The organism is Streptosporangium sp. NPDC005286 (genome assembly GCF_040607515.1).
In the GTDB taxonomy this organism is placed as follows: Bacteria; Actinomycetota; Actinomycetes; order Streptosporangiales; family Streptosporangiaceae; genus Streptosporangium.
Map to the genome: position 1 here is coordinate 1 of NZ_JBEXGU010000049.1, position 55,727 is coordinate 55,727.

52 protein-coding genes, 1 tRNA gene and 1 pseudogene are annotated in these 55,727 nt (G+C 70.6%); 39 read left to right on the forward strand and 15 right to left on the reverse strand.

Annotated features, from left to right (window positions below; all coding sequences use genetic code 11):
* Positions 1 to 38: 38 nt before the first annotated feature.
* The gene (locus ABZU75_RS19635; RefSeq protein ID WP_355555852.1) at positions 39 to 704 is read right to left on the reverse strand and encodes a GntR family transcriptional regulator; all 666 of its coding nucleotides are present in this window, start codon (positions 702 to 704) and stop codon (positions 39 to 41) included.
* Between the two features lie 386 nt (positions 705 to 1,090).
* Between ABZU75_RS19635 and ABZU75_RS19640 the strand changes: the two genes are divergently transcribed.
* The 15 genes from ABZU75_RS19640 (at position 1,091) to ABZU75_RS19710 (ending at position 14,081) form a co-directional block, all read left to right on the forward strand.
* The gene (locus tag ABZU75_RS19640; RefSeq protein WP_355555854.1) at positions 1,091 to 1,261 is read left to right on the forward strand and encodes a hypothetical protein; all 171 of its coding nucleotides are present in this window, start codon (positions 1,091 to 1,093) and stop codon (positions 1,259 to 1,261) included.
* Positions 1,262 to 1,479: 218 nt separating this feature from the next.
* A complete protein-coding gene (locus tag ABZU75_RS19645) occupies positions 1,480 to 1,821 on the forward strand; it encodes a WhiB family transcriptional regulator (protein ID WP_355555856.1) in 342 nt (113 codons plus the stop codon).
* Positions 1,822 to 2,014: 193 nt separating this feature from the next.
* Complete coding sequence (locus ABZU75_RS19650) at positions 2,015 to 2,464, forward strand: transcriptional regulator (RefSeq protein ID WP_355555858.1); 450 nt, start codon at positions 2,015 to 2,017, stop codon at positions 2,462 to 2,464.
* 17 nt (positions 2,465 to 2,481) lie between these two features.
* The gene (locus ABZU75_RS19655) at positions 2,482 to 3,183 is read left to right on the forward strand and encodes an NUDIX domain-containing protein (RefSeq protein ID WP_355555860.1); all 702 of its coding nucleotides are present in this window, start codon (positions 2,482 to 2,484) and stop codon (positions 3,181 to 3,183) included.
* Entirely contained in the window at positions 3,180 to 4,157 is a 978-nt protein-coding gene (locus ABZU75_RS19660) for a hypothetical protein (RefSeq protein WP_355555862.1), read from the forward strand. The genes ABZU75_RS19655 and ABZU75_RS19660 overlap by 4 nt, the downstream gene beginning before the upstream one ends.
* Positions 4,158 to 4,175: 18 nt before the next feature.
* Positions 4,176 to 4,346 (forward strand): hypothetical protein, encoded by a 171-nt coding sequence (locus tag ABZU75_RS19665; protein WP_355555864.1) that lies wholly within the window; start codon positions 4,176 to 4,178, stop codon positions 4,344 to 4,346.
* Between the two features lie 127 nt (positions 4,347 to 4,473).
* Positions 4,474 to 6,747 (forward strand): cell division protein FtsK, encoded by a 2,274-nt coding sequence (locus ABZU75_RS19670; protein ID WP_355555866.1) that lies wholly within the window; start codon positions 4,474 to 4,476, stop codon positions 6,745 to 6,747.
* A 139-nt stretch (positions 6,748 to 6,886) separates the two neighbouring features.
* Positions 6,887 to 7,105 (forward strand): hypothetical protein, encoded by a 219-nt coding sequence (locus tag ABZU75_RS19675; protein ID WP_355555868.1) that lies wholly within the window; start codon positions 6,887 to 6,889, stop codon positions 7,103 to 7,105.
* A 23-nt stretch (positions 7,106 to 7,128) separates the two neighbouring features.
* Positions 7,129 to 7,977 (forward strand): hypothetical protein, encoded by an 849-nt coding sequence (locus ABZU75_RS19680; protein WP_355555870.1) that lies wholly within the window; start codon positions 7,129 to 7,131, stop codon positions 7,975 to 7,977.
* Entirely contained in the window at positions 7,974 to 8,276 is a 303-nt protein-coding gene (locus ABZU75_RS19685) for a hypothetical protein (RefSeq protein ID WP_355555872.1), read from the forward strand. The genes ABZU75_RS19680 and ABZU75_RS19685 overlap by 4 nt, the downstream gene beginning before the upstream one ends.
* Before the next feature lie 10 nt (positions 8,277 to 8,286).
* Complete coding sequence (locus tag ABZU75_RS19690) at positions 8,287 to 9,594, forward strand: bifunctional DNA primase/polymerase (protein WP_355555874.1); 1,308 nt, start codon at positions 8,287 to 8,289, stop codon at positions 9,592 to 9,594.
* On the forward strand, positions 9,591 to 11,159 hold the full coding sequence (locus ABZU75_RS19695; RefSeq protein ID WP_355555876.1) for a hypothetical protein: 1,569 nt from the start codon (positions 9,591 to 9,593) through the stop codon (positions 11,157 to 11,159). Before ABZU75_RS19690 ends, ABZU75_RS19695 begins: the two co-directional genes overlap by 4 nt.
* Positions 11,160 to 11,481: 322 nt before the next feature.
* Positions 11,482 to 11,667, forward strand: a complete 186-nt coding sequence (locus ABZU75_RS19700) for a helix-turn-helix domain-containing protein (protein WP_355555878.1) — start codon at positions 11,482 to 11,484, stop codon at positions 11,665 to 11,667.
* Positions 11,667 to 13,079, forward strand: coding sequence for an integrase (locus tag ABZU75_RS19705; protein ID WP_355555880.1), 1,413 nt, complete (start codon positions 11,667 to 11,669; stop codon positions 13,077 to 13,079). The genes ABZU75_RS19700 and ABZU75_RS19705 overlap by 1 nt, the downstream gene beginning before the upstream one ends.
* A gap of 102 nt (positions 13,080 to 13,181) precedes the next feature.
* Entirely contained in the window at positions 13,182 to 14,081 is a 900-nt protein-coding gene (locus ABZU75_RS19710) for an ADP-ribosylglycohydrolase family protein (RefSeq protein ID WP_355555882.1), read from the forward strand.
* 148 nt (positions 14,082 to 14,229) lie between these two features.
* On the opposite strand, the gene ABZU75_RS19715 is transcribed toward ABZU75_RS19710, so the two are convergent.
* Positions 14,230 to 14,303, reverse strand: a tRNA-Arg gene (locus ABZU75_RS19715).
* Between the two features lie 326 nt (positions 14,304 to 14,629).
* Between ABZU75_RS19715 and ABZU75_RS19720 the strand changes: the two genes are divergently transcribed.
* The 4 genes from ABZU75_RS19720 to ABZU75_RS19735 all read left to right on the forward strand — a co-directional run bounded on the left by ABZU75_RS19720 (position 14,630) and on the right by ABZU75_RS19735 (position 18,259).
* Entirely contained in the window at positions 14,630 to 15,430 is an 801-nt protein-coding gene (locus ABZU75_RS19720) for a phosphotransferase (protein WP_355555884.1), read from the forward strand.
* Positions 15,431 to 15,479: 49 nt separating this feature from the next.
* A complete protein-coding gene (locus ABZU75_RS19725) occupies positions 15,480 to 16,403 on the forward strand; it encodes a cobalamin biosynthesis protein (RefSeq protein WP_355555955.1) in 924 nt (307 codons plus the stop codon).
* The gene (locus ABZU75_RS19730; RefSeq protein ID WP_355555886.1) at positions 16,400 to 17,923 is read left to right on the forward strand and encodes a cobyric acid synthase; all 1,524 of its coding nucleotides are present in this window, start codon (positions 16,400 to 16,402) and stop codon (positions 17,921 to 17,923) included. The genes ABZU75_RS19725 and ABZU75_RS19730 overlap by 4 nt, the downstream gene beginning before the upstream one ends.
* 129 nt (positions 17,924 to 18,052) lie before the next feature.
* A complete protein-coding gene (locus tag ABZU75_RS19735; RefSeq protein ID WP_350957082.1) occupies positions 18,053 to 18,259 on the forward strand; it encodes an SHOCT domain-containing protein in 207 nt (68 codons plus the stop codon).
* 18 nt (positions 18,260 to 18,277) lie between these two features.
* On the opposite strand, the gene ABZU75_RS19740 is transcribed toward ABZU75_RS19735, so the two are convergent.
* Positions 18,278 to 19,312, reverse strand: coding sequence for a 1-acyl-sn-glycerol-3-phosphate acyltransferase (locus ABZU75_RS19740; protein WP_355555889.1), 1,035 nt, complete (start codon positions 19,310 to 19,312; stop codon positions 18,278 to 18,280).
* A gap of 135 nt (positions 19,313 to 19,447) precedes the next feature.
* Entirely contained in the window at positions 19,448 to 20,281 is an 834-nt protein-coding gene (locus tag ABZU75_RS19745) for a patatin-like phospholipase family protein (RefSeq protein ID WP_355555891.1), read from the reverse strand.
* A 218-nt stretch (positions 20,282 to 20,499) separates the two neighbouring features.
* Between ABZU75_RS19745 and ABZU75_RS19750 the strand changes: the two genes are divergently transcribed.
* Genes ABZU75_RS19750 through ABZU75_RS19760 form a run of 3 tightly spaced genes read left to right on the forward strand, consistent with a single transcriptional unit; the run spans position 20,500 to position 23,229 of the window.
* Positions 20,500 to 21,420 carry an ABC transporter ATP-binding protein gene (locus tag ABZU75_RS19750; protein WP_355555893.1) on the forward strand — a complete coding sequence of 307 codons (921 nt, stop codon included), beginning with the start codon at positions 20,500 to 20,502 and terminating at the stop codon, positions 21,418 to 21,420.
* Positions 21,389 to 22,192, forward strand: coding sequence for an ABC transporter permease subunit (locus ABZU75_RS19755; RefSeq protein ID WP_355555895.1), 804 nt, complete (start codon positions 21,389 to 21,391; stop codon positions 22,190 to 22,192). The genes ABZU75_RS19750 and ABZU75_RS19755 overlap by 32 nt, the downstream gene beginning before the upstream one ends.
* On the forward strand, positions 22,192 to 23,229 hold the full coding sequence (locus ABZU75_RS19760) for a helix-turn-helix domain-containing protein (protein ID WP_355555897.1): 1,038 nt from the start codon (positions 22,192 to 22,194) through the stop codon (positions 23,227 to 23,229). Before ABZU75_RS19755 ends, ABZU75_RS19760 begins: the two co-directional genes overlap by 1 nt.
* A gap of 117 nt (positions 23,230 to 23,346) precedes the next feature.
* On the opposite strand, the gene ABZU75_RS19765 is transcribed toward ABZU75_RS19760, so the two are convergent.
* The 7 genes from ABZU75_RS19765 to ABZU75_RS19795 are packed head-to-tail and all read right to left on the reverse strand — an operon-like array spanning position 23,347 to position 30,766.
* On the reverse strand, positions 23,347 to 24,309 hold the full coding sequence (locus ABZU75_RS19765; protein WP_355555899.1) for a quinone oxidoreductase: 963 nt from the start codon (positions 24,307 to 24,309) through the stop codon (positions 23,347 to 23,349).
* A 59-nt stretch (positions 24,310 to 24,368) separates the two neighbouring features.
* A complete protein-coding gene (locus tag ABZU75_RS19770; RefSeq protein WP_355555901.1) occupies positions 24,369 to 26,153 on the reverse strand; it encodes a serine/threonine-protein kinase in 1,785 nt (594 codons plus the stop codon).
* Between the two features lie 37 nt (positions 26,154 to 26,190).
* Positions 26,191 to 26,886, reverse strand: coding sequence for an HAD family phosphatase (locus ABZU75_RS19775; RefSeq protein WP_355555903.1), 696 nt, complete (start codon positions 26,884 to 26,886; stop codon positions 26,191 to 26,193).
* Complete coding sequence (locus ABZU75_RS19780; protein ID WP_355555905.1) at positions 26,876 to 28,009, reverse strand: ABC transporter ATP-binding protein; 1,134 nt, start codon at positions 28,007 to 28,009, stop codon at positions 26,876 to 26,878. Before ABZU75_RS19780 ends, ABZU75_RS19775 begins: the two co-directional genes overlap by 11 nt.
* Positions 28,006 to 28,863, reverse strand: coding sequence for an ABC transporter permease subunit (locus ABZU75_RS19785; RefSeq protein ID WP_355555907.1), 858 nt, complete (start codon positions 28,861 to 28,863; stop codon positions 28,006 to 28,008). Before ABZU75_RS19785 ends, ABZU75_RS19780 begins: the two co-directional genes overlap by 4 nt.
* On the reverse strand, positions 28,851 to 29,729 hold the full coding sequence (locus tag ABZU75_RS19790; RefSeq protein ID WP_355555909.1) for an ABC transporter permease subunit: 879 nt from the start codon (positions 29,727 to 29,729) through the stop codon (positions 28,851 to 28,853). The genes ABZU75_RS19785 and ABZU75_RS19790 overlap by 13 nt, the downstream gene beginning before the upstream one ends.
* Positions 29,726 to 30,766, reverse strand: a complete 1,041-nt coding sequence (locus ABZU75_RS19795) for an extracellular solute-binding protein (RefSeq protein ID WP_355555911.1) — start codon at positions 30,764 to 30,766, stop codon at positions 29,726 to 29,728. Before ABZU75_RS19795 ends, ABZU75_RS19790 begins: the two co-directional genes overlap by 4 nt.
* A gap of 558 nt (positions 30,767 to 31,324) precedes the next feature.
* Between ABZU75_RS19795 and ABZU75_RS19800 the strand changes: the two genes are divergently transcribed.
* Both ABZU75_RS19800 and ABZU75_RS19805 read left to right on the forward strand, forming a co-directional pair.
* Positions 31,325 to 32,080 (forward strand): GntR family transcriptional regulator, encoded by a 756-nt coding sequence (locus ABZU75_RS19800; RefSeq protein ID WP_355555913.1) that lies wholly within the window; start codon positions 31,325 to 31,327, stop codon positions 32,078 to 32,080.
* Positions 32,081 to 32,086: 6 nt separating this feature from the next.
* Positions 32,087 to 32,419: a DUF6504 family protein gene (locus ABZU75_RS19805; RefSeq protein ID WP_355555958.1), complete on the forward strand. Its 333-nt coding sequence runs from the start codon at positions 32,087 to 32,089 to the stop codon at positions 32,417 to 32,419.
* Positions 32,420 to 32,551: 132 nt separating this feature from the next.
* Here ABZU75_RS19805 and ABZU75_RS19810 read toward each other — a convergent pair.
* A pseudogene (locus ABZU75_RS19810) lies at positions 32,552 to 33,127 on the reverse strand (DUF4328 domain-containing protein); the annotation flags it as partial.
* A 110-nt stretch (positions 33,128 to 33,237) separates the two neighbouring features.
* Positions 33,238 to 33,888 carry a response regulator transcription factor gene (locus ABZU75_RS19815; RefSeq protein ID WP_350921515.1) on the reverse strand — a complete coding sequence of 217 codons (651 nt, stop codon included), beginning with the start codon at positions 33,886 to 33,888 and terminating at the stop codon, positions 33,238 to 33,240.
* Between the two features lie 204 nt (positions 33,889 to 34,092).
* Here ABZU75_RS19815 and ABZU75_RS19820 point away from each other — a divergent pair, with 204 nt between their 5' ends.
* The gene (locus ABZU75_RS19820; protein ID WP_355555916.1) at positions 34,093 to 34,659 is read left to right on the forward strand and encodes an RNA polymerase sigma factor; all 567 of its coding nucleotides are present in this window, start codon (positions 34,093 to 34,095) and stop codon (positions 34,657 to 34,659) included.
* Positions 34,646 to 35,734: a hypothetical protein gene (locus tag ABZU75_RS19825; RefSeq protein ID WP_355555918.1), complete on the forward strand. Its 1,089-nt coding sequence runs from the start codon at positions 34,646 to 34,648 to the stop codon at positions 35,732 to 35,734. Before ABZU75_RS19820 ends, ABZU75_RS19825 begins: the two co-directional genes overlap by 14 nt.
* Positions 35,735 to 35,808: 74 nt before the next feature.
* Here the strand turns inward: ABZU75_RS19825 and ABZU75_RS19830 are convergent, their stop codons facing one another.
* Entirely contained in the window at positions 35,809 to 36,828 is a 1,020-nt protein-coding gene (locus tag ABZU75_RS19830; RefSeq protein ID WP_355555920.1) for an LLM class F420-dependent oxidoreductase, read from the reverse strand.
* Positions 36,829 to 36,938: 110 nt separating this feature from the next.
* Here ABZU75_RS19830 and ABZU75_RS19835 point away from each other — a divergent pair, with 110 nt between their 5' ends.
* Complete coding sequence (locus ABZU75_RS19835; RefSeq protein ID WP_355555922.1) at positions 36,939 to 38,429, forward strand: sulfatase; 1,491 nt, start codon at positions 36,939 to 36,941, stop codon at positions 38,427 to 38,429.
* Here ABZU75_RS19835 and ABZU75_RS19840 read toward each other — a convergent pair.
* Positions 38,361 to 39,113, reverse strand: a complete 753-nt coding sequence (locus ABZU75_RS19840; protein ID WP_350957109.1) for an FCD domain-containing protein — start codon at positions 39,111 to 39,113, stop codon at positions 38,361 to 38,363. The genes ABZU75_RS19835 and ABZU75_RS19840 overlap by 69 nt on opposite strands.
* Before the next feature lie 72 nt (positions 39,114 to 39,185).
* On the opposite strand from ABZU75_RS19840, the gene ABZU75_RS19845 reads away from it, so the two are divergent.
* From ABZU75_RS19845 to ABZU75_RS19900, 12 genes are all read left to right on the forward strand, one after another.
* Complete coding sequence (locus ABZU75_RS19845; RefSeq protein WP_355555925.1) at positions 39,186 to 39,974, forward strand: (Fe-S)-binding protein; 789 nt, start codon at positions 39,186 to 39,188, stop codon at positions 39,972 to 39,974.
* On the forward strand, positions 39,971 to 41,383 hold the full coding sequence (locus tag ABZU75_RS19850) for a lactate utilization protein B (protein WP_355555927.1): 1,413 nt from the start codon (positions 39,971 to 39,973) through the stop codon (positions 41,381 to 41,383). Before ABZU75_RS19845 ends, ABZU75_RS19850 begins: the two co-directional genes overlap by 4 nt.
* The gene (locus ABZU75_RS19855; RefSeq protein WP_355555930.1) at positions 41,380 to 42,000 is read left to right on the forward strand and encodes an LUD domain-containing protein; all 621 of its coding nucleotides are present in this window, start codon (positions 41,380 to 41,382) and stop codon (positions 41,998 to 42,000) included. The genes ABZU75_RS19850 and ABZU75_RS19855 overlap by 4 nt, the downstream gene beginning before the upstream one ends.
* A gap of 279 nt (positions 42,001 to 42,279) precedes the next feature.
* A complete protein-coding gene (locus tag ABZU75_RS19860) occupies positions 42,280 to 43,107 on the forward strand; it encodes a sirohydrochlorin chelatase (RefSeq protein WP_350921536.1) in 828 nt (275 codons plus the stop codon).
* A gap of 54 nt (positions 43,108 to 43,161) precedes the next feature.
* Entirely contained in the window at positions 43,162 to 44,244 is a 1,083-nt protein-coding gene (gene cobT / locus ABZU75_RS19865) for a nicotinate-nucleotide--dimethylbenzimidazole phosphoribosyltransferase (protein WP_355555934.1), read from the forward strand.
* Positions 44,245 to 44,399: 155 nt separating this feature from the next.
* Positions 44,400 to 45,632: a uroporphyrinogen-III C-methyltransferase gene (cobA, locus tag ABZU75_RS19870; protein WP_350921630.1), complete on the forward strand. Its 1,233-nt coding sequence runs from the start codon at positions 44,400 to 44,402 to the stop codon at positions 45,630 to 45,632.
* A 1,076-nt stretch (positions 45,633 to 46,708) separates the two neighbouring features.
* Positions 46,709 to 48,814 carry a dynamin family protein gene (locus tag ABZU75_RS19875; RefSeq protein ID WP_355555937.1) on the forward strand — a complete coding sequence of 702 codons (2,106 nt, stop codon included), beginning with the start codon at positions 46,709 to 46,711 and terminating at the stop codon, positions 48,812 to 48,814.
* Positions 48,811 to 50,451, forward strand: coding sequence for a GTP-binding protein (locus ABZU75_RS19880; RefSeq protein WP_355555940.1), 1,641 nt, complete (start codon positions 48,811 to 48,813; stop codon positions 50,449 to 50,451). The genes ABZU75_RS19875 and ABZU75_RS19880 overlap by 4 nt, the downstream gene beginning before the upstream one ends.
* Positions 50,452 to 50,589: 138 nt before the next feature.
* Positions 50,590 to 51,396 (forward strand): single-stranded DNA-binding protein, encoded by an 807-nt coding sequence (ssb, locus tag ABZU75_RS19885; RefSeq protein ID WP_355555943.1) that lies wholly within the window; start codon positions 50,590 to 50,592, stop codon positions 51,394 to 51,396.
* A gap of 621 nt (positions 51,397 to 52,017) precedes the next feature.
* On the forward strand, positions 52,018 to 53,316 hold the full coding sequence (locus ABZU75_RS19890) for a GGDEF domain-containing protein (protein WP_355555946.1): 1,299 nt from the start codon (positions 52,018 to 52,020) through the stop codon (positions 53,314 to 53,316).
* A 25-nt stretch (positions 53,317 to 53,341) separates the two neighbouring features.
* Positions 53,342 to 55,006 (forward strand): energy-dependent translational throttle protein EttA, encoded by a 1,665-nt coding sequence (ettA, locus tag ABZU75_RS19895; RefSeq protein ID WP_355555949.1) that lies wholly within the window; start codon positions 53,342 to 53,344, stop codon positions 55,004 to 55,006.
* A gap of 127 nt (positions 55,007 to 55,133) precedes the next feature.
* Positions 55,134 to 55,574 carry a thioesterase family protein gene (locus tag ABZU75_RS19900; protein WP_355555952.1) on the forward strand — a complete coding sequence of 147 codons (441 nt, stop codon included), beginning with the start codon at positions 55,134 to 55,136 and terminating at the stop codon, positions 55,572 to 55,574.
* Positions 55,575 to 55,727: the final 153 nt, after the last annotated feature.

Here is a 55,727-nt window from a genome sequence, read left to right on the forward strand (position 1 = left end):
CCGACCTAGGTCGGCACCCCCCTTCTGCTGCCCCTTTGCTACTTGAGAGCCATGCGGAACACGAACGCGTCGTAGCGATCCCGCGGGTACGACACATCGGAAATCATGATGACTCGGTCATCGGCGGACAGAAACTGCTGGTGGACCGTCTTGACGAGATCGCCGGGGGTTGTGCGCAGCCACTCGGCATGAGGCGCTGTCGGTAGCTGGTCAGAGATGGTCTCTTCCAGGAAGGCCGCCCCCGATACATCGGCAACATCCACCGGATGGTAGGTGTCCGAGATCGAGATTGGCCGCCCATCCTCGGTGGCACGGGTGATGACGTAGGTGATCAGCTCACCCACTGAGAGACCGAGAGCCTCCGCAAGTTCGCTGGTGGCGGGGATCTGCTCAGTCTCCCGTTCTACCTGGATGTCTCGATCGGATTCGTTCTGGAACGTGCGCTCCGCGGTTTCCAGCTGGCGCTCGGGGGAGACGCGAACGAGGTTGGGTCGGTCGGCGACGAAGATGCCTCGCCGCCGCACGGATCGAACGAGCCCCTGGCTCAGGAGCAGTTCGAGGGCCTTCCGAACCACGATGTCCGACACGCCGTTCTTCTGGGCGATCTCGGCATAGCTCGGTAGTTGCACGCCGGGAGGAAGCTCCCCCCCGCGAATACGTCGGGCGTACTCGCCTGCGATGCGGACGTAGGCCGGTTCTGGCACTTGATGATCATCCCTTCAACTGCTCTTCGGTGATGCCTCCAACGTATACGCATCATCGTATACCCAGATCTTGTGCGTATACGAAGTTACGTATACGCTCCTGCTTGTGACTCCTCCACATGGACGGGTCACCGGAAGCACTCGGAAGGCGGTCCGACGGGATCGCGCGCCGACGCCGACGAAGCCGCTTCGACCGACGGGCCGAACGCACTCGACGCCTGACAACTTCATGGGTTACCGCCTCCCGCGAAAAAGGCGGCCCGCACAGGTCACGACCCTGCGCACTGATCTTTCGTCCACCGAATCCACCTGGATCGGGGACGGCCTTGCCCGCCAAGACACGAGCCGTTCCCTCGATGACCAACCGACGAGCAAGGAGAACGACGATGCTCCCCACCCCCAAGACCAGTCGTTTCGTCCCGTTCCTGCTCACAGCTCTGGCGCTGTTCTTCATCGTTCGGGAGCCCACCCACGCCGCTCAGTTCGTGACGAGCGCCTTCGCCGGCCTGATGGCGGTCACCGACTCGCTGGTGACCTTCGCCAGCGCCCTCGGCTGATCCGCCCAAACGAGAGGGAGCGGCCCCCATCCACCAAGACATGGGCCGCTCCCGAACTCCCCGAAAAGGAGCACCACCATCATGACCCACGGGTCCATCAACAAGAAGAGAGCCGCGACCGGTTCTCCCTGGTTGCCGCCAGGCACCGCGAGCACCTGGGTGTGCCAGTGCGGCGGCATCAACCCGCGCACCTCGACGACGTGTCAGAGGTGCCAGCGATGACCGCCCTCTCCACGCTGCGCCGCGTCCACCTTGCCCAGAAGGCGCACCGGCGGGCATTGCGTCAGGCGATGTTCGCCGCCGGACCGGCCTGCGACGACACCACCGCCGACCTGTTCGCCACCCCCGACGCTTTCGAGCCCGAGCCGGACACGGCCCGGCAGGAGCGGGAGGCCGCGGCCAAGCAGATCTGCGAGCCCTGCCCGGCTCGTGCGGAGTGCCTGGCCTACGCCCTGTTCACCCGCCCCACCGAGGGCGTGTGGGCGGGACTGACCGCCAGCGAGATCCGCGCCCTGTCCCTGTATCGCTCCCCGGTCGGCAGCGGACAGGAGGTGGCCTGAGATGGCCCGCTTCTTCTGTCTGGACTGCCGCTCTCGCTCGGCCAGTGCCATTGGTTGCCGCCGTTGCGGCACCACCACCGGCCGTCAGGTCCAGCGCTGCCCCGTTCATGGCGCCCGCTGCCGGGCCGCCTGTCGGCTGTGCCGCACCCTCACCCGCTCCCAGTCCATCTGATCAAGGAGAAAGGAAATCGGCATGACCGCCGCCGCTACGTTCGCCGCTGTCTTCGCGGCCCTGTTCGCCGCCCACTCCGTGGGGGATCACTGGGTGCAGACCCATGGCCAGGCGTGTGCCAAGGGAGCTCCCACCGTCGCCGGACGGCTGGCCTGTATCCGGCACGTGGCCACCCTCACCCTAACCAAGACCGCCGCCCTGGCCGCGCTCGCCCTGGTGACCGGCCTGACGCTGCACCCGCTCGCGTTCCTCGCCGGGCTGGGGGTGGACGCCCTCTCGCACTACTGGGCCGATCGGCGCGTGACGCTGGCCCGGCTGGCCGAAGCCCTCGGCAAGGGCGACTTCTACCGCCTCGGCGCCCCGCGCCCCGGCACCACCGACGCCCCGCATCTGGGCACCGGTGCCTACGCCCTCGATCAGTCCTGGCACATCGGATGGCTGTTCGTCGCTGCCCTGATCATCGCCGCCTGACCTGCAACGGAGACGACATGAACGAGAACACCTACACCCGCACCTACACCCACCCCGACGTACTGACCATCGGTGTTCGTGACGGTTGGGCCGACCCACGGACCGACCCCACCCGCATCGACTGGGCCACCCGCCAGGCCGCCGCCGTGATCCCGTTCCGCGTGGTGAACGGCCGCCCGCTCAGCCCCGGCGCACCGACCGGCATCCGCTACGGCCGAGGCGAGCTGGGCCACTGGGGAGAGCAGGTCTGTGCCGACGCCATCGTGACCGCCACCGACGAGCACGGGCACCGGTGGCTGGTCATGGTCGAGCGAGGCGACGGCCACGGCTGGGCGCTGCCGGGCGGCACGGTGGACCCCGGAGAGGACCCGGCCGACGCCGCGGCCCGGGAACTGGGCGAGGAGACGGGCCTGTTCCTGGGAGGCGGCGGGAACTTCCAGCCCCTTGCTGCCCGGTACGTCCCCGACCCCCGCGCTTCGGATGAGGCGTGGATGGTGACCGTGCCCGCCTCCTGTGATCTGGGGGCCGTTGCCCGCGGCAACCTACCCGCCGTGACCGGGGCCGACGACGCCGCCCGCGCCGCGTGGGTACGCGCCGACAGCTACACCGCCCTGACCGCCTACCTGGCCACGACGTACAGCGGAAGGGTGTTCGCCGCCCACGTGGACCTGCTGCGCGACATCGTCAAGCCGGTCCTCACGAAGGGACACCACCAGTGAGCATCACCACCCCCACCCCTGAGCCAACTCCCGACGACGTCGCGCGTGGCCTGGCCGAGTTCGAACGCCACCTGGCCGAGCAGGTCCCCGCCCTCCCCGCAGCGCTGCCGGCGCTGCCGGTGGACAGCGACGGGCAGACCAAACGCGTGCAGCGACTGCGCACCGAGGTGGCCGAGGCGCACCTGCTGGCCGATCTCCAGGGCGACGATGCGCCGCTGCTGGTGGACACGGCCAAGGTGCGCAAGCGCCGCAAGGCCGCCCGTGAGGCGTCCCGGCTGCACGAGCTGGGCCAGAACCCGGCCATGCGCGCCTGGCAGGCCGCGCGGATGCGGCGGCTGCTGGTGGCTGTCGCCATGGTCTCGCTGACCCTGGCGCTGGCCTGGTCCACGGCCGGCGTCCAGGCGTTCGCCGCCGAAGACGCCCCGCCGTGGTCACCCGCGTGGATGTTCGCCTGGCTGGTCGAGCCCTTCATGAGCATGGCGCTGCTGTTCGTGGTCGGCGCCCGCGCCTATCTCGCCACCCGCGGCCAGCCGATCGTCTCGCGCCCCCTGGTACGGATCGAGGGGTTGTTCCTGGCGCTGACGTTCGGCATGAACGTCTGGCCGTACCTGCCCTGGTCCCTGCCGGACGGGGAGACGTTCAAGGTCTCCGGAGTGGTGCTGCACATCCTCGGCCCGATCATCGCGGTGGCCATCGTCATCGCCCTGCCGATCGTCCTGGGCGCGTTCGCCACGCTGGATCACGGCCGAGGAGACGAGGGGCTTACTGGCCTTACGTACAGCGCAAACGCCCATGATCCGGTAAGGGCGCCCGGCCCGGACGTGGCCCACCTGATCGACCGGGCACGGACGCTCATCGCCACCGGAGAGCTTCCGGAGGCCCCCAGCGCCTACCGCCTTCAGCGCGTGCTCCGGTGCGGCATGGACGACGCCCGCGCCGTCCGTGACGCCCTCAACCACCCCACCACCAACTAGGCCAAGGAGCCACCCGCCATGTTCACCTTCGCCCTCATCCTCAGCCTCGCGTGCCTGGCCATCCCGGTGTCCGTCTTCGCCCGCATGGTCATCACCGGCCGACGCGTCCGCGCCGAGATCCACTCCAGCATGTCGATGCACCGCCGGACCTGCTGCGGCCACAGCGCCACCCGCGACGCCGACCGATGAACCCGACCAACGAGCCGAACCGCACACCGTCCCCGACCATCACGCAGGACGCGGCCCCAACTCCGCCAAGAACCGTGACCGCGCCCCGCAACCCCGCCCGCTCGATCGCACACGAGGTGACCCCATCATGACCGACATCCCGACCGAGACCAACGGACATCACCCGAACTGGACTCCCGATCTCACCACCGCCATCCCCGAGCAGAGCGGACCGGCCAACAACCGGCCCGGCGCCGAGGTGGTCTCCCTCGACACCGCCCGCGACCGACGCCACCCCTACCCGCCCACCCCCGCCGCCCCGGAGCAGGACGCCCCGGTGCTGGAGGGCGAGGTCATCCGGGTGGACACCCCCGGCGAGACAGACCGCGACTGGCGCGCCGAGCTGGCCGAGAAGTCCCGCACCCGCCGCCCGATCGTCCCGCTGTGGCTGCGCTCACGCGCTGACGCGATCGAGAGCCTGAAGTGGGCGGGCGAGTACGCCGCCTACGTGGCCGGCTACCAGCTCGCCCGCACCCCGCTGTACGCCGGACGGCTAACCATGCGCGCCCCGCGCGGCCTGGGCCGCCTCATCTACGGCATGGTGCGCTGGACCTTCGACCTGGAGGGCGAGCCGGTCCGGCTGACCGCCGTACAGAAAGCCGACCCTGAGGCGTACCTGAAACTGAGCAGGCAGCGCGATTCGCGGGTGCGGCTGCGAGTGTGGGTGTCCGGGGTCGCGCTGGTCACGCTGCTGATCGCGAGCATCCTGGTAGCCGCCGCCCCCACCGTCGCCCAGTGGTCGGCCCTGGCCGTGGCGCTGGCCGTGCTGGGCGTCATCGGCCGACCGGCCGACCGCCCCCTGATCGACCGCGCGGTGCTGCCCACCCGGGTGGAGAAGCTCACCTCCGACATCGTCATCCGCGCCCTGAGTGCGCTGGGCATCGCCGGAATCACCCAGGCCATGGCCAAGCATCCGGGCGACGCCATCCGGTTCGTGGCCCCGATCACCCGCGACGGCCCCGGCTGGCGCGCTGACATCGACCTGCCCTACGGCGTGACCGTGGGCGACGTCATGGACAAGCGGGACCGGCTGTCGGGCTCGTTGCGCCGCCCGCTGGGCTGCATCTGGCCCGAGGGCGACTCCTCCGTCCACGAGGGGCGGCTGATCTTGTGGGTGGGCGATAAGGACCTGTCCAAGACCATCGTCACCTCACCCCTGCTCAAGGCCACCTCGCACGATGTGTTCAAGGGCATCCCGTTCGGCAACGACCCCCGCGGGCGGCTGATCACGGTGCCGCTGATCGAGCACAACGTGCTCATCGGCTCTCTTCCCGGCCAGGGCAAGACCGCCTCCGTGCGGGAGCTGGCCGCGGGCATCGTGCTCGATGTCACCAGCGAGCCGTGGTTTCACGAGCTGAAGGGCTCCGGTGACCTGGACCCGTATGAGAAGGTCTGCCACCGCTACATCTCCGGCATCGAAGACGAGGCCATCGCTTATGCCGCCAACTCCCTGGCCCTGCTGCGCAAGGAGGTCATGCGCCGCGCCGGAGTGCTCAAGACGCTGCCGCCGGACCTGTGCCCGGACCGGAAGGTGACACGGGCCATCGCCGACAAGCGCTCCCTGGGACTGCATCCGCTGGCCTGCATCATCGACGAGTGCCAGAACCTGTTCGCCCACCCCAAGTACGGCAAGCAGGCCGGTGAGGACGCCGAGTTCATCATCAAACTGGGCCGCGCACTCGGGGTGGTGCTGATCCTGGCCACCCAGCGCCCCGACAAGGACAGCCTGCCCACCGGCATCTCGGCGAATGTGTCCATCCGGTTCTGCCTGCGGGTGGCCGGCCAGGTCGAAAACGACATGATCCTGGGCACGTCGGCCTACAAGAACGGCATCCGCTCCACGCTGTTCGTCCCCGGCCCGCCGGAGAAGGGTGGCGACGCCGGGACCGGCTACCTGGTCGGCGCGACCCCGATGCCCAAGGTCGTCAAGAGCGCCTACCTCGACACCCCGGCCACCCAGCGCATCGCCGACCGGGCGTACGCGCTGCGCAAGGCCGCCGGAACACTGTCCGGCCACGCCGCTGGCGAGCAGCCCGAAGCCACCGCGCCCGCCTATGACCTGCTGGCCGACATCGCCGCCGTGCTGGCCGCGGGCGAGACCAAGGTGTGGAACGAGATAGTGGTGGATCGCCTCGCCGAGCTGCGGCCCGACGTGTACGGGCCGTGGGCCGAGCAGGAAGGCGGCGCCAAGACCGCACAGCTGACCAACGCGCTGAAGCCCTACGGCATCAAGTCGGGTCAGGTGTGGGGCACGCCGAAGGAGGGCGGTAAGGGCGCCAACCGGATCGGCATCGTCCGCGACGACATCCTGAACGCCATCACCGAGCGTGATGGAAAGAAGGGTTCCGGCGCCGTCTCCTGAGCCCGGATTCGCCTCTAGGTCTAGAGGCTTCCCCCTCTAGACCTAGAGGCCCCGCTAGAGGCGAATCCGCTGACCTACCAGCGACCTAGCACCTAGAGCGCCACCTGCGAAAACCTCGAAAACGGCCCCGGAGGCCACCATGGCAACCGCCATCGTCCTGCTAGGACTCTGCCTACTCGCCGTCACTCTCTGCTACCTGGTTCTATGCCTGCTCTCCCCGTGGGGGACCTGCACCCGGTGCCAGCCCGGCGGCAAGAACCGCACCTGCCGCGCCTGCAACGGCACCGGCATGCGCCCCCGCCTCGGCTGGCAACTGTTCGTCCACTTTCGCCGCTTGCACCGCGACGGCACCCGCTAACCACCAGATCGGAGGAACCTGCCATGACCGTCACCATCGACGCCCCCACCACGGCCCCCCGTTCTGTACCCGCCGTCTCGGTGCCGTTGTTCTACCTGGGAGCCCATCAACCGCACTGGCTATGGACCGCGGACTTCCCGCTGTTCGTCAGCCACCGCCAGCTGGCGCGCAAGGTCACCTTGCGTCCCGCTCGCGCCCGGTGGGCGCTGGACTCGGGAGGGTTCACCGAACTGTCCTTGCACGGCCGGTGGGTCACCAGTCCTGAGCAGTACGCCGACGCCGTTGCCCGCTACGCCGAGCAGATCGGCCGCCTGGACTTCGCCGCCCCGCAGGACTGGATGTGTGAGCCGTTCATGGTGGAGCGCACCGGCCTGAGCGTGGCCGAGCACCAGCGCCGCACTGTCGCCAACTACCTGCACCTGCGCCAGATCGCCCCCCACCTGCCGTTCATTCCGGTGGTTCAGGGCTGGCGCCTGGCCGACTACCTGGCGTGCGTACGGATGTATGAGGCCGCCGGGGTAGATCTGGCCGCGCTGCCGCGCGTCGGGCTGGGCTCGGTATGCCGCCGCCAGTCCAGCGCCGAGATCGAAACCATCACCACCACCCTGGCCCGCGCCGGGCTACGCCTGCACGGGTTCGGCGTCAAAACCGGTGGCCTGCACCGCTACGGCCCCCGCCTGGCCTCTGCCGACTCGATGGCCTGGAGCTACGCCGCCCGGCGCGAACCGCCATTGCTGGGCTGCACCGGTCATAAGAACTGCGCCAACTGCCTGCACTACGCCACCGCCTGGCGCTCTCGGCTGCTGGCCGGCCTGAGGCGGCAAGGCCACCAAACCGACCTCTTCGACACCTTCGAAAAGGACGCCGCATGAGCAGCGATCGGCAGACCGCCCTCATCCTCGGCGTGGTTGTCGCCTGCCAGTGCCGCGCCGACTCCTCCACAACCTGTGGACGGCCCCACAAGCCGACCGGCGGCACCTGCCCCGCCATCCACACCCCGCACAAGCCGCTGCACGTCATCCCGCGCGCCGACGTGCCCCCCGAACTGGCCACGACGCTCCCTCCCGAGGAGCTGATGGTCATGTGCGACGCCTGCCACGCCGCCCTGCTGGCGATGCGCCGCAAAACCCGCCGCACCCGCGCCGTCCCCGTCCCCGAGGCCCTGTTCTGAGGAGGTTCGTATGAGCGCCCCCAACCACCAGACCGCGCGCCGGATTCTGCTCACCGGCTCACGCACCTGGACCGACATAACAACGATCCGCGCCGTCCTGGCCGAGCACTGGGGCGACGGCAGCGCCGTCCTGGTTACCGGCGCCTGCTCACGCGGTGCCGACGCCATCGCCGAAACCCTCTGGCGCGAGCAGGGAGGGCGCGTCGAACGCCACCCCGCGGACTGGGGCACCCACGGCAAGCGCGCTGGACTGCTGCGCAACGCCGACATGGTCGCCCTCGGCGCCGCGGTCTGCCTGGCCTTCATCCGCGAGGCCAGCCCCGGCGCCACCCACGCCGCCGCCCTGGCCGAACGCGCCGGCATCCCCGTCCACCGCTACCCACACCCGGAAGGGAACCCCACTGTGCCGCACATCGCGCCGAGCGCCGATCGGCTGCGTTACGCGCTGGCCGCCGCCGCTCGCGGCTGGCACGTCTTCCCGCTCGTCCCGCGCAACAAGGTGCCGCTCAAGGACTGGAAGTGGAAGGAGTGCGCCACCACCGACCCCGCCACCATCCGCCGCTGGTGGGCGCAGGCGCCCTACAACATCGGCATTGCCTGCGGCCCGTCCGCTCTGGTCGTGATTGACCTGGACATTCCGAAGGACGGGCAGAGCCCGCCGCCTTCTTGGGACCTGCCGGGCGTCAACGACGGGGCCGACGTACTTGCCCTGGTCTGCGAGCAGGCCGGACAGCCGTTGCCGACGTTGGAGACCTTCCAGGTGCGCACCCGGCGCGGCGGCACCCACCTGTACTACACCGCCCCCGACGGCGTCCCGCTGGGCAACACCCAGGGCGAGGACGGCAACGGGCTGGGCTGGCTGATCGACACCCGCGGCGCTGGCGGCTACGTCGTCGGCCCCGGCAGCCACGTCACCCTGCCCGACGGCACCGGCACCTACGACGTGATCCACACCGCTACCCCGGCGCCGTTGCCCGGGTGGCTGGTCGAGCGGCTGCGGCCCGCGCCGCTGCCGCCGCAACGGCCAGTGGCTGTGCCGCTGGCTACCGATCGGCGTGGTTCCTACCTACGCGCGGCCATCACCGCCGAGTTGCACCGGGTGACCGCCTCCCCGCCGGACGGGCATAACACCGCGTTGTATCGGGCCTCGGTCGCGCTTGGCCAGCTCATCGCCGGGGGAACGCTGGTCGAGGCCGAGGTGACCGGCTGGCTGGCCGACGCCGCCGCCCAGGTCGGCCAACGGCACGGTGAAGCCTCCCGCACCATCGCCTCCGGCCTGCGCGCCGGTGCCAACCGCCCCCGGAGCGTGCCCGCATGAACACCACGACCCGCGTCCAAGTCGGCTCCGGACCGGAGACCATCCGCGTTCTCAAGGCCGCCCTGGTGGATGAGCTGCTGCCCGATACCTACGTCTCCGGCGGCGCCCTGGTGCACATGGAGACCATCTCCGGCGGACAGAGCAGCCCCGCCGCCGATGAGGACTCGCCCTTGCCGGTCACCGCCAGTCCGCTCACCCCCGCCACGCTGGCCGGGCTGTTGGCTGAACACGCTTACGTCTACCGGATGCGCTCGCGCAAGAGCGACGGCGGAAGCGGGATGGAACTGGTCGAGGAAGAGGTCACCCCGCCCCGGGAGATCCTCTCCTCGGTCCTGGCCGGCAAGACCTGGCCCGGCGTGCCAGCCCTGCGCGGCGTGATCGGCGCACCAGTACTACGCCGAGACGGCACCCTCCTGCAACGCCCCGGCTACGACCCGGCCACCGGCCTCTATCTCGCCGCGAAAGTCGCGCTGCCACCGGTACCCGACACCCCCAGCGCCGAGCAGGTCCACACCGCCCGCGACTTCCTGCTCAACCGCTTCCTGCGCGACTTCCCCTGGGCCAGCGAAGCCGACCGGGCCAACTACCTCGCTCTGCTGGCCACGCCGATCCTGCGGCACTACACCCGCAGCCTCACCCCATTCGCCCTCATCGACGCGACCATGCCCGCCTCCGGCAAGAGCATCCTGACCGGCGGTCCCGGCATGCTCTACGGCCAGCGCGTCATGCCCTGGGCCTACGCCGACGAAGAGCTCCGCAAGAGCATCACCGCCGTACTGGCCGAACAGGTCGGGGTGGTGGTGTGGGACAACCTCGCCGAGGGCACCGTCATCGACTCGCCCACCCTCGCCTTGCTGGTGACCGCCGGCGTCTGGTCGGATCGCCAGTTGGGCGCCTCGCGCAACATCGCCACCGTCAACGACCGGCTCTGGATGGCCACCGGCAACAACCTCCAAGTCGGCGGAGACATGGCCTCCCGCACCGTACGCGTCCACCTCGACCCCAACATGCCCCGCCCCGAACAACGCGACCAGAGCCGGTTCGGCATCCCGCACCTGGACCAGTGGATCACCGTCCCAGCCAACCAACTCACCGTCCTATGGCACCTGCTCATCCTGGTCCTGGACTGGACCGGCCACGGCGCGCCCCGGGCCGCCACGGTGTCGATGCGCCAATTCACCCCCTGGGCGCAATCCCTGGGCGGCTTCCTGGCCCACCACAACATCCCCGGGTTCCTGGCCAACGCCGCCGACATCCGCGACATCGACGAAGACGAAACCCGCTGGCGGGCATTCCTGTCCTGCTGGCACAACCTGCACGGCTCGGCGCCCATGACCGCCGCCGAGCTGCGCCGCTCCGGCGAACCCGACCGGATCGGCTTCGAAGAGCAGGACCGTTGGGACGGCCAGTTCATCACCACCCACAGTGGCCGTCTACCCAACCCCATCTCCCTCGGCCGGCTCCTCACCGGACAGGTCGGGCGATGGCGCGGCGACTACGTCATCCGCTCACGCAAGGACGACCGGGGAACCCGAAACGTGTTTTGGGTCGAGTGTCATGTCTGAGCGGACTGGAAGAGCGCTGAAACATCTCTGCATCTCTGCATCTCTGCAAACCGTGCCTCTACCAGCGAAAACCGTTGCAGAGATGGACCCGATCAAGGAGTACGCATCCCTGCAACCCTGCACCAGTGCAGAGATAACCCGGTTTTGCAGAGATGGACAACGCCGAACTCTCGCGATCTCTGCACGAATCTACGCAGGTCACAGCCACTTTTGCAGAGATGCAGAGATGCAGAGATGTTTCAGCCCTCCCGACAAGAGCCGCGCCAGAACCACTCTCCGACACCCCGCACTCAACCCGCCATTCCGCAGGGAGACACCCCACATGCCCCGGGCCGAAAAGCTCACCATCGCGGACATCTGCGAAGACCTCGACATCAGCCGATCCACCTTCTACGACTGGCGCCAGAAGGGGCGCGCCCCCAAGTGCATGAGGCTCCCCAACGGAGACCTCCGTGTCCGCCGCGCCGAGTATGACCGCTGGCTGGCCAGCCTGGAGGACGCCTCCTGATGAAGAACACCACCTACAACGTTCGCGTCTACAAGACCGAGATCCGCAAGAACAAAGGCGGCAAGGTGACGTCCTACCGGGTGCTGTGGCAGACCGATGGAAAGCCCTGGAAGAAGCCATTTCCGAAGGAAGCCCAAGCCGATACCTACCGAAGCGCCCTGGTCACCGCCGCACGCAACGGTGAGGCGTTCAGCCTCATCACCGGCGAGCCCGTCTCCTGGAACCGCGCTGAGCACTCCGACATGAGCTGGTACGACTTCGCATGCAAGTTCGCAGACATGAAGTGGAAAGGGGCATCGGCGAAGTATCGGCAGGACATCGCACGGGCGCTTACCGCGGCTACACCCGCCATGCTTGGCAACAAGCAGGGAAAGCCTGATGACCTCGACCTCCGTACGGCCATGCGCCGTTGGGCTTTCAACACGAAGCAACGGTTCGACGCGCCCGAGGATGTCGCCGGCACGCTGCGCTGGCTCGCGGCCAACACCAAACCCGTTGCCGCGCTCGCGGATGCCGGACCTGTACGCGACCTGTTGGACGTGGCTACCTCGCGGCTGGACGGCAAGCGAGCCGCTACGAGTACAGTCCTGCGGAACAAGACCATTCTTCAGAACGCCCTCGACTACGCCGTGGAACTGAAGCTCCTGACGGAAAACCCGATCAAGGGGCTGAAATGGAAGGTGCCTAAGACGACGTATGAGGTAGACCGCCGCAGCGTCGTCAATCACACCCAGGCACGGGCGCTGCTGGGTGCTGTGGGAAAGCAGCCCCGTAGCGGCCCCCGTCTCGTGGCGTTCTTCGCCGTCATGTACTACGCCGCACTCCGCCCTGAGGAAGTGGTCAGCCTCCGGGACCACAACGTGACCCTTCCCAGCCTTGTGCAGAACGAGGAGACCGGCGAGTGGGAGGAGCCCGCGGACGCCTGGGGAGAGCTGCACTTCGCTGTCGCGGCCCCGTTCGCTGGCCGCGAGTGGACCGACGACGGCACGCTCCGCGAGGAACGCGCGCTCAAGCACCGGCCCGACGGGCACACCCGGACCGTGCCCTGCCTGCCCGCGCTGACCAGGATTCTCCGCGCTCACCTCGCTGCCAAGTACGGCAAAGGCCCGGAGGGACGACTGTTCTGGGGAGAGCAGGGCGGTGAACTGCCCAGCATCACCTACCGCCGTGCCTGGCAAAAGGCGCGTAAGACGGCCTTTACTGATCAGGAGTACGCCTCACCGCTGGCCAGACGGGTCTACGACCTCCGGCACGCCTGCGTCTCCACGTGGCTGAACGCGGGTGTGCCGGCAACCCAGGTCGCCGAGTGGGCAGGGCACAGCGTGGAAGTCCTCCTCCGTATCTACGCCAAGTGCATCGTGGGGCAGGACGAAGCGGCCAAGCGCCGCATCTCCGAGGCCCTGGGGGAGTGACGAAAGCACCTGATCCCGACTCGGAAGGTATGGCGGCCGTCTTCAGTGGCCAAGGGGGTCTAGGCCACCGGTGGACGGCTCGCGTACCTCACAATGAAAAGGATGTCATCTGACCCTCTAGCGCGTGCCACAGCCTCGCTTCACGGCCTGACTCTGGGCGACGCCTTCGGTTCTCAATTCTTCGTTCCGGCCAATCACCATGCTCTCTCCGACCGTCTGCTTCCGCCTGCTCCATGGCAGTGGACCGATGACACCGAGATGGCGTGCTCCATCTATCGTGTCCTGGCCGACCACGGCGTCATCGACCAGGACGGGCTCGTTGAGAGCTTCGCCAAACGCCACGACTTCGACCGTGGATACGGCCCCGCCACCAACCGGATGCTCCGCCTCATCCGAGAGGGCGGCGACTGGCGAACGCTTTCGGCCGAACTGTTCGACGGCAAGGGATCATGGGGTAACGGCGCCGCGATGCGGGTGGCGCCGCTCGGCGCCTGGTTCGCCGATGATCTCAGACAGGTCGTCCAGCAGGCCGCCCTGTCGGCACAGGTCACTCACACCCATCCCGAGGCGATAGCCGGCGCCATAGCCGTAGCCGTGGCCGCGTCAACGGTCGTCACAGAGCCCGATCTTTCTCCAGGGCGGTTTCTCGACCGGATCAGAGAGCACGTGCCCCCGAGCATGGTTCACGACGGCATCGCCGAGGCTCGGCAACTCCTCACCATCAGTGACTCCGCACTCGCCGCCCGGATGCTGGGAAATGGGCGAAACGTCAGTGCGCACGACACGGTTCCCCTTGCCCTGTGGGTCGCCGCCCGTGAACGTCATGACTTCGAAGCGGCCATCTGGACCACGGTGATGGCCGGCGGCGACGTCGACACCACCTGCGCCATCGTCGGCGGCATCATCGCGGCTTCAGGGGGTGCCGACCATCTGCCCTCGGATTGGAGAAGGAGATGTGAGCCGCTGCCGAGCTGGGCAGGCGTCTCACCGCTCGACCGTTAAGGGTGACAGGCATGCCTGATCCCGTGGGAAGGCATTGGGAAGGATCACCCGCAAACGCTCGGTAGCAGCCATGGACAGCCGGACATGAGAAACCCCCGCCCGACCGCGTTAGCGCAGGTCAGACGGGGGTTTCCGCTGGTCTTGATCGCGCACCCTGCAGGATTCGAACCTGCGACCGTCGGATTAGAAGTCCGGTGCTCTATCCAGCTGAGCTAAGGGTGCTCCCGCTCAATTGTGCATGATCCGGGGAGTGCTCATGTATCGGTTTCGGGGCTGTGTCGCGAGGATCACTCTGCGGCGTCTCGCGCCCTCGGAGGGAACGGCCGTCAGGGCGCCTCGACCCGGGTGGGCGGTGGCCGGATTCTGGCTGTTCGGGACGGGGAAACCGGGCTGGACGGGGCGGGTACCTCCCCGGTGACCTGCCGCTCTCCTGCCGGGCGGGGCAGCGGATGTCCGATGGGCGGACGACTTCCGGATGTTCCATCCGACAGGGGATGTCTGCCCGAATCGTCCCCGCGGGAAGGCCGAGCGGTCTACGCTCGGGTGGCATGTTCGCCGTCACGACCCAACAGGAGATCCCCCTTCTGGGCGGTGATGTCACCGACGGGGTGGTGCGGGTCGGGGACACCGTCCGCCGGCCCAGCCGGGCCTCCACCGCTTCGGTGCACGCGCTCCTGCGGCACCTGGAGCGTTCCGGCTTCGAGGGGGCGCCCCGGGCGTTGGGTGTGGACGAGCGGGGCCGGGAGGTACTGAGCCACGTCGAGGGCGGTTCCGCGGCCAGGCCGTTGCCCGGGTACGCGCTCAGCGGGGAGTCGCTGGCCGCGCTGGCGCGGCTGCTGCGCCGCTTCCACGACGCGGCCGAGAGGTTCGTCCCGCCGCAGGGAGCCGTCTGGGAGGGCGGGTCCAACGACGACGCGGCCCCGAAGCTGATCGGGCACTGCGACGTCAACCTGGACAACGTGATCTTCCGCGACGGGCTGCCGGTCGCGCTGATCGACTTCGACATGGCCCGGCCGACGACCCGGCTCTTCGACGTGGTGACCACGCTGCGGCACTGGGCGCCGATCGCCGATCCCATCGATCTGGAGCCGCTCCAGCGCCGCCTTGAGGTCGGGCCCCGGCTCCGCCTGTTCTGCGACGCGTACGGCCTGGCGCCTCGCGACCGCAGACGCCTGCTGGATCTGGCCCGGCTCCGCTTCGACCGCTCGTACCAGGTGATGCGTGCCAGGGCCGAGGCCGGGGGCGGCGGATGGGCCCGGATGTGGGCCGGTGGGGCGGGGGTGCGCATCCGGCGGGCCCGGGTGTGGCTGGAGACCCGCCAGGATGAACTCCATGAACATCTCATTTAGTCGACTAATCGCCAAGGTGGGACTAAGGGGACCTGGGGTAGCCGAAGGGGTGGGGATGCTCGCCGGGGTCGTGATCGACGCCGTGCTCGCCGACCCCCGGCGCGGGCATCCGGTCGCGCTGTTCGGCACCGCCGCCGCCGAGGTGGAGAAGCGGGTGTACGGCGACGGCCGGGCAAGGGGCGTGCTCCACGTCGCGCTGTGCGTGGTTCCGGTGGCGTTGCTCGGCCACGCCGCGACCCGGCCGCGCGATCCCATGGTGCGGGCCGCGCTGAGCGCGGCGGCGACCTGGGCCGTCCTCGGCGGCACCACGCTGGGCCGCGAGGGGGCGGCGATGGCCGAGCTCCTGGAGGACGGCGACCTGGCCGGGGCCCGGGAGAGGCTGCCTCATCTGTGCGGGCGGGATCCTTCCGGGTTGGCAGCGCCTGGGCTGGCGAGGGCCACCGTGGAGTCGATCGCGGAGAACACCTCCGACGCGGTGGTGGCGCCACTGTTCTGGGGGGCGGTCGCCGGGGTGCCCGGCCTGCTCGCCTACCGGGCGGTCAACACGCTGGACGCGATGGTCGGTCACCGTAACGAGCGCTACGAGCGCTTCGGCTGGGCCGCGGCCCGCCTCGACGACGTGGCCAACTTCGTACCCGCCAGGATCACCGGGCTGCTCGCCGCGCTCGGCGCCCCCCTGGTGGGCGGTTCGACGCGGCGGGCGGCGGCGGTGCTGCGCGGGGACGGCCACCGCCACCCCAGTCCCAACGCGGGCCGTTGCGAGGCGGCTTTCGCGGGCGCGCTGGACCGCACGCTCGGCGGGGTGAACGTGTACGGCACCCGGGTGGAGCACCGGCCGAAGATGGGCGAAGGGCCCGAGCCCTCGGTCGCCGACATCCGCAGGTCCGTACGGCTGGCGCGGGCGGTCGGCCTGGCCGCGGCGGGGCTCGCCGTCCTGGCCGCCGTACGCGGATCGCGCGGGAGGAAGGGGTGAAGGGGGCGCTGCTGGTCGCCGGGACCACCTCCGACGCGGGCAAGAGCGTCGTCACCGCCGGGATCTGCCGCTGGCTGGCCCGCCAGGGGGTGCGGGTCGCGCCGTACAAGGCGCAGAACATGTCGTTGAACTCCTTCGTCACCGCCGACGGCGCCGAGATCGGCCGGGCCCAGGCGATGCAGGCCGCCGCGTGCGGGCTGGAGCCCGGCGCGGACATGAACCCGATCCTGCTCAAGCCGGGCAGTGACCGGCGCAGCCAGGTCGTGGTGATGGGCAGGCCGATGACCGAGGTCGACGCGATGGAGTACTGGGACGTCAAGGAGCGGCTCCGCCAGGTCGCGGTGGACGCGCTGGAGCGGCTGCGGGCCTCCTACGACGTGGTGGTCTGCGAGGGGGCGGGCAGCCCGGCGGAGATCAACCTGCGTGCGGGCGACATCGCCAACATGGGCCTGGCCCGTGCCGCGAACCTGCCGGTCGTCGTGGTCGGCGACATCGACAGGGGCGGGGTCTTCGCCTCGCTGTACGGGACCGTGGCGCTGCTGGAGCCCGCCGACCAGGCGCTGATCGCCGGGTTCGTGATCAACAAGTTCCGGGGGGCGCCCGAGCTCCTCGAACCGGGCCTGGACATGATCAGGGAGCTGACCGGCCGCGAGGTGTACGGGGTGCTGCCCTGGCTGGACGGCCTCTGGATGGACGTCGAGGACTCCCTGGCCCTGGACAACCGGCCCGCGCTCGGGGCGCGCGCCCCGTACGGCAGGCAGAGTCTGCGGGTGGCGGTGGTACGGCTGCCGAGGATCTCCAACTTCACGGACGTGGACGCGCTGGCCTCCGAGCCCGGAGTGACGGTCCGCTACGTGACCTCGCCGGGCGAGCTGGACGACGCCGATCTGGTGGTGCTGCCCGGCTCCCGGGCCACGGTCTCCGACCTGGCCTGGCTCCGCGCCACCGGCCTGGCCGAGGCCCTGCGGGGACGGGCCGTGCTGGGCATCTGCGGCGGCTACCAGATGCTCGCCAGGACCATCCGTGACGACGTCGAGTCGGGGGCCGGCCTCGTCGAGGGGCTGGGGCTGCTGCCCGCCTCGGTGGAGTTCGCCGAGGACAAGACGCTGGGCCGCCCGGTGGGGGCCGCCTACGGCTGCCGGGTCGAGGCGTACGAGATCCACCACGGCGTCGTGACGGCCGACGGCGGCGAGCCCTTCCTGGACGGCTGCCGGTACGGCTCGGTGTGGGGCACCACCTGGCACGGCGCTCTGGAGAACGACGATTTCCGCCGGGCGTTCCTGGCCGACGTGGCCGCCGTCTCCGGCCGCGACTTCACCCCGGCCCCTGACGTGTCGTTCGCCGCCCTGCGCGAGGAGCGGCTGGACGCGCTCGGCGACCTGGTCGAGCGGAACGTCGACACCGGGGCACTGCTCCGGCTGATGGAGGGCGGGGCACCTTCGGGCCTGCCGTCGCTTCCGCCCGGCGCCACCCGGCGCGAGGCCCCGTACCTCTCCCGGGGTGGATCCTCCGCCGGCTGACCGGTGGCGGGGACGGTCCGGCGAGGGGGCGTCCCCATTCTTTTCCAGCGCGACGGGGAAGAAGGGGCCATAGCCTAGTAAAATTGGTATTTCCCCTGCCAGATCCGATGGGGGAAGTCTGGGAGGTCGATGATGGTCCGCATCATCGTGTTGCTTTTTGTCATCGCCGTGATCGCCATGATGGTTCTCGGCATGGCCCGGATGATCCGCTCCTTCTCGGCTCCCAAACCCGCCGTCGACAGCCCCCGCGAGATCCTCAGACGTCGTTACGCGGCCGGTGAGATCGACGAGGACGAGTACCTCCGCCGGATGTCGGGTCTCTCCCAGGAGTGGTAGGCCCGTTTCCGCGGCCTGTCAGGCGGCGGGGGCGGAGGTGGGCTGGTTCGCGGTGATCCAGGCGTCGATCTCCTCCCACTGGTCGAAGAGCCACCGGATCTGGCTCTCGCGGTCGCGCGGCACGTCGGCGGCCTGGACCCGCCACCATTTGGCCTTGATCTCGGCGCTCACCGGCAGGCGGCGCCAGATGTCTCCGAGGGTGACCAGGTCGTCGAGGCCGGTGTGCGCGACGAAGATCACGTCCGCCTCGGGGCAGGCCTCGATGGCGGTGATGGCCCCGTTGGGGCGGGGCGCCATCAGGTGTTCCAGCCCGCGGGCCCGCGCGGCCTCCTCGGACAGGCCCTTGCGCTCCAGCCGGAGGATGGCCCGCCAGCGACGCCTGGGGGTGAAGTTGCCGCCCTCCGGGAAGATCACCAGGGCGTCGTCGGCGTCCATGCCCGAGGCCAGGCGGCGGATCTCGCCGAGAACGCCGTTCTCGGAGGTCTTGCGCGGGACGAAGGCGTTGGGGAGGCGGTTGATCACCACGTCCAGTGAGGGGTCGAGTTGCAGGGCGGCCTTCATCACGATCCTCGGGCGCCTGCCGTACCGGGCGAGAAGGTGGTGGACGAGCAGGAACGAGTCGCCGGGACCCGCGTGCCGGGACAGCACGATGACGGGGCGGGTGAGGCGCCGGGAGAGTTCGTCGGAGGTGAGGGTCGGCTCGTCGATCTCGACGCTCAGCCGGAAGATCCGCACGGCCACTCCGTACACCTTGGACAGGAGCCACCGGATCAGCGCGTAGTGCCGCTCCTGGTGCTCGTCGCGGTGGAGCCATCCGCCGAACCCGCTCGCCACCCAGAGGCCCAGGCAGGCGACCAGCGCCATCGACTCCAACGCCAGCCACGCCACCGCGAACCAGACCAGCCGGGTGCCGCGCCGCTGCGGGGGCGGCAGGCGCAGCGAGGCCGCGGCCACCACCAGCAGCCAGATCGGGAGCGTGACCACCGCGACCACGGTGAGCACGATGACGAGCGGGGCCAGGATCAGACGGCGGATGATGCGAGGAGGCAGCATGGGCGGCTCCTGCCTGGGGGTGATATGCGGTGCGGGTGTCTGGCTCTGACGGGTTGATGGTCGGTATGGAGGGGAGTGCCGGTTCCCCCGGGGGAGCCGGTGTGTGCGGCCGCTGGGGGCCTCGGGGTGGGGAACTCAGGTGGACGAGTTACGGGCCAGGTAGTCGGACGAGGCCTGGTACGCCCGTTCTATGTATCCAGATATATTCGATATATCCCGATAACGCAGCTGGGCCAGATCCATTCCCGGGCGTATTTCGCCACCCGACGGCATGACGTGGACCTCGATGTCGCCCGGCAGGGTGGCCATCTCCTCGGCGAAGCGGTGCCGCCTGGCGATCTCGAAGGCGGTCATCCCGACCTCCCACGGGCGCCGCGGCACCAGCAGGGGACGCTCGATCCTGCCCACGTGCAGCACGTAGACCCGGCGGGCGCCCAGCGCGACCGCGCGGCCGACCGGGATGCTGTGCACCAGCCCGCCGTCGAGGAAGTGCTCGCCGCCGATGCGGACCGGGGGCAGCAGCCCGGGGACGGCGCAGGAGGCCAGCACCGCCTCGACCAGGGGGCCCTCGGTGAACCAGTGCGCGGTGGCGCGCTCGACCGAGGCGGCCACGCACTGGAACGGCACCGCCAGGTCCTCGATCCGGGAGACGGAGAGCGTCCGGGTCAGCAGGTCGCGCAGCGGCTGGCCGGAGTGCAGGTGGGTGCCGGTCCTGGCGAGGGTGGACAGCCGGGTCACCCACGACCCCGCGAACGCGGTACGGACCACGTTCGAGCCCCACAGCGTGGTCAGGCGCGCGACCGCGTCACCGGGGGAGGCGGCGAGCACGACGCCGTTCAGCGCGCCCACGGACGTGCCGACGATCACATCGGGCTTGATACCCGCCTCGTCGAGTGCCCGCAGCATGCCCACCTCGTAAGCGCCGAGGACCCCTCCGCCGCCGAGGACGAAGGCGGTGTCCACGCTCATCGCTCCTCCATAGGTTGCCAGGCGGCCCGGTGCCGCGCGATTCGTCAACGACCTCACGATAGACCGCGCCGGGGATCGGTACGGCCCCCCCGGGGGGGCGCGGCCCCGGTGTCACGACGGGTCGGCGGGGCGGGGTCCGGATTCGGGCAAGGAAAAGGCGGCCAACTGTCGGGATCCGGCCATGGCCCCCGCACCGGCGGGCGGGCACGATCGGGTGCATGACAGCGGTGGTGGAAACCGAGGGGCTCACCAAGTTCTACGGCGGGCGCCGGGGACTTGAGGATCTCGACCTGGAGATCCGGCCCGGGGAGGTGTTCGGGTACCTCGGCCCGAACGGCGCGGGAAAGACGACCACGATCCGGCTGCTCCTGGACGTGATCCGCCCCACCAGGGGCCGGATGACGGTCCTTGGCAGCGATCCCCGCGAGGCGGGCGTGCGGAGCCGGATCGGTTACCTGCCCGGCGAGCTGGCCCTGGAGGGCAGGGAACGGGCGGGAGACTACCTCGCCTTTCTCGGCGCGGTACGCGGCGGCGTGCCCAGAGGCCGGATCACGGAGCTGGCCGAGCGGCTGGAGGCCGACCTGGCGGTGCCGATGGGCAAGCTCTCCAAGGGCAACAAGCAGAAGGTCGGGCTCATCCAGGCGTTCATGCACGAGCCGGAGTTCCTGATCCTCGACGAGCCGACCAGCGGCCTGGACCCGCTGGTGCAGCAGGAGTTCCTGGCGATGATCCGCGAGGTCCGCGCCTCCGGCCGTACCGTGCTGATGTCCTCGCACGTGCTGGCCGAGGTCGAGCACGTCTCCGACCGGGTCGGCATCGTACGAGCCGGCAGGCTGGTCGCGGTGGAGGACGTCGCCGCGCTCCGCGAGAAGGCGGTGCGCCAGGTGGAGTTCCACTTCGACGCGCCGGTGCCCCGCGAGGCGTTCGAGAACCTGCCCGGCGTGCGGGACCTGCGGGTGGAGGGCGCCGGGGTGCGCTGCACCATCGACGGCCGCCCGGACGCGCTGGTCAAGGCGGCGGCGCGGTTCACCGTGGTGCACATGGTCAGCGCCGAGCCCGACCTCGAAGAGATCTTCCTGACCTACTACAGCGATGAGGAGGCGCGTCATGCCCGTGCTGGTGTCGAAGAGCCTGCGTGACTACCGGCGGGCGCTGCTCGGCTGGACAATCGGGATCAGCGCGTTCTTCGGGCTGTACCTGGCGTACTACCCGACCATCGTGAGCAACCCCGAGCTCTACGGGCAGGTGGCGCTGACCAAGTTCCCCGGGGCGATGCGCGACCTCATGGGCGGTCTGGAGGACGGCTTCACCAGCGGCCCCGGCTACCTGCAGACGCTGGTCTACCAGCTGTTCGGGCCGATGCTGTTCATCATGTGCGCCGCGGTGATCGGTAACCGGGCGATCGCCCAGCCCGAGGAGACGGGCACCCTGGAGCTGACCCTCACCCTCCCGATCACCCGCAGGCGGCTGGTCCTGGAGCGCTTCGCCGCCCTCGCCCTCGCCCTGCTCGGCGTGACGGCGGTCACCTTCCTCGTCGTGCTCGGCCTGGCCTCGGCCGTCGGCATGGACGTTCCGGCCGACCGGATCCTGGCCGGTCACACCGGCGTCTTCCTGCTCGCCCTCTTCTTCGGCACGCTCTGTCTGACCGTCGGCGCGTTGACGGGACGCAGGGGGGTCGCCCTGGCGGTGGTCGGGGTGGTCGCGGTGGCCGGCTACGTGGTCGAGACGATGGGCAGGGACGTGGACGGGGTGTCCTGGCTGCGCTGGATCTCGCCGTTCCACTACTACCTCGACGGACGGCCGATCCAGCAGGGATTTCCCGCGTGGGAGTATCTCGTGCTGGTAGGGGCGATCGTCGCGCTGGTGCTGACCGCGATACCGGCCTTCGACAGGCGTGACGTGGGAGTCTGATGGACGAGCTGCTCGGCGGCCATCTCCGGACGTTGAGGGAGGCGGCCGCCACCGGCAGGCCGCCGGGCAGAGCCGAGCTCGACGACTGCCGCGCCGCCGGTGCGCTGGCCGCGGAGCGGGGCGTGTCCGTCCGTGCCCTGGTCGAGGCGGCACTGGCCATGGCCGAGTCGGTGAGCCCCGCCCCGTTTCCGGCCCTGCGGCGTACGGTCTCCGCGCTGATGGAGGGGTACGAGGACGCCCAGCGGTCCGCGCTGCGCCAGGAGGAGTTCGCGCGCCGGGAGTTCGTCGACGACCTGCTCCAGGGGCGCGTCCACCGGCTCGCCGAGCGGGCCGAGCACTTCGGCCTCCGCCTGGCCGAGAGCTACGCGGTCGCCGTCGCCCGCCCCGCCGCCCACGTCGGCGGCGGGGCGGACGGCGGGCTCGCCGAGGGGACGGCCCGGCGGATCGAGGACGCGCTGATCGCCCGGTTCGGCTCGCACAACGTGCTGGTCGCGGTCCGGGACGGGATGCTCGTCTGCGTGGCGCCGGGCGGCCTCGCCGCCGCGACCGGCGAGTTCACCCACCACGTCCGCCGGCTGTTCGCGCCCGGCTGGCGGGTCGGTCTTGGCAGGGCACACCGAGGCCCCGGCGGGGTGGTCGCCTCCTATCGTGAGGGTGCCAACGCCATCGAGCTCGGCGACCGGCTGGGGTTGCGCGCCCCCGTGCTGAAAGCCGCCGACCTGCTGGTCTTCCCGGTGCTGCTGCGGGACCGGGCGGCCATCGAGGACCTGGTGACGACGGTGCTCAGCCCGCTGCTCGAGGCGCGGGGCGGTCCCGAGCCGCTGCTCGCCACGCTGGAGGCGGTCTTCGCCTCCCAGGGCAACCAGACCGCCGCCGCGCGCAGGCTCGGCGTCAGCACCCGGGCGGTGACCTACCGGCTGGAGCGGATCCGCCGCCTCACCGGGTTCTCACCGGACGATTCCACCCAGCGTTTCACCCTGGAGACGGCGGTCCTGGGCGCCCGGCTGCTGGACTGGCCCGCCCAGCCGCTGCGCTGACCGCCCCCGCCGTACGCGGAGCCCCGGTGGCCCGTCACCGAAGAACAGGGTGACGGGCCCGGGTCGACACCGGACGCGGCACCCTTTGACGCGCCTCCGCGCGTTCCCGCACGCCCGTCAGGGGATCAGTAGCACCTTGCCGGTCGTACGGCGGGATTCGAGGTCCGAGTGGGCGCGGGCGGCCTCCGCCAGCGGGTAGCGGTTGGAGATGTGCACCCGGATCCGCCCGTCGGCCACCCAGCCGTAGATCTCGGAGGCCCGCCAGACGAGCTCGTCGCGGGTGGCGATGTAGGCGTTCAGGCTGGGGCGGGTCAGGAACAGGGAGCCGTTCCTGGCGAGGATCTGCGGGTCGACGGGTGGGACCGGGCCGCTGGCCTGGCCGTACAGCGCCATCATGCCGCGCGGGCGCAGCGAGACGATGCTCTCGTCGAAGGTGGCCGCGCCCACGCCGTCGTAGACGACGTGCACGCCGGAGCCGGTCAGCTTGCGGACCGCGTCGGGGAAGTTCCGGTAGCGGAGCACCTCGTCGGCGCCCGCCTGGCGGGCCAGGGCCTCCTTCTCCTCGGTGGAGACCGTGCCGATCACCCGGGCGCCGCGCAGCTTGGCGATCTGGGTGAGCAACAGGCCCATGCCACCGGCGGCGGCGTGCACCAGCACGTCGTCACCGGCCTTCACCGCGTAGGTGGAGTGGGTCAGGTAGTGCGCGGTCAGTCCCTGGAGCGTGATGGCCGCCGCGGCCTCGGGCGCGACCCCCTCGGGCACCGAGAGCAGCTTGGAAGCGGGCACCGCGACCCTGGAGGCGTAACTGCGCGGCACAGACGCCCAGGCGACGGTGTCGCCGACGGCGACGTCGTGGACGTCCTCGCCGACCGCGACGACGGTGCCCGCGCCCTCCTCACCGGGGATGAAGGGCAGGGAGAGCGGGTAACGGCCCATCCGGTGGTAGATGTCGATGAAGTTCACGCCGGAGGCGGCGACGTCGACCAGGACCTCCCCGGGGTTCACCTCGGGGTCCGGATGGTCGTCGACATAGGTGAGAACCTCGGGGCCGCCGGTGGCGGAGACGGCTATGGCGTGCATCGTGCTGAACTCCTTCGATCTGTCAGTGTCCCGATCGTCCCCGACACCGGGCGGATCACTCAGGGCTGCCCGGTGGCGGCAGGGCCGTGCAGTGTGAAGTTGTCGAACGCGGTCCTGAGCACGGCGTCGCTGTTCTCGCCGACCCGGGCGATCACGCCCACCAGGCCGTTGGGCAGCGGGTTGGTGTCGAGGAAGGACTGCGCCCGATCGCCGTTGACCCACATGTTGAGCTGCACGCCTCTGTCGACCCCGGTGCACTCGGCTTGAAGGCGGGCGGTCTTCCCCTTGGGCAGGTCGACCTTGACGGGTTTGGTGAGCTCGCCCCCGGCGCTCTTGACGGTCTTGCGGATGCGGGCGTTCCCCGCGGTGTCGAGCAGGAACTCGTACCGGGTCGCCTTGTTGTCGTCCTCGCCCCGGCAGAACAGTCCGTACTCGCCCATGCCGATGCTGCCGGAGCGGATCGTGATGTCGGTGCCGAGCAGGATCCGGCTCGGCGTGATCGGTGTGGGGCTCGCTGTGGGGTCGGGGGTGGCGGGGGGTGTGGGCACGAAGGGGATCGGGGCCTGCTCCCGCTTGATGGGGTAGTAGCCGCTGACGTCGATGGCGTAGTAGCCGTCGGGGGCGTAGCCGTAGCCGTAGGTGTCAGCGAGCGGATTGTAGGCGCCGCCGCTCCAGCCGGTGCCGCTCTGGGTGAAGTCGTCCTGGTAGAGCAGGGTGAGGTTCTCCGGGGGGCCGCCGGGGGATAGGACCAGACTCAGGCCGAACGCGCCGGCCACCACCAGGGCCGCCGCGGCCGCTCCGATGACCAGCTTGCGGCGCTTGGCCGACTGTTCGCGCGGAAAGATCCCGAGATCGCTCTGCGGACCCAGGAGCGTGTGGCCGGGGCCCGTCTGCGGGTTGCCGGAGATCGTGTAGCCGGGCTGGGAGGACATCGAGGTGGGGGTCCACCGGAGGTCGTCGGTCCCCGGGGCGTTCGCGGGTCCTGCCGGCTGCCCCTGCCAGGAGGCCTGAACCGAGTGGGCGGTCTGCTCGGGCGCGGCGGAGCGGCCCACCAGGTGGTCGAGGAGCTGCTGGGAGGTGGGCCGGTGCCGCGGGTCCTTGGCCAGGGCGTGGCCGACCAGCTCGCGCAGCGCGGGCTCCATGCCCTCCAGGGTGGGCTCGGTGTTGAGCACCTGGTACAGCACCGCGGGCAGCGCCTCGCCGCCGAACGGAGCTCGCCCGCTCGCGGCGAAGGCCATCAGGCAGCCCCACGAGAACACGTCGCAGGCGGCCGAGACCGGCTCGCCGCGGAGCACCTCGGGCGCCATGTAGCGGGGGGTGCCGAGGATCTCCCCGGTCCCGGTCATCCCGCTGAGCGTGTCCAGCGCGCGGGCGATGCCGAAGTCGATCACGCGGGGGCCGACCGGGGAGAGCAGCACGTTGGAGGGCTTGAGGTCGCGGTGCACCACCCCGGCGGCGTGGATGGCGGTCAGCGCGGTCGCCACCCCGACGGCCAGCGCGTCCAGGCTGGAGCCGTGCAGCGGCCCGCCGGACTCCACCGCCTCCTCCAGGTTGGGGCCGGTGACGTACTCGGTGACGACGTAGAGCTGGTCGCCGTCGAGCGCCGCCTCGATGACCGCGGCCGTGCAGAACCTGCGGACCCGCTGCGCGGCGTCGGCCTCCCTGCGGAACCGCATCCGGAACCGCTCGTGCTGGCTGTACTCCGAGTTGATGACCTTGATGGCGACCTGTTGCCCGTCGGGGGACTCGCCGAGATAGACCGTGCCCATCCCGCCGCGGCCCAGCCTGCTGAGCAAGCGGTATCGGCCTATCTGTAGTGGTTCGTCGGGACTGAGGTTGTTCACCTTTGTACCTAACCGCGTACGCCATCACATGAGTGGTTCAGCCTATCGATCTCTGGCCGCTCGCCAGCTGTCGCAACAGCGGAAGGTCCACTTTTTCCAGGCCGTCCACGGCCAGCACGCCCTCCCGCGCCATGCCGCCCGTGACCGACACCACCCGGCATCCGGCCGCGCGGGCCGCCGCGAGCCCGGTCGGGCTGTCCTCCACCGCCACGCACTCGCCGGGGTCGACGCCCAGCTCGGCGGCCGCCCGCAGGTAGGGGTCCGGCAGCGGTTTGCCGCGCGCGGTGTCCTCGGCGGCCACGACCAGGGTGAACCGCTCGGCCCCGACGGTCTGGAGCACCATGTCCACGATGCGCCGGGGGGAGGCGCTGACCAGCGCCGCGGGTACGCCACCCGCGCCCAGGTCGTCCAGCAGCCGGATCGCGCCGGGCAGCGGCGTCACCCCGCCCGCGATCCGCTCGGCGAAGGCGTCGGTGAGCCGCGCCCCCACCCGTTCGACGGTGTCCGCTCCACCGGGGGGCGCGGACGCGCCGGAAGCGGTGGACGACGCGCGCCTTACCAGGTGGGCGGCCACGTACTCGACCGGGCGGCCGAGCACGTGGCCGGTGTCGGCCTCGGCCAGTTCCAGACCCGACTCCGCGGCGACCGCCGCGCACGCCTGCCACCACATTCCCTCGGTGTCCACGAGTGTGCCGTCCATGTCGAACAGGACGGCGCGGAGCTCACCCGACACCCGCGGGATCCTCCGACGCCTCGGACGCATCCGGCCCCGAGGGCTCCGGGAGCCCCGAGGGCTCCGGGAGCCCCGAGGGCTCCGGGAGAGCGGGGGCGGTGCGCGCCGCGACGAGGACAGGCCGCTGCACGAGGGCGACGTCCACCCGCGTGCCCGGCGCCAGCCGCACCGCGTCGTGTCCCGGTACGTCGCTGAGGATCTCCAGCTCGCCCAGCCGCACCCGCAGCCGCGCGACCGAGCCGCGGAAGGAGGAGGCCACGATCGTGGCACTTCCCTCGGGGGAGGGCGTGACCAGCACCGCCTCGGGACGGACCAGCACGTCGACGTCGGAGGCGGAGGGCAGCGGGCCGTCCACCGGCATGAGCCGGCCCAGGACCGTGACCTCCTGACCGGACAGGTGGCCGGGGACGTGGTTCATCGCGCCGACGAACTCCGCGACGAACGGGGTGGCGGGCCGGTCGTAGACCTCGGCCGGGGGACCGCACTGCTCCAGCCGCCCGGCGCGCAGCACCGCGACCCGGTCGGCGACCGACAGGGCCTCCTCCTGGTCGTGGGTGACGAAGATGGTGGTGATGCCCAGTTCGAGCTGGAGCCGGCGGATCTCCTCGCGGAGCGTGACACGGACCTTGGCGTCCAGCGCGGACAGCGGCTCGTCGAGCAGCAGCACGCGCGGCTCCAGCGCCAGCGCCCTGGCCAGGGCGACGCGCTGCTGCTGACCGCCGGAGAGCTCGTGCGGGTAGCGCTGGGCATGCGCCGGCAGGCCGACCAGCTCCAGCAACTCGGCCGCCCGCGCGTGCCGTCTGGCGGTGGGCACCTTGCGGACCCGGAGCCCGAAGGCCACGTTGTCCCTGGCGTTGAGGTTGGGGAACAGGCTGTAGGACTGGAAGACCATACCCGCGTCCCGCCGGTTGGCGGGGACCCGGGTGATGTCCTTGCCGTCCACCAGCACCGCCCCGGCGTCGGGGTGCTCGAACCCGGCGACGCAGCGCAGCGCCGTGGTCTTCCCACAGCCCGACGGGCCGAGCAGGGCCATCAGCTCGCCCTGCTCCACGGTGAGGTCCAGGCCGTCCAGCGCGACCGTACGGCCGAACGCGCGGCGCAGTCCTCGGAACTCGACGGTCACGAACGCTTCCTTCCCGCACCCGAGAGGGTGAGCAGCAGCAGCCAGATGAGGAGCAGGCTGATGATCGACAGTGCCACGGAGAGCTGCCCGTCGTTCCCGGAGATGGTGACGATCCAGACCGGGAAGGTCTGGTAACCGAGCAGGGCGGCGACCGTGTACTCGCCGAGCACCAGCGCGAGGGTGAGGAACGAGGCGCTGGCGATGGCGGAGCGGATGTTGGGGATGATCACCCGGAACAGCACGTACGGCCACGAGGCGCCCAGGTTGCGGGCCGCCTCCACCAGGGTCCGCACGTCGATCGCGCGCAGCCCGGCGTCCAGCGACCGGTAGGCGAACGGCAGCGTCAGCACCACGTACGCCAGCACCAGGACGATCGGGAACCGCTCGTCCTGGACGGCGATCAGCGTCGCCCAGAGCGGTGTGGCGGCCAGCGCGTCGATGCCGCCGCGCAGTGCCGTGCTGATGCCGACCACGTAGGTGATCGGCGGCACGACCAGCGGGAGCGTGGCGATCAGCTCCAGCACCGGCCCCAGCCTCGACGCGCCGAGCCGTACGGCCAGCATCGCCGGAAGGGTCAGCAGCAGCACCGCGACGATGGTGGCGGTGGCCAGCCCGAGGGAGAGCAGCAGGCTGGACAGGAAGCCGGGCGCCGACAGGATCCGGCCGTAGGCGGCGAGCGAGAAGCCCTGCCCCTCGGAGTAGACGGTGAACCAGAACGACACGGCCATCGGCACGACGAAGTAGAGCGCCGCGACGACCAACACGACCCCCCGCCAGGCCCGTCGCTGCCCGGGGCGGGCGGTGGGGCCCGGGCCGCCGGAAGTGACGTCGGGCAGGGCGGCTACCGCAACCATCGGGAACTCCTCCTCTGCAGCGGCAGGTAGACCGCCATCACCAGCAGCGCGATGACGATCATGTCGAGGCTCAGGGCGAGCGCGATGTTCTCGTAGCCGATGAGGACGTCACCGGTGAGCGCGTCGGCGATCTGCAGGGTGACCAGCGGGACCGTGCTGCCGACCATGGCGGCGGCGGTGGCGTAGGCGGCGAACGCGCCGCCGAACAGCAGGACGACGCCGCCGAGCAGCGCGGGGGTCAGCACCGGGATGCCGACGTGGCGCCAGAACTGCCAGGTGGTGGCGCCGCTGTTCTGCGCCGCCTCCCGCCACTGCGGGCGCAGGCCGTCCAGCGCCGGGGTCACCACGAGTACCATCAGCGGCACCGAGAAGTACAGGTAGACCAGGGCCAGGCCCCAGAAGTTGTACAGCGCGCCGGGGCCGATGCCCAGCGCGGTGGTGAGCACCCCCGAGTTGCCCAGGGTGGCGATCCAGATGAAGGCCAGCGGCACGCCGCCGAAGTTGGCCAGCACGCCGGAGAAGGTCAGCACCGCCTCGCGCAGCGCCGTGAAGCGAGAGGTGATCACGGCCTGGGCCAGGAACGTCCCGAGGACCGCGGCGACCACCGCCACCACCGCCGACAGCTGCACGCTGCTGAGCAGGGCGTTGAGGTAGGCGCCCTGCAGGCTCCTGGACAGGTTGGCGGTGCCGATGGACGACACCCTGGTCGCCGGGTCCCTGACGGTGAACGCCCCGACGAGCAGGGTGACCGCCGGAATGCCGAACGCCACGGTCACCACGACCAGCAGCGGCAGGGCGCCCAGCCAGTTCTTGGATCGGCCGTGGCCGCCGCGCGGGGCGGCGGCCGTGACCGTGCGGGCCGTCATCCCGAGACCGCGGCGCCCCAGCCGTTCGCCAGGACCTCCTTGGCCTTGTTGACCTGCGCCTCCGACGGGAAGGTGGGCTCGCCGTCGACGGGCGGGAGGTTGGCCTCGGCGGCCTTGTCGACCGAACCGTCGGCCTGCATGGCGGGCAGCAGGACCGGGCGGGCGAAGCCCCCGAGGTAGAGGTTCTGGCCTTCAGTGCTGTAGAGGAACTCCTGCCACAGGCGCGCGGCGGCCGGGTGCGGGGCGTCCTTGTTGATGGCCTGGGCGTACAGCTGGAAGTACTCGCCGTCGCTGGGGATGACGGTCTTCCAGTCGATGCCCTTCTCGGCCATCTTGGGGGCGTAGGCGGCGTTGTTGTAGTCCCAGTCGATGCTGATCTGGGTCTCGCCCTTCTCGATGGTGGCCGGGGTGGTCTCCACCGGGTTGAAGTTCCCGCTCTCCTTGAGCTTCTTGAAGAAGTCCAGGCCGGGCTGGATGTCGTCGAAGGAGCCGCCGTTCGCGAGGGCCGCCGCGTACACGCCCGCGAACGCCGAGCCGGACTTGGTCGGGTTGCCGTTCAGGGCGATCTTGCCCTTGTACTCGGGCTTGAGCAGGTCGGCGTAGGTCTCCGGGCACTTGTCGATCTTCTTGGCGTCGCAGCCGATGGAGATGTAGCCGCCGTAGTCGTTGAACCAGAGGCCGGAGGGCTCCTTCTGGTTCTCGGGGATCTTGTCCCACGTCTGGACCTTGTACGGCGCGAACAGGCCCTCGGCGGCGCCGCTGATCGCGAAGGACTGGCCGATGTCGAGAACGTCGGGGGCGCGGTCCTGGCCCTTGCGGGTCTTCACCGCGTTGATCTCGTCGGCGCTGGCGGCGTCGGGCGTCTCGCTCTCGATCTCGATGCCGTACTTCGCCTTGAACGTCTCGATGATCTTTCCGTAGTTGGCCCAGTCCGGCGGCAGGGCGATGACGTGGAGCTTGCCCTCCTTCTTGGCGGCCTCGACGAGCTTGTCCAGCCCGCCGAAATCGGCCGCGGAGGTGGCGGTTCTGGCGTCCACGCCGGCCGCGGAGCCTCCGTCGGAGGCGGCTCCCGACGGGGTCGACGTGCCGGGGGCGGCCCCGCACGCGGTGGCTCCCACCAGGAGGAAAGCGGCCAGGCCTGCAAAGCGAACTCGGGATGCGATCACTGTGTCTCCCAAGGGGGTGTCGCGCAATATTTCACGAAAGTAGACGAACTTGTACAAACAAGCTAGACCTCGTATGCCGTGAATAAGTTGCTGTTTGGTGAACGCATGGAGTACATGGGTGAAATGCGAAAATCGCAGCTGTGTGGGTGATTCAGGGGTGTTTAGGGTGGAGGTCGGTCTCGTCGGTCGGTGCGCGCAGCCAAGCGGCGCGCCATCGCGCCCACCGTCGGGGACAGGCGTGGGAACAGGAGCGGGAACCGCGGTGGGAACAGAGTCGGATGTCGGGCCGAATGCGAGGGCGGTTCTGAGAGGCGAGGCGGGATTGCGCGGTCGCCGGACGTTCGCGGGCGTCCTGAAGGGGGCGCGGGTGTTGGAAGGCACACGGGAAGGAATCCCGTCGTTCGGGGGCTCGGGAGAAAGGAGCCGGGTGTGACCCCCCGTTACCTGGGCATCGCGGAGAGGCTGCGCGACGCGATCATGCGAGGCGAGTACGCCGTGGGGGCCCAGCTGCCCTCGGAGGCCGATCTGGCCACCCGCTTCGCGGCCTCCCGGGGCACGATCCGCCAGGCCGTCGCGGTGCTCGCCACCGAGGGCCTGGTCGGCTCCCGGCAGGGGGCCAGGCGCATCGTGCTCGGCCGCGAGCGCAGCCAGAGCTTCGCCGAGCTGCACAGCTTCGCCCAGTGGGCGCGGGCGATGGGCTACCGGGTCAGCGGGCAGGTGCTGCAACAGCGTCGCAGGGGCGCCGACGCCACCGAGGCGGCCCGGCTGGCGCTCCAGCCGGGCGAACCGGTGCTGTCGGTGCTGCGGCTTCGTTCCCTGGAAGGCGAGCCGGTGATGCTGGAGCGCACGACCTACGCCGGGTGGATCGCCCCGGCCGTCGAGCGGATCGAACCCGGCTGCGAGTCGATCACCCGGGCCCTCTGCGACAGCGTCGGCCTCGTCTTCGCCTACGGCGAGCACCTCATCGACGCGGTGGCCGCCGGCGTGCAGGACTCCAGGCTGCTGGCCGTGCGCAGGGGCAGCCCGCTGCTGCGTCAGCGCCGGGTCACCACCACCCACGAGGGCCGGCCCGTCGAGTGGTCCGACGACCGCTACCGCGCGGGCAGCGTGACCTTCAGCATCCGCAACTCGGTGGACGCCAACCCGCTGGTACGGCAGATGGGTGACTTGCGCCCGACTCGATGAGAACGTATGTTCGATACGGCGGGCCCGCCTTCCCCCGGGCACTCATCCGAAGCCGCGGGGAGAAGAGGCGTCTTGAACCGACTCTACGGCGACCCTGTCGAGGTGTGGACCCGCGAGGGACGGCCCGTCCAGTTCGTCTGGCGAGACCAGCTCTACACGGTCCACCGGATTCTCGACCACTGGGTTGTCGCGCGCGAGTGGTGGAAGGTCTCCGACAGAGATCCGGGCGAGCGCCGGTTCTGGCGAGCCGAGGCCGCCACCGGTGGCCAGGTCGGCACCTACGAGCTCCGGTTCGACACCGCGGGCGAGGGCTGGCTGCTGATCAGGGCCTGGGACTGACTCCCCGCCCCAGGCCGCGGCCACGCCCCAGGATCCGATCCCGCCCCGGCGTCCGGCACGCTCCGGACGGTGCACCGGGATCCGGCGCCGGTGCCTGGCGCCTGCGGTCTGGATCCCGGTGATCTGCCGGACCGTCGCCGCGCAGAGCAGTGCGGCGACCGTGACGGCGGTCAGCTCGGGCGGGCCGAAACCGGTCAGGCCGGTGCCCGCCTGGGACACGCCCGGCCAGAGCCGTACCAGCACCAGCGTGAGCGCGACCAGCCAGCTCAGCCACCAGGCGGCGAGCAGCACCCGCCAGCGCGGGCGGCGGTCGGCCGGCGGACGGGAGGCCCGCCACAGCCGGTCGACCAGCACGACGGGGGCGACGAGGTTGACCACCGGCACGAACCAGCTCGCCAGGACGGTGGCCACCGCGGGCCGGTCGGCGCACTGCCGGGCACGGAGCAGCCAGTTCAGGTACGCGACGACGGCGGCGATCGCGGCCGTGGCGAAGAAAATGATCAGGATGGCGAAGACCGTCACCGCGCCGAAGATCGCGTCGGCACCGGGGGCGTGGGGGTCGCCGCCGAGTTTCGAGATCTCCAGGACGAGGCGCCGGCCACGGGCCTGTTCGAACACCGCCAGGGCGGCGGTCGCGACCACCAGGGTGGTAAGGGTGAAGTAGACGGCCGAAGCCGACCTTTTCTGTAGAGATGGGATAGAGCGCATGTATATCTCCCCCCGCCATGCGCTGAGGACCTGCCCTTTTTCTATCCCGTCAGCCCTTTCGCTAATCAGCCCACTCGGACCACTCTGTCCACTTGGCCAACTCGGCTCGCTCAGCTCACGGTGCCCGACTCCCAGGCCCACGCGGCGATCTCCACCCGGTTCCTGGCGCCGAGCTTCGTCTGGATGCTTCCCAGGTGCGTCTTCACCGTCGACAGCGACACGAACAGCTCGGCGGCGACCTCCTGGTTGGTCCGTCCCCTGGCCACCAGGCGTACGACGTCCAGCTCGCGCTCGGTGAGGGGCTCGCGGGGCGGCCGGCGGGCACCGGCCCGCGGGTGGGCCAGGTGTTCGAGCAGGCGTACGGTCACCGAGGGCGACACCAGCGCGTCCCCCGCCGCCGCGGCCCGGATCGCCTCGATGAGCAGGGTCGGCCCGCTGTCCTTGAGCAGGAAACCGGTCGCTCCGGCGCGCAGCGCTCCGTAGACGTACTCGTCCAGGTCGAAGGTCGTGACGATGACCACCTTCATCGGGTTGGGCACCCCCGGTCCCGCCAGGAGGCGGGTGGCCTCCAGGCCGTCCAGCTTGGGCATCCGGATGTCCAGCAGGCAGACGTCGGGCCGCAGCCGCCGCGCCAGCTCGACGGCCTCGGCTCCGTTGGCGGCCGTCGCCAGGACCTCCATGTCCTCCTGGGCGTCCAGAATCATCTGGAACCCGGTCCGCACCAGTTCCTGGTCGTCAGCGATGAGCACCCGAATCGTCACCCGATGGATTCTGCCAGCCCGGCGCCGGGCAACGGTTCGGCATTCACCGACAAACCCAGCCGGAGGTGGGCAGGCCCGGCTTTCAGCACAGGGCGCCCGCGTCCGGCCCGTGGGCGAACCCGCGCGAGCATCATGGGGATCGGACGCGCCGAATGTTTTTTCGTTCCGCCGGTGATCGGGGCGCGTGGAAAGGCACTACTGGGTGTGGATGATCCAGAAGCGCGATTCACCGCGCTGTACGACCGGCACTATCGCAGCGTGCTCGGCTACGCGCTGCTCCGTGCCGAGCGGCAGGAGGCCGAGGACGTCGCCAGCGAGACGTTCCTGATCGCCTGGCGGCAGCTGGAACGCCTGCCCGAGTCTCCGTTGCCGTGGCTGCTCGGCACCGCCCGCAACCTGCTGCGCGCGCAGCGGCGTTCCGGGCTGCGGAAGCGGGCGCTGGCCGACCGGCTGGCCGAACTGGCCCCGGCGGGCGACGTGGCCGATCAGGTCGCCGAGCGCGAGGCCGCGCTGGCGGCGCTCGCCGACCTGTCCGAGCAGGACGTCGAGGCCGTGGTCCTGGCCAGCTGGTACGGCCTTGCCCCGGCCGATGCCGCCAGGCTCGCCGGATGCTCGGCCCGTGCGTTCACGGTCCGCCTGTACCGCGCCCGCCGCCGCCTGTCCCAGGCGCTCGACCTCACCTCACCAATCCCCTGCGGCACCGCGCCGCGTCCCACCCCGGGTTCCAGGCCCGGGGTCCCCGAACTGGAGGTATCCGATGAACGACGTTGACGAGCGGGTCCGCGCGCTACGCCCGGACGCCCTCGCCGAGGACGCCTACCGACGCCGCCGCGAGGCGGACCTCGCCCGCGCCTTCGCTGAGGCCAGGCCCCGGCCCCGGTCCGTGTTCCGCCCCACCTTCCGTCCGGGGTTCCGTCTCACCCCGAGGGTCGCACTGGTCGGCGCCCTCGTCGGGCTGGCCGCGGCGGTGACGGTGCCGGCCGTCGTGACGGGGACGATCGGGTTGCGGGGACCGGGTGGCGGCCGGACCGCCGAGCTCACCTACCCGGACCAGACCTCCGCCGGATCCACCGCCGCGACGCCCGGCACACCGGTGGTCACGCTTGACGCCCGGTCGTTCCTGCTGGCCGGCGCGGAGACGGCGGCGCGTGAGACCGCCCCGAAGGGCAGGTACTGGTTCGACCGCACCCGGACCTTCGAGCCCGTCGGGTCCGGCGCGGTCGTCGCCCACACCGACGAATCCTGGTCCGACGGCAAGGACGGGCGGCTCTCCTCCAACCAGGACGTCCAGGTCACCTTCGAGACCGACTCCGATGAGGCGGCCTGGAAGGCCAAGGGATCCCCGTCCCTGTGGCCCGCCCCGCGTACCGAGGACTTCTCCATGGTCCTGGGAATGCAGATCGGTGCCAAGACGCTGACCCTGGGCAAGGAGCAGAAGCTGCCCGGCGACGTCGAGGGACTGGAGCGCTGGCTCCGCTCGGCGCACCGCGAGGGATCGTTCGCGGACTTCGCCTTCGAGGGGGCGCGTCACCTGCTGTCCATGCCGACGAGCGCGGCCACGCGCGCCTCGATGCTGCGCATCCTGGCCGCCCAGCCGGGACTCGTCCTGAAGCAGGGCGTCCTCGACCCGCTCGGCCGCACGGGAACCGCGGTCACCACGGCCAACGGCCACCACACCCTGGTCATCGACGAGTCGGGCGCGCGCCTGCTGGCCTTCCTCTACGACGGCCCGGACGAGAAGCCCCGCGCCACCGACTCCCGCACCGCGTTCATCCCCGCCCGTAAGGGTCTCAAGGTCGCGTACGAGAGCTTCGGCTGGGTCAACGAACTCGGCGCCCGGAAGTGATCTCCCGCCCCGCCGTCCCGGAGGGGGCGGCGGGGCACCCGGCGGGTCCGCCACCCCGGCGGGGGCGGGGTGGCTCAGCCGAGGACCAGGTCCCGGATCGTCTTCAGGGAGGTCTCGTCGCGGGGGCCCATCACCAGGAGGTTGCTCACCGGGCTCTTGCGCCACAGCTCCAGGCGTTCGCGGATGCGGCCCACCGGGCCGACCAGGGAGATGCCGTCGGCCAGCTCGTCGGGGATCGCGTTGAACGCCTCGTCCCTGCGCCCGGCCAGGTAGAGCGCCTGGATCTCCTCGGCGGCCTCGGCGTAGCCCATCCTGCCGATGATGTCGGCGTGGAAGTTGCGGCTCTTGGCACCCATGCCGCCGATGTAGAGGGTCAGCATCATCTTCACCCCGTCCAGCGCCGCCCTGACGTCGTCGGTGATCAGTGTCATGACCATGGCGGCGATGTCGAAGTCAGGCCCGGCGCCGGCGAGCGAGGGGCCGTACATCCGCTCGATCTTCTCGGGGAACACGAAGAGCGGCAGCCAGCCGTCGGCGATCTCGGTGGCGAGCGCGACGTTTTTCGGGCCCTCCGCGCCGAGATAGAGGGGGATCTCGCCGCGGAGCGGGCGGGTGATCAGCTTCAGCGGCTTGCCGAGGTTCGCGCCGCCCGGGTAGGGCAGGGGGTAGTGCTCGCCGTCGCTGGTCACCGGCTCCTCGCGGCGCCAGACCTTGCGCATGATCTCGACGTACTCGCGGGTGCGGGCGAGCGGCTTGGGGAACGGACGGCCGTACCAGCCCTCGACCACCTGGGGGCCGGACGCGCCGATGCCGAGCAGCAGCCGCCCGCCGGTGAGGTGATCGAGGGTCATCGCGGTCATCGCGGTCGCCGCCGGGGTCCTGGCGGAGATCTGCACCACCGATGTGCCCAGTTTGATGCGGGACGTCCGCGCGCCGTACCAGGCCAGCGGGGTGAAGGCGTCGCTACCGTAGGCTTCCGCGGTCCAGACGGACTCGTACCCCAGCCGTTCCGCGGCCTGGACGAGTTCGGTGGCGTCGTCGGCGTCGCGCTGCCAGTAGCCGAGGTTCAGGCCGAGTTTCAGGTCGGTACTCACCGGGTCTCCTCGCAACGTAAGGCCGGACACGCTCCGCAATTAGAACACGTTCTACATTGGTCGGTCGAGTGTGAGGTGTCGAAATTCGGTCTCCCGGGAAGCGTCCATCTGTGCTCTATGCAGCTCGCAAGCTCCTCTCCCTGATCTTTCTCCTTGCCCTCGCCGTCGCGGGAGCGATCCCGGCCGTGGCGCACGCGGCGGGGCGGCCCAACATCGTGCTGGTCCTCGTTGACGACCTGGATGCGGGGGATCTCCAGAAATTTCCCAACATCTCAAACCTCCTTGCCAGGGGTGGCACCAGCTTCGACCGGTTCTTCGTGCCGAACTCCTGGTGCTGCCCGTCACGAGCGTCGATCATGCGCTCCCAGTACGTGCACAGCCACGGAGTGCTGACCAACACCGCTCCCGAGGGCGGCTTCACCAAGTACTACACAACCGGCCTGGAACGTTCCACGCTCGGGACCTGGATGAAGTCGGCCGGATACCGCACCGGCCTGATGGGCAAGTACCTCAACCACTACCCCGGCGGCGCCACCGCCGCCACCTACGTGCCACCCGGCTGGGACGAGTGGGACGTGCCGGTGCGCAGGCTCTACGAGGAGTACGGCTACACGCTCAACGAGAACGGCGCGCTGCGGGCCTACGGCTTCGCGCCGGAGGACTACCTGGCCGACGTGCTCAGCGCGAAGGCGGGGGCGTTCGTCTCCCAGCCGGGCGACGACCCGTTCTTCCTCTACCTCGCTCCGATCGCCCCGCACAACCCGGCCAACTACGCCCCCCGGCACGAGGCCGCCTTCGCCGGAGCGGTGGCCCCGCGCACCCCGTCCTTCAACCAGCCGGATGTCAGTGCCGAGCCACTCTGGCTCAGGTCGCTCCCGCAGTTCGACGCCAGGAAGGTCCAGAAGATCGACCGTCACTACCGCGACCGGCTCCGGGCGATGCTCGGCGTGGACGACATGGTGGGTGCCCTGATCGAGTCCCTCAGGGTCTCCGGCAAGCTGGATGAAACGTATATCTTTTTCGCCTCCGATAACGGGTTCCACCAGGGCCAGCACCGGCTCGCCCAGGGCAAGACCACCCCCTTCGACGAGTCGATCAAGGTGCCGCTCCTGGTCCGCGGCCCCGGTGTGCCGGCGGGCCGCGTCATCGGCGACATGGCCTCCACGGTGGACCTGGCCCCGACGTTCGCCCAGCTGGCCGGTGTCACGCTCCCCGACTTCGTCGAGGGCCGCTCCCTGCTGCCGCTCCTGCAGGGCCGCACGCCGCCCTCGTGGCGCCAGAACGTGCTGCTGGAGTTCAACCGCCCGACGGACCCGGGCTCGGCCCGCCAGACTCCGGTCCCGGCCTACCAGGGCATGCGGACCGCCTGGCACACCTTCGTCCGCTACTCCACCGGCGAGTACCAGTTCTACGACCTCGTCGCGGATCCTTACCAGCTCCGCAACATCGCCGCCGAGACCCCGCTCTCCGTGATCGCCCAGTTCAACCAGCAGCTCGACGCACTGGTCTCCTGCTCGGGCGCCACCTGCAGGTCAGCCGACTCGGTCAAGCCGCCCGTGCTGCCCGTCAGGCCCCTCTTCCTCGGTCCGTGGGGACCGTGAGATGCCGGGGTAGGCCCGCAGCAGGTGGGCCTCGACGGCGGCGGCGGCCCCCGCCGCGTCCCCGGCGACGATGGCCCGGTGGATCCGATGGTGATCGGCCATCAGCCCTGCCGTGTCGCCGAGGCGCTCGACCGCGCCGACCGCGTAGCGGCGGAGCGAGTCACGCAGCGAGAGCATCATGGCGGTGGTCAGCCTGTTGCCCGACGCCTCGGCGATGGCCACGTGGAAGGCCGTGTCGTGCTCGACGAACTCCTCCGCGGTCGTCGAGGCGTCCATCCTCTCCAGCGCGGCGGTCAGGGCCGACAGGTCCGCCCCGTGTGCCGCGGCGTGCGCGGCGGACCACTTTTCGATCATCAGCCGGGCGTCGACGACCTCCGCCAGCGACAGGTTCGACAGCCCGAGGTGGAGTCTGAGCAGGTCGCTCAGGGCGTCCGCGGGTCTGGAGATGAGGCAGGCCCCCGCGTCCGGCCCCCGCCCGACCTGCGACGACACCACGCCCAGCGTCTCCAGAACCCGCATCGCCTCGCGTACGGACGACCGGCTCACCCGCAGTTGCTCGGCGAGTTGCCGCTCGCCGGGCAGGCGGTCGCCGACCGTGAGCCCGTCGTCCGCGATGCGCCGCTCGATCTGGGCGATCACGTCCTCGAACGCCCGGGTGCGCCGGACCGGCTGCCAACCGCTCAAGGGGGCCTCCTCTTGTGAGGGAATATGGTCAGACCATACTATGGTCATACCATATGAGCGTAAAGGAGTGCCGTGCGCGTCGCCCTGTTCATCACCTGCGTGAACGACACGCTCTTTCCCGGCACCGGGCGAGCGGTCGTCACGCTGCTGCGCCGCCTCGGATGTGACGTCGAGTTCCCACGGGCGCAGACCTGCTGTGGCCAGATGCACGTCAACACGGGGTACCCCGAGGAGGGCAGGCGGCTCGCGCGGCACTTCGTGGACGTCTTCGCCGAGTACGACGCGGTCGTCGCGCCGTCCGGGTCGTGCGCCGCGATGGTCCGCGAGCAGTACCCGCGTCTCGCCCGCACCCCGGCCGCCGCCGGGGCCCCCGCGGGGGAGAGACCCCCGCCCGGCTCGTTCGCCGCGGAGGTGGCCGAGACGGTGCCGAAGGTCTACGAGCTCTCGGAGTTCCTCGTCGACGTCCTCGGCGTCACCGACGTCGGCGCCTACTTCCCGCACCGGGTGACCTACCACCCGACCTGCCACTCGCTGCGCGGCCTCCACTTGGGAGACCGGCCCACCCGCCTGCTTGAGCAGGTCAGGGGCCTGGAGCTGGTCCCGCTCCCCGGAGCGGACGAGTGCTGTGGTTTCGGCGGCACCTTCGCGGTGAAGAACCCGGCGATCTCCGCCGCCATGTGCGCGGACAAGGTGCACAATGTCGCGACCACCGGTGCCGAGGTGCTGTGCGCCGCCGACAACTCCTGCCTGATGCACATCGGCGGCACCCTCAGACGCCAGCGCGCCGGTGTACGGATCATGCACCTCGCCGAGATCCTCGCCGCCACGGAGAGCGGCGACGGCAGGGCGGTGCGCGGATGAGCGGGGGCGCCACGTTCCTCGGCATGCCGGCCTTCCCCGCGAACGCCGCGGCCGCCGTGCGGGACTCACAGCTCAGGTACAACCTCCGCAAGGCCACCCACACGATCCGCGGCAAGCGGGCCGCCGCGGTCGGCGAGCTGCCCGACTGGGCCGAGCTCCGCCGGGCGGGCAAGGAGATCAAGGACCATACCCTGCGCAACCTGGAGCGCTACCTGGTGCGCATGGAGGAGGCGGTCACCGCGGCGGGCGGCCACGTTCACTGGGCGGCCGACGCCAAGGAGGCCAACCGGATCGTCGCCGACCTGGTCAAGGCCACCGGCGAGACCAGCGTGGTCAAGGTCAAGTCGATGGCGACCCAGGAGATCGGCCTCAACGAGGCTCTCGAACTGGAGGGCATCACCGCGTACGAGACCGACCTGGCCGAGCTGATCGTCCAGCTCGGCGACGACTGGCCCTCGCACATCCTGGTCCCGGCGATCCACCGCAACCGCGCGGAGATCCGCGAGATCTTCCGGGAGAAGATGGCCGACTGGGGGCGCGCCGCGCCGGCGGACCTGACGGACGACCCCCGCGCCCTCGCCGAGGCCGCCCGGCTCCACCTGCGCGAGCGCTTCCTATCCACCAGGGTCGCGATCTCCGGCGCCAACTTCATGATCGCCGAGACCGGCACGCTGGTGGTGCTGGAGTCCGAGGGCAACGGGCGGATGTGCCTCACCCTGCCCGAGACGCTGATCAGCGTGGTCGGCATCGAGAAGCTGCTGCCCAGCTGGCAGGACCTGGAGGTCTTCCTCCAGCTGCTGCCCAGGAGCTCCACCGGCGAGCGGATGAACCCCTATACCTCCACCTGGACCGGCGCGGTCGAGGGGCAGGAGTTCCACCTGGTGCTGCTCGACAACGGCCGGACGAACGTGCTGGCGGACGAGATCGGCCGTCAGGCGCTGCGCTGCATCCGCTGCTCGGCCTGCCTGAACGTCTGCCCGGTCTACGAGCGGGCCGGAGGCCACGCGTACGGCTCGGTCTATCCGGGACCGATCGGGGCGATCCTCACCCCGCAGCTGCGCGGCACCGCCTCGAAGCTGGACGCGTCGCTGCCGTACGCCTCGACCCTCTGCGGCGCCTGCCTCGACGCCTGCCCGGTCGCGATCGACATTCCCGAGGTCCTGGTCCACCTGCGTGGCAAGGTCCGCCACGCGCGTGTCGAGCGCCTGGGCATGCGTGCCGCCGGATGGGTGTTCAATCGCCCCGCGCGGCTGGCACGTGCTCAACGGCTCGGCGGCCGCCTGCGCAGGTTCGTCCCCGGACGCCTGCCGGGCCCGCTGTCGGCCTGGACCGACACGCGCGACATTCCCGATATTCCTCCCGAGTCATTCCGTGACTGGTGGGACCGCACAGACGGAGGCGTTCAATGACCGCTGCGGGCAGCAGGGAGCTGATCCTGTCGCGGATCCGCTCCGCGGTGGCCGGGGCCGGCGAGGTCGAGATCACCCGCGCCTACCGCACCTCACCGGACCCGGCCCGCGCGACGGGCCTGGTGGAACTGCTCGCCGAGCGGGTGGCCGACTACCGGGCCGTCGTGCACGTGGTGGACGAGGGGGAGGCGGCCGCGACGATCGCGGCGGCGCTGGCCCGCCGGGGCGCCACCCGGCTGGTCGTCCCCGAAGGACTGCCACCCGAGTGGGTCCCCGGAGAGCCGGTCACCGACGATCCGCCGCTGAGCGCGGCCGAGCTGGACGGGGTGGACGGTGTCGTCACCGGGTGCGCCGTGGCGATCGCGGAGACCGGCACGATCGTGCTGGACGCCGGCCCCGGGCAGGGGCGCCGGGCGCTGACCCTGGTACCGGACTACCACCTGTGCGTCGTGCGCGCCGGGCAGATCGTGGCCGGCGTTCCCGAGGCCGTCGGCAGACTCGACCCGTCCAGGCCGCTGACCTGGATCAGCGGTCCCTCCGCGACCAGCGACATCGAGCTGAACCGGGTGGAGGGCGTGCACGGCCCGCGCGCGCTGGAGGTCGTCGTCATCCGCTGATCCGGCAGGGGGAGGTGCGTCGGGCGCGAAACACGGATGTGGCCGTGCTGGACGTCTACGGCATGCCCGGCTAGCGTGCCATGGCGTGTGATCCACAGGGCTCGGCCGGCGGACGGTTGTCGCCCGCCGGGGTCGATCCGATCCTCGCCGTCCATCAGGTCCGCAGGAGAAAAGGCGGAATTTACCGATCCGTTACCTGCCCGCGTAGTGTCATTATCGGATATTGTCGCGAGTCGTTACTGCGTAACCCCAGGTCAAGGTCATTGGAGTCCTGTTTCCATGAAACCGCCGCTGCTGCTCATCGGGCAGGGCTCGCACGACGACAACGGATCCGCTGAATTCGGTAGGTTCATCCACCGGCTCCGCTGTCGCCTGGACCAGACGGCGGCCGACGTCTCCGGCGGCTACATTGCCAAGGCCAGGCCACGCCTCAGTGACTCCGTCGCATCGCTGGTCGCGCGCGGGCACCACCGGATGGTGGCCCAGCCCATGAGTCTCACCGGCGGTACGTGGCTCGGCACGGACATCCCCTCCGCGATAGCCCGCGAGCGGGAGAGACATCCCATGCTCACCTGCGACTACGGCCGTTCCCTGGGCTCCGACCCCCGTATCCTCGCGCTGCTCGCCGAGCGTCTGGCCGACGCCGCCGCCGAGGTCGCCAGCCTCCGGCTGGTCCCCGCCGCCGCCGGGCCGCTCGACGAGGAACCCGAGCACATCGAGATCGGCGAGACCGCCGTCGTGCTGGTCGGTGACGGCTCCACCAGCCCCGAGACCAACGCCGACGTGCACCGGGTCTCCCGGCTCTTCTGGGAGACCCACGCCCACGAGTACATGACCGTGGAGACGGCGTTCGTCTCCCTCACCCCGCCCGGCGTCCCCGGCGGCATCGAGCGCTGCCGCCGCCTCGGTGCCAAGCGCGTGATCGTCGTGCCCTACCTGCTCTTCGCCGGTGGCCTGCTCGACCGCGTCTGGGCTCAGGCCATGGCCTACGCCGCAGGCCACTCGAACCTGGACGTCCGCTGCGCCGACGTCATCGGTGACTGCGAGGGCCTGGCCGACGTGGTCATCGAGCGCTACGAGGAGGCGCTCAGCGGCATCGCCTGGTGATCCCGTGATGGTTTTGGTGTTTTTCCGGCTGGTTTCTGGAGGAGACTGAAGCGCATGACCATCCTCGAAGAGATCATTGCGGCGATCCGTCCCGCCGACCCGGCGGCCGTCGCCGAGGCCCGAGCCCACCAGGACCGCCTGACCAAGCCCAGGGGCGCGCTGGGCGCGCTGGAGGACGTGGCGATACGGCTGGCCGGGGCCGCGGCGGTCAGCCCGCCACCACTCCCGGTTCCCGCGGCTCTGGCGATCTTCGCCGCCGACCACGGTGTCCACGCCAGGGGCGTGACCCCGTGGCCGCAGGAGGTCACCCTGCAGATGGTCGGCAACTTCCTCGCGGGCGGTGCCGTGGCCAACGCCTTCGCCGCCCAGGTGGGTGCCTCGGTGACGGTCGTCGACGTCGGTGTGGCCGCCGACCTCGACCCCGCGCCAGGACTGACGATCAGTAAGGTCGCGTACGGTACGGCCGACCTGTCCCGCGGACCGGCGATGACCCCCGAGCAGGCGGTCGCGGCCCTGGAGGCCGGGATCGCCCATGCCCGCGAGCTCGTCGACGGAGGCGCCCGCTGCCTGATCACCGGAGACATGGGCATCGCCAACACCACCGCCTCGGCCGCGTTGATCTGCGCGTTCACCGGGCACGAAGCGGCGGCCGTGACCGGCAGGGGCACCGGTATCGACGGCGAGACCCTGGAACGCAAGGTCGAGGTGGTCCGCGAGGCACTCCGGGTGAACGACCTGGAGCGCGAGCCGGGTGCCGCCTCCTCGGTGTCCGCGCTGGAGACGCTGGCCGCGGTCGGCGGCCTGGAACACGCGGCGATCGCCGGATTCGTCCTCGCCGGGGCCGCTCTGCGGGTGCCGGTCATCCTGGACGGTGTCATCGCGGGGGCGGCGGCACTGGCGGCGGCGGCGATGGCGCCCGACGTCGTCGACCACTGCGTGGCCGGGCACCGCTCGGCCGAACCCGGTCACGCCGCGGCCCTGGATCACCTGGGCCTGCGCCCCCTGGTGGAGTTGGAACTCCGGCTCGGCGAGGGCACCGGCGGCCTGCTCGCCCACCCGCTCGTCTGCGCCGCGGCCAGGGTGATGCACGAGGTCGCGACCTTCGATTCCGCCGGTGTGACAGACAAGGAAGCCTGACCTGCGGAAGTCTTGAAGCCGACCGGTTGACAACAGTCAGCCGTCTCTTGACACCTGTTAACACAGGTGCAGCAAAGAGAGCGTCGTTAGCCGGTAGGTTTACCTCTTAAGCACGTCATGATTCACAATTCCTCGTGAACGGGAGATCGGTCGCCATGTCGCCCTACCTGCTCGGCTTGCGCCTCTCCGGGCGGCGGGTGCTCGTCGTGGGCGGTGGGCGCGTCGCCCAGCGGCGTGTGCCGGCGCTGCTCGACGCGGGCGCACTGGTCACCATCGTCTCGACGAGCGTCACGCACGCCCTCGACGATCTCATCGCGACAGGCCGCGTGACCTGGGAGGCCAGGCGCTACCAGGCCGGCGACGTCGACGGGGCCTGGCTGGTGCAGGCCTGCACGGACAACCCCGAGGTGAACGCCGCCGTGGCCGAGGAGGCCGAGGCGAAGCGGATCTGGTGCGTGCGCGCCGACGACAAGGACGCCTCCGCGGCCTGGACCCCCGCCAGCGGCAAGGTGGACGAGATCAGTGTGGCGATCACCGCCGGAGGCGATCCCCGGCGTGCCGCCGGGATCAGGGACGCCGTGGTGGGCGCTCTCAGGGACGGTACGGTCGACGCCCGGCGCAACCGTACCAAGCTCGTGGGCGTCGCCCTGGTCGGTGGCGGTCCCGGCGACCCCGGCCTGATCACGGTCCGTGGACGGCAGTTGCTGGCCCAGGCCGACGTGGTCGTCGCCGACCGTCTCGCCCCGCAGGCCCTGCTCGACGAGCTCTCCCCGGACGTCGAGCTGATCGACGCCGCGAAGATCCCCTACGGTCGCTACATGGCCCAGGAGAGGATCAACGAGCTGCTGATCGAGCACGCCAGGCAGGGCAAGTTCGTGGTCCGGCTCAAGGGAGGCGACCCGTTCGTCTTCGGCCGCGGTGGCGAGGAGTTGCTCGCCTGCGCCCGCGCGGGCATCCCGGTGGTCGTGGTCCCCGGCATCACCAGCCCGGTCGCGGTACCGGCCGCCGCCAACGTGCCCGTGACGCATCGCGGCGTCAGCCAGGAATTCCATGTGATCTCCGTACACGTCCCGCCGGGCGACGAGAGATCCACGGTCGACTGGCCCAATCTGGCCAGATCCGGCGGCACGCTGGTGCTTATGATGGCGGTCGAACGGATCGGGGTGATCGCCGAAACGCTGCTCCATAACGGACGTTCGCCGGAAACTCCCGTAATGGTGGTACAGGACGGTACCCTTCCGACCCAGCGCGCTCTTTACGCCACGCTCTCCACCGTGGCGGAGCGCGTAAGCGCGGCTGAGATTCGGCCCCCTGCGATCGTGATCGTCGGTGATGTCGTGAAGGTCGGCCAGGAGGTCGAGATGGTTCGAGCGGAGCGAGTACCGTGAAATCGGCTTCCAACAGGCCTCCCCATTCGGGTGGTGGCCGTGACCCTCGCCTCGCCGGCACCCCCCAGGAGCCATCTGGCGGCCCCCCGCCGGATGACCAGGAATCCCCCGGCGAGCAGACGGTGACCTTCGGCGCCATCCGTCCAGACGATGACGCCGCCTCCATCCGCGCCCGCACCCGGCCCGCCGCCGGGGCGGCCGGTCCCGCCGCGCCCCCCGGCAGAACAGCGGGTCCCGCCACGCCTCCGGGCAGGAGGGCCGGTCCAGCCGCCCCGGGCGGGGCGGCCGATCCAGCCGCCCCACCCGCTTCGAAGGAGGCGATGGCGGCCTTCCACGCCGCCGCGGCCGCCGCCCAGGCCACGATCGCCGCCATCACCACCTCCCGGGAGGTGGCCAAGCCCACCTCCGCCGACGCCCCGGGCAGCCGTCCTCCGGGTGCCTCCCGCAGCGGTCCCGCCACGGCCTCGCCCGGTGCGGTCTCCGGTCCGAACGCCTCCCCGGCCGCTTCCCGCGGCGGTGCCCCCGCCCCGCAGAGGGCGCCCCGTGGTGGTGGCCCCGCCTCGCCGGGTGCTCCCCGTGGAGGCGCTCCCGCCCCGCCGGGGGCGGCCCCGGGCCAGGGTGCCCCTCCTTCCCCCGGCGCTTCGCGTGGTGGTGGCCCTGCCACCACTCCTCCCGGTGCCCCTCCGAGGCCGGGTGCTCCCGCCTCCCAGGGGGGTTTTGCGGGAGCTTCTCGCGGGGACGGCCCCGCCGAGGGCTCTCGCGGTGCGACTTTCCGTCCAGGGCCCGCTTTCCCGAGCGCTCCCCGTGCCGGCGGTGGCCCCGTCACACCTTCTCCCCAGGCCGGTCCCGGTGCGCTCTTTCGCCCAGGTGCCCCCGTTCCCCCGAGCGCTCCCCGCGGCGGCGCTCCCACCACTCCCGCACCCGGCGCTTTCGGGGGTGGCGCCTCCGGTTCCGCCCCTGGAGAAGGTGCCGCAGGCTCCTCCCGTACGGCCAACGAGGGCTTCTCCCCCCGGGCCGAGGGGGGCGGGCCCGCGCCCGGAGTTCCCGGCGCCGAGGCCGCCGCTCCGCCCCTTCGGGTGAACAGACCCCAGGAGAAGCAGGAGGAGCCCGGGAAGGGCGCCGAGTCCGACGAGGTCGTCGTCCTCCTCGCGGATGACGGTGAGATCGGGGACGCGCGGCGGGAGGGGCGTCGCGAGGGGCCGGAAAACGAAGCGGAGAGCGACGCCGGGATGCCTGGCGCCGGCGGAGCCGAGGATGGCGGCGAGGCCGGAGAGCGGGCCCTGGCCGGCGACGGGGCTCAGCGCGACGCCGAGCCCGCCGAGATCGATGAGCAGGCTCCGCGGGAGGACGAGACCGATGAGAGCGGCGGAGAGACCCGGCGCGACGGCGAGGCCGGTGCCGAGGTCCTGGACGGGGCCGGCGACGCGGACGGGAACGACGGGAACGAGAAGGCCGGAGGCGAGGAGGACGCGGGGTCGCCGGGCGACCGGATGCGGGAGACGCCGCTTCCCGACGCCGTCTCCGAAGCCCTGAGCAGCGCGCTCACCGCCGTACGCACCGGTGTCACCGACCTCGGTTTCGGCCTGGACATCCCCGGGGCCGAGGAGGCCAGGCGGGTCCAGAGTGAGATCCTGGCCCAGCTCGACGACTACGTGATCCCCCGCGTCCACACGAGCACCGCGCCCGCCCTCGTCGTGGTCGCGGGCTCCACCGGCGCGGGCAAGTCCACGCTCCTCAACACGCTGGCCAACGCCAGGGTCAGCGCGACCGGCGTGCGCCGTCCGACGACCGGAACGCCTGTCCTGGCCTGCCACCCCGACGATCACGAGTGGTTCGCCAAGGGCGACCTGCTCGGTAGCCTCCGGCGGCTCAGCGAGCCCGACCCCGAGGCGGCCTCCGACGGCCTTGTGCTCGTCTCCACCGAGCGCCTACCTCCCGGTGTGGCACTGCTCGACACCCCCGACATCGACTCGGTGGTCGAGGAGCACCACGAGATCGCGCATCGCATGCTCGACGCGGCCGATCTGTGGATCTTCGTCACCACCGCCGCCCGCTACGCCGACGCCCCGGCCTGGCGGCTGCTCCGCCTGGCCAAGGAGCGCGGAGCCAAGCTGGCCATCGTGCTCTCCAGGGTGCCGCCCAAGTCCAGAGAGGTGATCACCAAGCACTTCGTCAGGATGCTCACCGAGTACGGTCTCGGCGAGGTCGACCGGTTCGTCGTCAACGAGGGCAAGGTCACCGACGGCATGCTCCCCGACCACGAGGTGAGCGAGCTGCGCCTCTGGCTGACCGAGCTGTCGGTTGACGAGCGACGTCGCGATCAGGCCGTGCGGGCCACCCTGGACGGGGTGCTGAACAGCTTCCGCACTCGTGTCCCCGCCCTGGCCAAGCAGCTGGAGATCCAGGTCGCCTTCCGCAGAGACCTCCGCGCCGACGTGGAGAGCGCCTATGCCCAGGCGCTGGTCGAGATCGACGAGAGCACCAGCGACGGCTCGCTGCTCCGGGGTGAGGTCCTCGCCCGCTGGCAGGACTTCGCCGGTTCCGGCGATCTCATGCGTACCCTCCAGCTGCGCAAGCCCGGCCGTCTCGCGGGCAAGGCGAGCCATCAGGCACCCGAGCGGCTCAGTGCGCTGAGATCCGCGCTGCGGACGGGGTTGGAGTCGGTGGTCGTCTCGGCGGCGCAACGGGCCGCGGAGGAGGCCGCCTCGCGCTGGTTGAACCGTCCGGGCGCGCAGGAGGTCCTGGCGACGGCCGCCGAGCTCGGGCGCGCGTCCGACGATCTCCCGCGCAGGGCCGGCCGGACCATCGCGGCCTGGCAGGAGCACATCACCGAGCTGATCCGCACCGAGGGGGTGACCAAGCGATCGGTGGCCAGGGTGATCTCGTTCGACGTCGAGTCCCTGTCGCTGATCCTGACCATCGGGCTGCTCGGTTACGGCGCCTCGGAGGCGCGGAACGGCGCCGGTGCGCTGCCGCAACGGCTGGTACACGCGCTGCTCGGCGCGGAGTCGCTGCGCAACATCGGGGTGAAGGCCCGAAGCGATCTCCGCGCCCGGATCGGCATGCTCTTCGACGACGAGACGGCGCGTTACATCCAGGCTCTCGATGGCGCCGGCATACCGGATGAATCCGCCGCCACCCGCCTTTACCAGGCAACGTACAACCTTGAGGTCGCCCGATGAGTGTTGGCACCACCCAGTCACGCCAAGGGCTCGGCAGCCGGCTCGCCGCGCTGGCTCGGATCGTGGAGCTGGGGCCGGGCAGGGTCGAGCCCAAGCTCCTCACCGAGTCGGGGCAGCTGCTGCTGCGTGCCGGTGACAGGCTCAAGCTCTCCTCCGACCACACGGTGGTCGCGCTCGCGGGGGGCACGGGCAGCGGCAAGTCGACGCTGTTCAACTCGATCTCCGGCCTGGAGCTGTCGCCGACGGGAGTACGCCGCCCGACCACGGCCCGCACCCACGCCTGCGTCTGGGGCCTGGACGGCGCAGGCCCGCTGCTCGACTGGCTGCAGATCCAGTGGCGCCACCGCTTCGCGCGGGCCAGTGCCCTGGACCGCGGGGAGAGCCGGCTGCACGGGCTGATCCTGCTCGACCTGCCCGACCACGACTCCATCCGGGCGCTGACCGACACCGAGGCCGACCGGCTGATCCAGGTCGCGGACCTCGTCGTGTGGGTGCTCGACCCGCAGAAGTACGCCGACGCCTCCACGCACCGGCGCTACGTGACCGACCTGGCCGGGCATGAGGCGGTGACGGTCTTCGTGCTCAACCAGTCCGACCGGCTCGACGAGGAGGAGCTGGCCGAGTGCGTCGCGGACCTGGAGGACCTGCTCCACCGCGAGGGGGTCGAGCACCCCGTGGTCGTCACCACCTCGGCGATCACGGGTACGGGCGTGGACGACCTCAAGGCGGTCCTCGCCGAGACCGTGTCCAGGCGCAGGGCCGCCACCCAGCGCCTGGAGGCCGACCTCGACCGGCTGACGCTCCGCCTGGCGAAGGTCATGCCCGCCGACGGCACCCCGGCGCCGCCCTCCTCCATTGACGACGCCCGCCGGATCGGTCTCACCGACGCCCTCTGCGACGCGGCCGGAGTCCCCGCCGTCGGCGAGGCGATGGAGAACGTCTACGCCGCGAGGTCCGGTGAGTGGGTCGGCTGGCCCTACACCCGCTGGGCGGCCAAGCTCCGTCCTGATCCGCTGAACAGCCTGCGCCTGGGCGATCTGCGAGACGAGATCCGCGGCCTGACCGGTGGCTCGGTCAGCGCGCAGCCGGCCGAGGTGGACACCGCCGTCCACGCCCTGGCCGACGGCCTGACCTCCGGCATGCACGAGGCGTGGCAGAGCGGGATCAGGGACGCCGCGCGCTCCCGCTCGGCACAGTTGCCCCAGGTGCTGTCGGAGGAGCTCTCAGAGGTCGCACCGCGCCTGGACAGGGTGCCCGGCTGGTGGCGGCTGCTTCTCGCCTGGCAGTACCTGCTGGTCCTGCTCTTCGTCGCGGGCCTCGCCTGGGTCGGTACGGCTCTGGTCTACGGCGTGTTCGGCACCGGGAAGCCGCCGGCGGGGCTGGAGGTGTTCGGCGACGCCGCCTCGCTGCCGTGGGTGGGGCTGATGATGCTCTCGGTACTCGGGCTCGGGTTGCTCACCGCGGTGGCCAGCCGCAACTTCATCGTGCTCGGCGCGGGCAACGAGCGTGACGCGCTGGAGCGCGAGATGCGCCGCAGGGTCGCCGGGCTCGCGGAGAGCATGGTGATCGAGCCGGTGGAGCGCGAGCTGACCCGCTACAACGAGTTCTACTCGGCCATGCGGAGCCTGCGAGGCTGATTCCCGGGGTTGTCCACAGCTTGGTCGAGTGTCCGGCGGTTGTCCCCAGAGCGCGATTCGGTGACTCGCGAGGGGTACGGCTCGGACCATCGTGTCTTTCACGCCGCCGGCACTCGGCCGGCTCTCATGGGAGGCACGATGAACGACATCTACGTCACGCTGACCGGTAACGTCGCGGCCACGCCGCGCCAGCACACCTTCCCCGACGGCTCCCGGGTCACCTCGCTCAAGATCGCCTCGACGAGTCGTTACTTCGATCGGGAGAACCAGCAGTGGCGCAACGGTGAGACGACCTACTTCGGAGTCCGCTGCTTCCGCGGGCTCGCCGACAACGTCGCCCAGTCGGTCCAGCTGGGCCAGCCAGTCGTCGTTCAGGGACGGTTGCGGATCCGCGAGTTCACCCACGAGGGTGAGCGCCGATTCATGCCCGAGGTGGAGGCCAACTCGCTCGGACACGACCTGCGCTGGGGGCTGGGGAGTTTCAGCAAGCCACAGCGCGGCGGCCCGGTCGCGGCCCTGGGCAGCGCGGAGCGGATCGAGCTCGATCGCGAGACGTCCGACTGGGCCATGAGCGGCGGTGCCCCCGTCGAGGCGGGGGCACCCGGCGCCCTGCCTCCGCTGCGGGCCGGTCTCGACGACGAGCGGGTCGCGCCGGGCGGCGGGCCGGCCGAGGGGGGTGCGATTCACGGAGAGGCCGCAGAGGCCGCCTCGCGTGCGGTGGATCACGGCTCCGCCGGGGAGGAGCCGGCGGTGGGAGAGGCCGTGACCAGGAGAAGGAAGGCGGCGAAGGGCACGACGAGGCGGGTGCAGGCGGTGGATGCCGACGACCCGGCCGCGGGGGTCACCGGGGAGGAAACGGCCGGGGCCGTGCCGGGCGCGGTGAAGATCCACCCAGATGTGAGCGATGAGGCGCCCTGGCCGACACGGGAGCGCGTGGCGGCCTGAGCCGCCTCCCGTTGGGAGGCCCGGGCCGCGGGCCTCCCAACCCGATCGGCTGTTCGGAACCGGAGAGGTGGGTGGAGGAATCGTTCGAGGTGGGCAGGGAGTCGAATTCGGGCAGGGGGATGGGTGCGGGTCCGCGCAGGGGAAGAACGCGGACAGCGGGATGGGGCGGATTCGAACACAAGACTTGGAACGGAAGATTCAGCGGAGAAGATTTCGGACGGGAGATGAGGACGGGCAGGCTTCCGATGAAGTGCGGACTTCGCAGGGGCGGGATGTCTGACGGAAGTGCAAGGCCTCGCACGGTAATAGGGCCTGGTTCGGGCGGAGTGAGGGGGCATCGGCCGGACGCGGTCGGTGTCTCACCACGGAAGCGCGGGGACGCCGAGATAACCAGCCGATGGTCTTGCCCGTGTCAGATGCCCAGGACACCTGTTTAGGTCCAGGTCACGCCCCGCAGCATGGCTTGCTCCTTTCCCACACGGCCCGCTCGCGAGGGAGCGGTTTCCAAAACGTAGGTCAACCGGTGGGCTGGCCCACTCCGTCAAAGGTAGCGGTTCCCATCGCGCGTCGCACACTCCGCAACTATTGTGTTACACATCGTTAGTCGGAGAGGGGGACGACATGGCGGCTCCCAGCCACACCTCGGTCAAACCGCGCGACGGCATGACACCCTTGGCCGATCGCTGGCCCCTGCTTGGACAGCGTCGCCCGCTGGTCGGCTACCTCTGCGGGGTAGTAGCGCTGGATCTCGCCGCGATCGTGTTCTTCCTGGCATCCGGGGTCTTCCGCTGGTCCGATGTGCTGACCTTCACCGCGCTGATGGCGTGTGGAGCCGTGTGCATCGAGGCGACCCGGAGGCTCGGCATGCCGGCCGGTGTCCACCGGGACCTGCTCTCCGCCTGGTGGCTGCCCGCCGCGCTGCTGCTCCCGCCGCTCTACGCGCTTCTGGCGCCCATTCCGCTCCAGTTCCTGCTGCAGAGGCGGGTGCGCGCGACGGTCGTCTACCGGCGGGTCTTCAGCTCGGCGGCGATCGGCCTGGCCGGATGTGCGGCCTCCCTGCTCTTCCATGCCGCGGTCGGTGACCTGAACGCGCTGACCAGGGGCGAGGGCGGGCCGATCCTGGTGGCCGTCGGCTGCGCGGTCCTGTTCACGGTGATCAACACCGCGCTGATCGCCATCGCGGCGCACACCGCCGACCCCGACAGCCGCTGGCGGGAGGTCCTGTGGAACCGGGAGAACCTGCTCCTCGACGTCGTCGAGCTCTGCCTCGGCGTCATCATCTCCATCACCTGCGGGCTCAATCCGGCTCTGCTGGTCCTGGCGCTGCCCCCGGTGGTGCTGCTCCAGCGCAGCCTGCTTCACGCCCAGCTTCAGGCCGCGGCCCGCACCGACCTCAAGACCGGCCTGCTGAACGCCGCGGCCTGGCAGCGAGAGGCCGACACCGAGATCGTCAGAGCGCGTCGCACGGGGGAGACGCTCGCGCTGCTGATCGTCGACATCGACCACTTCAAGCGGGTCAACGACACCTACGGTCACCTGATCGGCGACCAGGTCCTCGTCGGGGTGGCCGACACCATCCGCAGCCAGCTGCGCGACTACGACGTGGTGGGCCGGTTCGGCGGTGAGGAGTTCGTCGTCCTGCTGCCCAGGGCCGACGTGACAGAGGCCCGCAGGGTTGCCGAGCGGCTGCGCTCCCGGGTGGGACGGATGGCAGTCCCGGCCGACGACAACATGATCACCGTGACCATCTCGGTCGGTGTCGCGATCATGAGTGTGCACGGGGACGACCTGATCGAACTGCTCGCCGCGGCCGACCTCGCCCTCTACCGTGCCAAGGAGCTCGGCCGCGACCGGATCTGCCTGTCGGCCACCATCGTGCCTCCGGCCCGCAGGCCCGGATCCGAGGCCGCCCCTAGCTGAACTTTCCAGGCCCTAAACTAAAGGCATGCCGGAGTACATCTACACACTGCAGCGCGTGCGCAAGGCGCACGGCGACAAGGTCGTCCTCGACGACGTGACGCTGTCGTTCCTGCCGGGCGCCAAGATCGGTGTCCTGGGTCCCAACGGCACCGGAAAGTCGACGCTGCTGAAGATGATGGCGGGCCTGGAGCAGCCGTCCAACGGCGACGCCCGGCTCATGCCCGGCTTCACCGTCGGCATGCTCCAGCAGGAGCCCCCCCTCAACGAATCCAAGACCGTTCTCGGCAACGTCGAAGAGGGCGTCGCCGAGACCAAGGCGATGCTCGACCGCTTCAACGAGATCGCCGAGCTGATGGCCACCGACTACAGCGACGAACTGCTCGACGAGATGGGCAAGCTCCAGGACGCCCTCGACCACCGCAACGGCTGGGATCTCGACAGCCAGCTGGAGCAGGCGATGGACGCCCTCCGCTGCCCCCCGCCGGACGCCGAGGTGACTCAGCTCTCCGGTGGAGAGCGCCGCCGGGTCGCCCTCTGCAAGCTGCTCCTGGAGCAGCCCGACCTGCTCCTGCTCGACGAGCCCACCAACCATCTCGACGCCGAGAGTGTCCAGTGGCTCGAGTCCCACCTGGAGAAGTACCCGGGCACCGTCCTGGCCGTCACCCACGACCGCTACTTCCTGGACAACGTGGCCAACTGGATCCTGGAGCTCGACCGCGGCCGTTGCCACGCGTACGAGGGGAACTACTCCACCTACCTGGAGGCCAAGACCGCGCGGCTCAGGCTCGAAGGTCAGAAGGACGCCAAGCGCAAGAAGCGCCTGGAGGAGGAGCTGGAGTGGGTCCGCTCCAACGCCAGGGCCCGCCAGACCAAGAGCCGGGCGCGCCTGCAGCGCTACGAGGAGATGGCCACCGAGGCCGACAAGTACCGCAAGCTCGACTTCGAGGAGATCCAGATCCCGCCGGGCCCGCGTCTGGGCACCACGGTGATCCGGGCCGAGAAGCTCACCAAGGGCTTCGAGGAGCGCGTCCTGATGGAGAGCCTCTCCTTCGACCTGCCGCGCAACGGCCTCGTCGGCATCATCGGTCCGAACGGTGTCGGCAAGACCACCCTGTTCCGGATGATCACCGGTAGCGAGACGCCGGACAGCGGTGAGATCATCGTCGGTGACACCGTCAAGATCTCTTATGCCGACCAGAGCCGGGGCGGGATCGACCCGACGAAGAACGTCTGGGAGGTCGTCTCCGACGGGCTCGACTACATCAAGGTCGGCCAGGTCGAGATGCCGTCGCGCGCCTACATCGCCGCGTTCGGGTTCAAGGGCCCGGACCAGCAGAAGAAGGCGGGCATCCTGTCCGGCGGAGAGCGCAACCGGCTCAACCTGGCGCTCACCCTCAAGCAGGGCGGCAACGTGCTCCTGCTCGACGAGCCCACCAACGACCTCGACACCGAGACACTCTCCAGCCTGGAGAACGCGCTGCTGGAGTTCCCCGGCTGCGCGGTCATCACCTCGCACGACCGGTGGTTCCTGGACCGCATCGCGACCCACATCCTGGCCTGGGAAGAGGGCTCGAACTGGTTCTGGTTCGAGGGCAACTACGCCGACTACGAGAAGAACAAGATCGAGCGTCTGGGTGCCGACGCGGCCCGGCCGCACCGCGTCACCTATCGCAAGCTCACCCGCGACTGACCCCGGTTTCCGGGACGGGCAGGGGCACCTGGCACGGGCCGTGTCAGGTGCTCTCCCGGTCGCGACCGAACGAGCCTCCGGTGCCCCGCCGTACGACGGGCAGCGGGGGCTCGCTACGGTTCTGGGTGTGTTTGGACAGAGCGTCGCGGGCGAGGTCGGCCATGGCCACCGACATGTGTTCCCCAGGACTGTCAGGTTCGCCGACATCGACTCGCTGGGTCACGTCAACAACGTGCGGTTCCTCGACTATCTGGAGGACGCGCGGATGGGGATGTTCCACATCGACCCCCATCACGAGGGGAACGCCCCTTTCGCCGGGCTGGTGATCGCCCGGCATGAGATCGACTACCGGCGCCCCCTCACCTTCCGTCCCGACCCGGTCCGGGTGGAGTCGTGGGTGACGGAGATCCGTCCGGTACGGTTCACCCTCGCGTACGAGATCCGCGACGATGACGAAATCTTCGTCAAGGCCCGCTCGGTGATCGTGGCCTATGACGTGGAGAGTGCCTCCCCCCGGCGGCTGAGCCAGGACGAGATCGCCTACCTGCGCAGGTTCGCGGCGGACTGAGGCCTTTCCCCGGGCGAGGCGGGCCTTGTCCGGCCTCGGCAACCCGTACACGGATCGGCGGGGGGGGGGGGGGCGGGCCGCCGCCCCCCCCCCCAACGCCCAACTCGCGGGGGGGGTTCTCCGAAAGCGAGGGCGCCGGCGGGCCGGGGGCGC

Coding starts and splice junctions, on each gene's coding strand:
- ABZU75_RS19650 (WP_355555858.1), top strand. CDS start 2,015: ATGACCGCCGCCGCTACGTTCGCCGCTGTCTTCGCGGCCCTGTTCGCC.
- ABZU75_RS19690 (WP_355555874.1), top strand. CDS start 8,287: ATGAGCGCCCCCAACCACCAGACCGCGCGCCGGATTCTGCTCACCGGC.
- ABZU75_RS19890 (WP_355555946.1), top strand. CDS start 52,018: ATGGCGGCTCCCAGCCACACCTCGGTCAAACCGCGCGACGGCATGACA.
- ABZU75_RS19705 (WP_355555880.1), top strand. CDS start 11,667: ATGAAGAACACCACCTACAACGTTCGCGTCTACAAGACCGAGATCCGC.
- cobT (WP_355555934.1), top strand. CDS start 43,162: ATGACCATCCTCGAAGAGATCATTGCGGCGATCCGTCCCGCCGACCCG.
- ABZU75_RS19695 (WP_355555876.1), top strand. CDS start 9,591: ATGAACACCACGACCCGCGTCCAAGTCGGCTCCGGACCGGAGACCATC.
- ABZU75_RS19665 (WP_355555864.1), top strand. CDS start 4,176: ATGTTCACCTTCGCCCTCATCCTCAGCCTCGCGTGCCTGGCCATCCCG.
- ABZU75_RS19855 (WP_355555930.1), top strand. CDS start 41,380: ATGACCGCTGCGGGCAGCAGGGAGCTGATCCTGTCGCGGATCCGCTCC.
- ettA (WP_355555949.1), top strand. CDS start 53,342: ATGCCGGAGTACATCTACACACTGCAGCGCGTGCGCAAGGCGCACGGC.
- ABZU75_RS19765 (WP_355555899.1), bottom strand. CDS start 24,309: ATGCACGCCATAGCCGTCTCCGCCACCGGCGGCCCCGAGGTTCTCACC.
- ABZU75_RS19645 (WP_355555856.1), top strand. CDS start 1,480: ATGACCGCCCTCTCCACGCTGCGCCGCGTCCACCTTGCCCAGAAGGCG.
- ABZU75_RS19655 (WP_355555860.1), top strand. CDS start 2,482: ATGAACGAGAACACCTACACCCGCACCTACACCCACCCCGACGTACTG.
- ABZU75_RS19760 (WP_355555897.1), top strand. CDS start 22,192: ATGGACGAGCTGCTCGGCGGCCATCTCCGGACGTTGAGGGAGGCGGCC.
- ABZU75_RS19735 (WP_350957082.1), top strand. CDS start 18,053: ATGATGGTCCGCATCATCGTGTTGCTTTTTGTCATCGCCGTGATCGCC.
- ABZU75_RS19790 (WP_355555909.1), bottom strand. CDS start 29,729: ATGACGGCCCGCACGGTCACGGCCGCCGCCCCGCGCGGCGGCCACGGC.
- ABZU75_RS19755 (WP_355555895.1), top strand. CDS start 21,389: ATGCCCGTGCTGGTGTCGAAGAGCCTGCGTGACTACCGGCGGGCGCTG.
- ABZU75_RS19740 (WP_355555889.1), bottom strand. CDS start 19,312: ATGCTGCCTCCTCGCATCATCCGCCGTCTGATCCTGGCCCCGCTCGTC.
- ABZU75_RS19805 (WP_355555958.1), top strand. CDS start 32,087: ATGTTCGATACGGCGGGCCCGCCTTCCCCCGGGCACTCATCCGAAGCC.
- ABZU75_RS19720 (WP_355555884.1), top strand. CDS start 14,630: ATGTTCGCCGTCACGACCCAACAGGAGATCCCCCTTCTGGGCGGTGAT.
- ABZU75_RS19700 (WP_355555878.1), top strand. CDS start 11,482: ATGCCCCGGGCCGAAAAGCTCACCATCGCGGACATCTGCGAAGACCTC.
- ABZU75_RS19675 (WP_355555868.1), top strand. CDS start 6,887: ATGGCAACCGCCATCGTCCTGCTAGGACTCTGCCTACTCGCCGTCACT.
- ABZU75_RS19850 (WP_355555927.1), top strand. CDS start 39,971: ATGAGCGGGGGCGCCACGTTCCTCGGCATGCCGGCCTTCCCCGCGAAC.
- ABZU75_RS19825 (WP_355555918.1), top strand. CDS start 34,646: ATGAACGACGTTGACGAGCGGGTCCGCGCGCTACGCCCGGACGCCCTC.
- ABZU75_RS19750 (WP_355555893.1), top strand. CDS start 20,500: ATGACAGCGGTGGTGGAAACCGAGGGGCTCACCAAGTTCTACGGCGGG.
- ssb (WP_355555943.1), top strand. CDS start 50,590: ATGAACGACATCTACGTCACGCTGACCGGTAACGTCGCGGCCACGCCG.
- ABZU75_RS19710 (WP_355555882.1), top strand. CDS start 13,182: ATGTCATCTGACCCTCTAGCGCGTGCCACAGCCTCGCTTCACGGCCTG.
- ABZU75_RS19745 (WP_355555891.1), bottom strand. CDS start 20,281: ATGAGCGTGGACACCGCCTTCGTCCTCGGCGGCGGAGGGGTCCTCGGC.
- ABZU75_RS19685 (WP_355555872.1), top strand. CDS start 7,974: ATGAGCAGCGATCGGCAGACCGCCCTCATCCTCGGCGTGGTTGTCGCC.
- ABZU75_RS19860 (WP_350921536.1), top strand. CDS start 42,280: ATGAAACCGCCGCTGCTGCTCATCGGGCAGGGCTCGCACGACGACAAC.
- ABZU75_RS19640 (WP_355555854.1), top strand. CDS start 1,091: ATGCTCCCCACCCCCAAGACCAGTCGTTTCGTCCCGTTCCTGCTCACA.
- cobA (WP_350921630.1), top strand. CDS start 44,400: ATGTCGCCCTACCTGCTCGGCTTGCGCCTCTCCGGGCGGCGGGTGCTC.
- ABZU75_RS19880 (WP_355555940.1), top strand. CDS start 48,811: ATGAGTGTTGGCACCACCCAGTCACGCCAAGGGCTCGGCAGCCGGCTC.
- ABZU75_RS19785 (WP_355555907.1), bottom strand. CDS start 28,863: ATGGTTGCGGTAGCCGCCCTGCCCGACGTCACTTCCGGCGGCCCGGGC.
- ABZU75_RS19680 (WP_355555870.1), top strand. CDS start 7,129: ATGACCGTCACCATCGACGCCCCCACCACGGCCCCCCGTTCTGTACCC.
- ABZU75_RS19670 (WP_355555866.1), top strand. CDS start 4,474: ATGACCGACATCCCGACCGAGACCAACGGACATCACCCGAACTGGACT.